Source organism: Pseudonocardia sp. ICBG162 (assembly GCF_020496225.1).
Lineage (GTDB): Bacteria > Actinomycetota > Actinomycetes > Mycobacteriales > Pseudonocardiaceae > Pseudonocardia > Pseudonocardia alni.
Genome location: NZ_JAHLJD010000013.1, coordinates 2004235 through 2060711, shown reverse-complemented (window position 1 = coordinate 2060711; position 56477 = coordinate 2004235). Strand labels below are relative to the sequence as shown.

Sequence of the window (56477 nt, the reverse complement as noted above, 5' to 3'; positions counted from 1 at the left end):
GACCAAGATCGTCGTCACCGGGAACTACCGGGCGTGGCGGCACTTCATCGCGATGCGCGCCTCCGAGGCCGCCGACGTCGAGATCCGCAACCTCGCCGTCGAGTGCCTGCGCCAGCTGCAGGTCGAGGTGCCGAACGTGTTCGCGGACTTCCAGATCCAGACCCTCGCCGACGGCACCGAGATCGCCTCCAGCCCGCTGGTGGCCGAGGGCTGAACCCCCGGTCGGGCCGGGCTCAGGCCAGGACGGCGTGCACCCGTCGTCGCAGGTCCGGCAGGTCCCGCACGACGAACCCGCGTCCCTCCTTCTCCAGCAGGCCCTCCGCGACCAGCCGGGACAGCTCCCGGCTGGTCGTGACCCGGGTGAGCCCCACAAGCAGCCCGAGCTCGTCGACGGCGGGGCGGATCGACAGCCGGGCCACCTCGTCGAGTGCGATCTCGCCGTAGGCCTCCACCAGGTGGCCGAGCAGCAGGATGATCCGCTCCCGGGCGGGCAGCCCCTCGATGAGCACGTGCAGCTGCATGACCCGCTGCTTGTAGGCGATCCGGCGGGTGATCTCGAGCAGGAGCTCCGGCTCGTCGCGGGCGGCGGTCAGCAACGCGTCGCGGGTCACCGAGACGATCTCCGACGGCCGGGTGCAGACCGAGGCGAGGTGGCGCGGCCGTCCGTCGACGCAGGCCGCCTCGCCGAGGCTGGCGCCGGGCTCGGCGTAGGCCAGCGAGCGTTCCGAGCCGTCGGGCCGGTGCAGGTAGATCCGCACCCGCCCGGACACGACGAGGTGGAACCGCGACGACAGCTGGCCCTGGGTGTAGACGTGCTCGCCACGGGCGTAGTGGCGGGGGCTGCCCAGCCGCGCGATCCGCGAGGTCAGCGACGTCCACGGGGCGGTCAGGAACGGTGAGACCGGGTGGTCGTCGGGGTCGGGGGCGGGCAGCGCACGCACGGTGCCGTCCGGCCGCCGCGCCGCGCCGCTGCTCATGGTCCCGCCTCCCGGCCGTCGCCGATGGTCCGTCCGGACGGTAGCGGGCTGGGGCGCCTGCGGGTAGGCGGGACGGCCCGGACACCGAGGGGTGCGTCCGGGCCGTCCGGGTCCGGGGGGTGCCGGCCGGCGGCCGCCGGCACCGGGTGGGTGCGGGACGGCCCGCCCGGACGGGCCGCCCCGGTGGCCGGTCAGACGGCCGCGAGCTGTGCGTCCTGCTCGGCGAGGGAGTCCGCGTCGGTCTGCGGCAGGGCCAGCGTGCAGAGCAGGCTGATCAGCGAGACCGCCGAGAGCAGCAGGCCGATGCCGAGGCTGCCCAGCGTCGACGCGGCCAGCGCCGCGGCGAACAGCGGGACCACGCCGCCGCCGAAGACGCCGGCGAGGTTGTAGGCGATCCCGGCGCCGGTGTAGCGGAACCGGGTCGGGAACAGCTCCGGCAGCTGGGCGCCGATCGGGCCGTAGGCGATGCCGACGACGCCGAGCACCAGCGACAGGCCCAGCCCGAACGACCACACCGTCCCGATGTCGATGATCGGGAACGCGACGAGCCCGGCGACGACCGAGGCGATGTTGCCGCCGACGACCATCTTCCGGCGCCCGACCCGGTCGGACAGGATCGCCGAGGCGATCGTCGTCAGCGCGAAGACGATGCCGCCGACGATGCCCATGGCCAGCACCGACGGCCGCGGCAGCTCCAGCTGCTGGGTGCCGTAGCTGGTCAGGTAGGTGACGCCGATGTAGAAGAAGGCGAACACCGCGGTCGTCGAGCCGGCGCCGAGGAACACCGCGGCCGGACGGCTGGTGAAGACCTCGGTGATGGGGAGCTTCGTCGAGACCGGGCCGCTGTTCTTGAACGTGGCCGTCTCCTCCAGGGCGAGCCGCACGTAGAGCCCGACCGCGACGAGCAGCACCGACCCGATGAACGGGATGCGCCAGCCCCAGGCCAGGAACGCCTCGTTGCTCATGGTCAGCGCGGTGACCAGGAAGGTCGCCGACGCCAGCGCGAACGCCACCGACGGGCCGAGCTGGGGGAACAGCGCGTACTTGCCGCGGGCCTTCGTCGGCGCGTTCTCCGCGGTGAGCAGGGTCGCCCCGGCCCACTCGCCGCCGACGGCGAGGCCCTGCAGGATGCGCAGCACCACGAGCAGGATCGGCGCCAGGACACCGATCATCCCGGTGGTGGGCAGCAGGCCGATCGCGAGCGTCGAGAAGCCCATCAGCAGCAGCGTGGTGACCAGCGTGCCCTTGCGGCCGAGCCGGTCGCCGAAGTGGCCGAACAGCACCGACCCGAACGGCCGCGCGACGAATGCCACGCCGAAGGTGGCCAGCGCGAGCGCGGTACCGGCCGCCGCCCCGAGCTCGGGGAAGAAGACCTTGTTGAACACCAGGGCCGCGGCGGTCCCGTAGATGAAGAAGTCGTAGAACTCGATGACCGTGCCGGTCATGCTCGCGAGCGCGATCCGGCGCATCGACCGCGGCGGCTGCGTGGTGGCAGCGTTCGTCACGTGTGTTCTCCCCGTCGAGAAGCGATGAGTGGGACGGATCGGAGTATCGGGACACCGGCGGATGAGATCTGTATCACTAGCTACAAAACACGTGCGTTCCGTCGACCGTCTGTCGACCGTTCGTCGCGGCAGTGCGGCCGGTGGCGGGCGGCACTACGTTGGGCGAGGTGAGCCTCGCGACCGCCGAACGTGCCGCCCTGTGTGCCGAGTTCGAACGTTCCGGACCCGACCGCCCGACCCTCTGCGAGGGCTGGAACGCCCGCGACCTGCTCACCCACCTGCTGGTGCGCGAGCGGCAGCCGTGGAACGCCGCGGGGATCGTGGTGCCCGCACTGTCGGGCATGACCGACAAGGCGATGGACGGCTACGCGTCGGCGGCCTGGCCGAACATGATCGACGACCTGCGCAAGGGCCCGCCCGCGTGGTCGCCGTTCAAGGTGGGCAAGGTCGACGAGATCGCCAACGGCGCGGAGTTCTTCGTCCACCACGAGGACCTGCGCCGCGGGGAGCCCGGCTGGGAGCCCCGCCCGTCGGACCCGGAGCGCGACGGGCAGCTGTGGAACCTGCTCGCGAACCAGGCGAAGCTGCTGTTCCGGCGCAGCCCGGTCGGCCTGGTGCTGGCCCGTCCGGAGGGCGCGACCCAGGTCGTCGCGACCGGGTTCGGCGTGGTCACGGTGACCGGTGAGCCCGCCGAGCTGGTGCTGCACGCCTTCGGCCGGGACGCCGCGCGGGTCGAGGTGACCGGTCTGCCCGCCGACGTGGAGGCCTACCGCGGCGCCCCGTCCGGGATGTGACCGGGAAGCGTCGGTCCTCCGGCGGTACCGTCACCAGTCATGAGCACCGGTCCCGACTCCGCCCCCGGCGGCCAGCAGCACCCGCCGCGCCGACCGTTCGGCGAGGTGCTGACCGCGATGGTCACGCCGTTCGACGCCGACGGTGAGCTGGACCTGGCGAAGGCCGAGGAGCTGGCGAACCACCTGGTCGACCTCGGCAACGACGGGCTGGTCGTCAACGGCACCACCGGTGAGGGCCCGACCACCTCGGACACCGAGAAGTCCGAGCTGATCCGCGCGGTCGTGTCCGCGGTGGGGGACCGGGCGACGGTCGTCGCCGGGGCGGGCACCTACGACACCGCGCACTCGATCGAGCTGGCCCGCAGCGCGGAGCGCGCCGGTGCGCACGGACTGCTCGTGGTCACGCCGTACTACTCGCGGCCGCCGCAGGAGGGCCTGCTCGCGCACTTCACCGCCGTCGCCGACGCGGGTGACCTGCCGGTGATGCTCTACGACATCCCGCCGCGCAGCGTGATCGGGATCGACGTCGAGACCTTCCAGCGCCTGGCGCAGAACCCCCGCATCGTCGCGGTGAAGGACGCCCGCAACGACCTGCGCGTCGGCACCGAGGTGCTGGCCACCACCACGCTCGCCTACTACTCCGGCGACGACCCGGTGAACCTGCCGTGGCTCTCGGTCGGGGCGGTCGGCTTCGTCAGCGTGATCGGCCACGTCGTCGCCGACCGGCTGCGCGCCATGATCGACGCCTACCACGCCGGTGAGCACCAGCGGGCCCGTGCGCTGCACTACGCGATGCTCCCGGTGATCCGCGGGATGGGCCGGGTCGGCGGCGCGGTGTTCGCCAAGACCGCTTTGCGGCTGCGCGGCATCGACGTCGGCGACACCCGGCTGCCGCTGCCGCCCGCCACCGAGGAGCAGGTCGCGGCGATCGCCGGCGACCTCGCCGTCGCCGGGGTGGCGCTGGACCCGCAGGCCCGCCCGAACGCCCCCGCCTACCAGCCCGGCCACGGCGCCCTGGGCGGACGCACCGCAGCCGACATCGGCGCCGAGGTCGCGTACCACCGCACCTGAGCAGGAGCGCCGGCTCCGCACCCGAGCGGGCCCCGAGAACACGAACCAGAGAACACGAACCCATGTGAGGCACGAACCCCTGTGAGTCCCCAGCGCAACGACCGACGCAACCGGCCCGGCCGGACGCTCTCCGCGCCGCCGGAGAACATCGAGCGCCCGGAGCTCCCGGACGCCCCGCCACCCGCCCTCGCGCGGGGCGGCCTGCGCGTCTACGCGCTCGGCGGCATCGGCGAGGTCGGTCGCAACATGACCGTCTTCGAGTACGAGGGCCGGCTGCTCGTCGTCGACTGCGGCGTGCTGTTCCCGTCCGACTCCGAGCCGGGCATCGACCTGATCCTGCCCGACTTCCGGACCATCGAGGACCGCCTCGACGACATCGACGCGCTCGTGCTGACCCACGGCCACGAGGACCACATCGGTGCCGTGCCGTGGCTGCTGCGGATGCGCCCGGACATCCCCGTCGTCGGGTCCCGGTTCACGCTCGCCCTGGTCGCGGCCAAGTGCAAGGAACACCGCCTGACCCCGCACCTGCAGGAGATCAAGGAGGGCGACCGGGTCTCCCACGGCGGGTGGGACTGCGAGTACTTCGCGGTCAACCACTCGATCCCCGACGCCGTCGCCGTCGCGATCCGCACGCCCGCCGGGTTGCTGCTGCACACCGGTGACATCAAGCTCGACCAGCTCCCGCTCGACGGGCGCCTCACCGACCTGGGCGGGTTCTCCCGGCTGGGCGAGGAGGGCGTCGACCTGTTCCTGGTCGACTCCACCAACGCCGAGGTGCCGGGCTTCGTCACCCCCGAGGCCGACATCGGGCCGGTCATCTCCGACCTGGTCCGCCGGGCGCCGTCGCGGATCATCCTGGCCTGCTTCGCCAGCCACGTGCACCGCGTCCAGCAGGTGCTCGACGCCGCGCACGCGCACGGCCGCAAGGTGTGCCTGACCGGGCGCTCGATGGTCCGCAACATGGGCCTGGCCGACGACCACTCGCTGCTGAACATCCCCGACGGGCTGCTCGTCGACATCGACGAGGCGATGCGCCTGCCCGACGAGAAGCTGGTGCTCGTCTCCACCGGGTCGCAGGGCGAGCCCCTCGCCGCGCTGTCCCGGATGGCGCGCGGGGACCACCGCAGCATCACGATCCGCCCGGACGACACGATCATCCTGGCCAGCTCGCTGATCCCGGGCAACGAGACCGCCGTGTTCGGCGTGATCAACGGGCTGACCCGGCTCGGCGCCACCGTCGTGCACCAGGGCAACGCCAAGGTGCACGTCTCCGGGCACGCCCCGGCCGGCGAGCTGCTGTTCCTCTACAACGCGGTGCGCCCGTCGAACGTCATGCCGGTGCACGGGGAGTGGCGCCACCTGCGGGCCAACGCCGCGCTCGCGCGTCGCACGGGGGTGCCCGAGGAGTCGGTGGTCATCGCGGAGAACGGCGTGGTCGTCGACCTCGTCGACGGCCGCGCGGCGATCACCGGCCGGGTCGAGGTCGGGCAGGTCTACGTCGACGGGCTGTCGGTCGGCGACGTGGGCGAGACCACTCTCGGTGACCGCATCGCGCTCGGCGAGGGCGGCTTCATCGCGATCAACGTGGCGATCGACCACAAGACCGGCCGCGCGCTGTCGCGTCCGACGCTGTCCGGGCGCGGGTTCTCCGACGACCCAAAGGCGCTCGACGCCGCCCAGTCGCTGGTCGAGGACGAGCTGTCCCGGCTGGAGAACGAGAACGTCACCGACCCGCACCGGATCGCCCAGGGCGTGCGGCGCGTCGTCGGCCGCTGGGTGTCGGACACCTACCGCCGCCGCCCCATGATCGTCCCCACGGTCATCGCCGTCTGAGTGTGTGGAGGGGTCGTCGACCCCTCCACACCCGCGTCGGTCCCCGGTTCGATCACCGAACCGGGCTACCGTGTGTGACATGGCGGGACGCACGGGCACGGGCAGGACCACCACGACTGCGGCCGCGGGCCGCGGCTCGGGGCGGTCGGGCTCGCGCGCGTCCACCGCCCGCAAGCGCCCGTCGGCAGGCCGCAGGCCGCCGGCCCGGCGCCAGGGCCCGGACCTGGTCGACCGCGGGATCGACGCGGTCGGCCGGGGCGTGGCGAAGACCGTCCGCGCCTCCGGGCGCGCGGTCGGGCGCACCCGCGAGATCGACCCCGCGCACCGCCGCGACGGCATCGGCTTCGGCATGCTCGTGCTCGCCGTCATCGCCGCCGCCGGGCTGTGGTGGCAGGCGGGCGGCTCGGTCGGCTACTGGTTCACCTTCCTCGTGCAGGCGGTGATGGGCCAGGCCGGCGTGGCGCTGCCGGCGATCCTGCTGGGCGTCGGCATCGTGCTGGTCACCACCGAGGGGCACCCGGAGGCCCGGCCGCGGATCGTGACCGGCAGCCTGCTGCTCGCCCTCGGCGTGCTCGGGCTGGTGCACCTGGGTGCCGGAGCGCCCGCCGAGCCCGACGCCTGGCGCGGCGCCGGCGGCGCGCTCGGCTACGTCGCGGGGACCCCGCTGAAGGCCGGGCTCAGCCTGTGGACGGCCGTCCCCGTTCTCGTCCTGCTGACGCTGTACTCGGTCCTGCTGGTCACCGGCATCCCGGTGCGGGAGCTGCCGGACCGTTTCCGCAGGCTCACCGGGCAGCTGCCGCCCGAGCAGGACGACGAGGAGGACACCGGTGCGGGCCGCCCGCGCACGGTGGCCGACGCCGTCGCCGAGCGGGAGGGGCAGGCCGGGGACGCCGAGGAGGCACCGAGGAAGCGGCGCCCGTCGCGGCGCAGGCAGGGGGCCGCGGAGGCCGACGCGTTCCGGACGGAGGAGGGCGAGCACGCCCCGGCCCCGGTGGACCCGTCGCTGCCCGGCGTCCCGGACGAGGAGGTGCCCGCCGCCGTCCCCGCCGCGGCCGCACCGCCGGCGAAGAAGCCGCGCAAGCCCGTCGTCGAGACCCCGCAGGTCGCCGACGAGCCGCTCGAGGGCGAGCAGCTCTCGATGGCGATCCGCGAGCCGCAGTCCGACACCGAGTACATCCTGCCGCCGGCTGACACCCTGGAGTCCGGGCCGCCGCCGAAGTCCCGCAGCTCCGCCAACGACGCGATGATCGAGGCGATCACCGGGGTCCTCGACCAGTTCAACGTCGACGCCCAGGTCACCGGCTTCACCCGCGGCCCGACGGTCACCCGCTACGAGATCGAGCTCGGCCCGGCGGTGAAGGTCGAGAAGATCACCCAGCTGCAGCGGAACCTCGCCTACGCCGTCGCCAACGACAACGTGCGGCTGCTCGCGCCGATCCCCGGCAAGTCCGCGGTCGGCATCGAGGTCCCCAACACCGACCGCGAGATGGTCCGCCTCGGCGACGTCCTGCGCTCGGGCAACGCCCGCGCCGAGCAGCACCCGATGGGCATCGGCCTGGGCAAGGACATCGAGGGCCACTACCTCGTCGCGAACCTGGCGAAGATGCCGCACCTACTGGTCGCGGGCTCCACCGGTTCCGGTAAGTCCAGCTTCGTCAACTCGATGCTGGTGTCGCTGCTGACGCGGGCCACGCCGGACGAGGTCCGGATGATCCTCATCGACCCGAAGATGGTCGAGCTGACGCCCTACGAGGGCATCCCGCACCTGATCACGCCCATCATCACCCAGCCGAAGAAGGCCGCCGCGGCGCTGTCCTGGCTGGTGGAGGAGATGGAGCAGCGCTACCAGGACATGCAGGCCAACCGGGTCCGCCACGTCGACGACTTCAACCGCAAGGTCCGCACCGGGGAGATCACCGCCCCGCCCGGGTCCGAGCGGGTGTACCGGCCCTACCCGTACATCATGTGCATCGTCGACGAGCTCGCCGACCTCATGATGACCGCGCCGCGCGACGTCGAGGACGCGATCGTCCGGATCACCCAGAAGGCGCGTGCGGCCGGGATCCACCTGATCCTGGCGACCCAGCGGCCGTCGGTGGACGTCGTCACCGGTCTGATCAAGACCAACGTGCCGAGCCGCCTGGCGTTCGCGACGTCGTCGCTGACCGACTCGCGGGTCATCCTCGACCAGCCGGGCGCGGAGAAGCTGATCGGCATGGGCGACGCGCTCTACCTGCCGATGGGCGCCGGCAAGCCGGTCCGCATGCAGGGCGCCTTCGTCGACGACGACGAGATCTCCAAGGTCGTCGCGTTCACCAAGGAGCAGGCCGAGCCCAGCTACACCGAGGGCGTCACCGCGCAGAAGGCCGGCGAGAAGAAGGAGATCGACGCCGACATCGGCGACGACCTCGACCTGCTGCTGCAGGCCACCGAGCTGATCGTCACCTCGCAGTTCGGGTCGACCTCGATGCTGCAGCGCAAGCTGCGGGTCGGGTTCGCGAAGGCGGGCCGGCTGATGGACCTGCTCGAGACCCGCAACATCGTCGGCCCCTCGGAGGGCTCGAAGGCCCGCGACGTGCTGGTCAAGCCGGACGAGCTGGAGGGTGCGCTCTTCCTGATCCGCGGCGGCGGGACCGCCGACGGCGGCGAGGTCGCCGACGACGACGAGTGACGCCGCGGGTGACGGTCGTGGGGCGGTGATGATCCCGACACCGTCGGTGATCGACTTTTCGGGCCGGCGGGTTAACGGGACGGTCACGTTCGTGCCAGAGTGACCAGGGGTCGCCGGCCGGCGACCGCACGTCGTGCTGCCCGTCGTCGCCGGGCAGAGGAGGTTCTGGCTGGTGTTCTGGAGGAAGAAGGACCGTCGTCGCCCGGCGCGGGGCACCACCGACCGGCACGCGCTCGTCCCGATTCCGCTGACCGGCGGCGTGCTGTCCGGCCAGGTCCGCGACCAGCAGGGCGGTGCCCTGGCCGGTACCGAGGTGTCGGTGATGGACCCCGCCGACCGGCGCGCGGTGCACGTCGAGACCGACCCGTTCGGCCGGTTCGCCGCGTCGCTGATGCCCGGCCGCTACCGGGTGCGCGTCGAGGCGGGCGGCTACCAGCAGGTCACCGACGTCGTCGAGGTGTCCTGGGGCGAGCACGCCGACATGGGCCACATCGTCCTCGGCGAGGACCCGGCGCTGCGCCCGCCGCGCCCCGGCGTCTTCGTGATCGACGGCGACCACAGCTCGGTGCGCTTCGTCGCCCGGCACATCGGCATGTCCAAGGTGTACGGCCGGTTCAACCGGTTCCAGGGGCAGATCCGGATCGCCGAGCCGTTCGAGGAGTCCTCGGTGGACGTCGTGATCGACGCGGCCAGCGTCGACACCAACGTCGCCGCCCGGGACACGCACCTGCGCTCGGCCGACTTCCTCGACGTCGAACGCTTCCCCGACCTGCGCTTCTCCAGCGTGCGCTTCGTCGCGCACGGCGGGAACCGGTGGACCGTGGACGGCGACCTCACGCTGCACGGCCTGACCAGCGACGTCTCGCTGGACACCACGTTCCTGGGCGCCGCGGAGTGGAACGGTGACCGGGTCGGCGCGATCGCCACCACCCAGCTGCACCGCGAGCACTACACGCTCAACTGGCAGCAGACCATCGCCAAGGGCCTGCCCGTGGTCGGGTCGACGATCCAGATCCAGCTCGACGTGCAGGCGATCCGGCAGTCCTGACCTCCGGCGGAGTGCTCAGTACTCCGGGAGCGTGAGGGCCGTCGCGGCGGTCGCGGCCCAGTGCTCGGCGAGCCCGGGAGCGGCGGCGTCCGGAGCGGTCAGCTCCCGGACCCGTGCGGCGTTGGTCAGCGCCAGCTCCTGGTTCGCCTCCACCCAGCCGCGCATCCGCCGCTCGTGGGCGGCGGCCGCCGGCCCGGGGTCGCCGCCGGCGCGCGCGAGCTCCCCGGCCAGCACGTAGGCGCCGACCACGGCCAGCGTCGTGCCCTGGCCGGACAGCAGCGTGGGGCACCAGGCGGCGTCGCCGACGAGCGCGACCGGACCGCGCGACCAGACCGGCAGCCGCACCTGGGTGACCGGGGTGAGGTACAGGTCCTCGGCGCGGGCCATCCCGGCGAGCAGCTCGGGCAGCCACCAGCCCCCGCCGGCGAAGTGCCGCGCCACCAGGGCGCGCTGCGCCCCGAGGTCGCGGTGGTGGTAGCCGGCGTCCGGGTCGGAGAAGCCGAGCATCACCCGGACCTCGGTGTCGTCGTGCGCGGTGTAGAGCCCGGCCATCGTGTCGGGGCGCTGCAGGAACACCTGCCAGCGGCTCAGCCCGAAGGTGTTGGGCAGGGTGAACACGGCGACGTGCTGGCCGAGCGGGACCAGCCGGCCGTCGTCGTCGGGGCCCAGGACCAGGCGCCGGACGCCGGAGTGCTGGCCGTCGGCGCCCACCACGACGTCGTAGTGCTCCTCGGTGCCGGACGCGAAGCGGACCCGGGCACCGCCCGCCGGGTCCGGGTCGAGCGCGACGACCCGGTCGCCCCACCGGTGCTCGACGCCGTCGAGCGCGCCGGTGAGCAGGGCGGCGAGGTCGTCGCGGAGGATCTCGACGTCGTCGCTCGCGACCGGCCCGCCGGTGAGCGTCACCTCGGTGCTGCGGAAGACCTCGGTGCCGTCCTCGTCGACCAGGGACATGCCGTCCATCGCGGTGCGGGCGGCCCGCAGCTCGGCTCCGAGCCCCATCCGGTCGACGACGGTCAGCGCGGGCCCCCGGACGTCGACGGCCTGCCCGCCGGGCCGCGGTCCCGGCGCCGACTCGACGACAACGGGCCGGAACCCGTGCCGCCGCAGCCACCACGCGAGCGTCGCCCCGGCGATGCCGGCCCCGCTGATCAGGATGTCGGTCATGCGTCCTCCTCGGTACGGTGTACGAGGCCACGATGACCCCGCGAGCTGGGACGACGCGTGGCCTGTAGCGGTACAGGTGGTACAGGGAGGTGCGGTGGACGGGTCGCCGACGGACCGGGTCGCGGCCGCGGTGCGCGCCCGCATCGAGGCGGGCGACCTGCGCCCCGGGGACCGCGCGCCGTCGGTGCGCGCGCTGGTGGCCGAGTACGGCGTCGCGATGTCCACCGCCGCCCGGGCGCTGACCCGGCTGCGCGAGGAGGGGTTGCTGCACACGACGGCCCGGGTCGGGTCCGTCGTCGCCGGGCCGGCGGGACACCCGGGCCCGGCCGCGCCGCCGGACACGGACCGGCTGGTGCGGACCGCGACCGCCATCGCCGACGACGAGGGCCTGGCCGCACTGTCCATGCGCCGCCTCGCCGGTGCGTTCGGCGTGCCGACGATGTCGCTGTACCGGCTGGTGCGCAGCCGCGACGAGCTGCTGCTCGCGATGCTCGAGGCGGTGTTCGCCGAGCTGGTGCTGCCCCCGGCCGACGGGCCGTGGCGGGCCCGGCTGGAGGGAGCGGTGCACGCGCAGTGGCGGGTGCACCGGCGGCACCCGTGGCTCGCGCGGGTGCTGTCGCTGTCCCGTCCGCAGGCGCTGCCGTCGCTGCTGCGCTTCGCCGAGTTCGAGCTGGCCGCGCTGGAGGAGGTCGTCGCCGACCCGGTGGAGCGGTTCGACCTGCACCTGGCGCTGACCGGGTTCGTGCGGGGGATGGCGCTGACCCTGGCCGCGGAGCAGGAGGCGCAGGCCGACACCGGCGTCGACGCCGACACCTGGGCCGACCACGACCCCGGGCTGCGCACCGCGCTGCGCCGCCACGGCGGGCCCGCGCTGCGCCGGATCGGGGACCACCCCTACGACCTGCAGCGGGTCCTCGACACCGGGATCGCCCGGTTCCTCGACGGGATCAGCTGAACCCCTGCTGTCGCCACGCCTCGTAGACAGCGACGGCGGCGGCGTTGGCCAGGTTCAGCGAGCGGTTCGACGGCCGCATGGGCAGCGCCACCGTGCCCGTCACCCAGTCCGCGCCCGCCACCTCCGGCGGCAGCCCGGTCGACTCGCGGCCGAACAGCAGCACGTCCCCGTCGGAGTAGGCGACGTCGGTGTAGCGGACCGGCGCGCCCGGCACGAACGCGAACACCCGCGCCCCCGCGGCGCGCACCCAGCCGGCGAACGCGGCCGTGTCGTCGTGCACGACGACCTCGGCGAGGTCGGCGTAGTCGAGCCCGGCCCGGCGCACCGAGCGCTCGTCGAGGGAGAAGCCGAGCGGCCGGACCAGGTGCAGCTCGGCGCCGGTGTTCGCGGCGAGCCGGATCGCGTTGCCGGTGTTCGGCGGGATCTCCGGGGTGTGCAGGGCGAGGCGGACCACGCGCTACTCGTACCAGGTGCCCCCGCTCCAGTGGTTGCCGTCCGGGTCGGCGACCTCGAACAGGCGGCTGCCGTAGTCGGCGTCGAAGGGTGCGTGCACCACGGTGGCGCCGGCCGCGACGGCGCGGGCGAACAGGGCGTCCGGGTCGTCGCAGACGAGGTGGACGGCCGCGCCGCCGGGTGGGCGGCACCCGTCGTGGGCGGGGCCGAGCATCACGCCGCCGGGGGCACCGGTGGACCCGGTGCGCACCAGCTCGGCGTGGACGATCGCGCCGTCGTCGCCGGTGTGGACAGCGCGCTCGGTGAAGTCCAGTGCCGAGGTCAGGAACGTGACCAGGGCGCGCGGGTCGGGGCTGGACAGGCTGGGCCAGAGGCCGGGCAGGTCGCTCATGGGTACGAGGGTGCCGGGGCCGGGCGCCGCGGTCGTGGACGAATCGGAGCCGCCGGCCGGACCCGCTCGGCCCGCCAGGTCGACGCGGTGGTGCCCGCGAGGTCGCGGAAGTCGCGGGCCAGGTGCTGCTGGTCGGCGTAGCCGCAGATCGCGGCCAGCTCGGCGAGCGGGGGAGCCGACGGGCGGCGCAGCAGCGTGCACGCCCGCTCGAACCGGATGACCCGTGCCGCGGCCTTCGTCGCGAGCCCGGTCTCGCGCCGCAGCCGCTCACCGAGGTGGCGCTGCGACCAGCCGACCTCCCCGGCGACGTCGGCGACGCGCGCGGTCCCGCCGCTGCGGGCCAGCAGCTCCCAGGCGCGCACCACCTCCGGCGGCGGGTCGCCCGGACGGTCCCGGGCGTCGGCGACGGCGCACAGCGCGGCGTCGAGCAGCGCGCAGCGCCCGGCCCACCCCGGCTCGGCGCGCAGCCGGTCCAGCAGGGTGTCCAGGCCGGGGAGGAGCAGCGCGAGGTCGACGACGTCGCCGGCCAGCTCGCCGGCGGGCAGCCCGAGCAGCGTGCGGGCGCCGCGCCAGGTCATCTCCAGCTGCATCCCGGCCTGCCGGGTGCCGGTCGCGAGCACCGCCGGTGCGGCGTGCAGGCCGGCCGCCGAGGCGGTGAACCGGCCCGGGCCGCGTCGCGGGTCCGGTGCGGCGAGCAGGTCGATCGCACCGTCCAGGCAGAGCACGACGGTCAGGTGGGCGCTCGACACGCCCTGGTGCGTCCCTGCCGGGCCCGCGGGGGAGGACCAGCACCAGATCCCGGACACGAGCGGGCGCAGGCGGGCGGAGGGACGCCAGCGTCGGGCCCCGTCGGACATGCGGGCCAGGGTAGCGCCGCCGGGACGGGGAGGCCGGGAGTCCGGAACGGACGATCGTCGGCGACGCCCGGACGCGCCCGCGCCGCCGGGTGTTCCGCGGTCGTTCGTCGAACGGTCGACGGGGGTCCGCCGGGGATACCCGGCGATCCTGAGAACGGCCGCGGGGCCGAAAAGTGAGCGGTTGTCGCACACGGCCGTCCGCCGTAGCGGACAGGGCCCTTCACAGAATGGATCTTAGGGCGGTCGTCGCCCAATCGCTCCGTTCGGATGAAACATTTCCTTAATCGATCCCACGTCTATTCGATCTCCCTGGTGATCGAATAGTCACCGGGTGGGCAAGATCGGAATTGCGGGATCTCCCGGTCCGTATTCGTCGGGGGAGGCAGATCGGTTCGTGGTGTGTCATGGTTCCGATTCAGGGTGGGGAACGCGGGGCGTTCCGGAGTGCTGTCCGGTAATCGCTCAATGGAGAGGGACGGGGTCATGAGTAACGCCTCCAAGATCGGAATGGCCGTCGTCGGCGGCTATGTGCTGGGAAGAACGAAAAAGGCCAAGCTGGCGATCATGCTCGGGGGTGCGCTCGCCGGGCGGAAACTGAATCTGACGCCTGCCGGAATCGTGTCGCAGGCGTCGAAGGTGGTGGCGGGGTCGCCGGAGCTGACCCGGCTGTCCGACGCCGTGCGCGGCCGGCTGTTCGAGGCGGGCAAACAGGCCGCGGTGTCCGCGGCCGGCAACCGGCTCGAGGCGCTGACCAACTCGCTCGTCGAGCGGGTCGAGAACCTCGGCAAGCCGGTCGAGCAGGTCGCCGGCGCCGCCGGTGACGCCGCCGGCGCGGGCGTGGAGAAGACCGGTGACGCGGCCGGTGCGGCCGTCGAGGGTGCCGGTGCGGCCGCCGGTGCCGCCGGGGACACCGCGGAGGGCGCGACCGACGCCGTCGGGGACACGACCGACGCCGTCGGCGACGCCGCCGGGGAGGCCCCGGTGGTCGGCCGGGCCGCGAAGGGCACCACCCGCGCGGCCGGGTCGGCGACGCGGGGAGCGGGCCGCGCGGTCGCGGGCACGACGTCCAAGGCGCGCCGTCCGCGGTCGGCGGATGCCGACTCCGAGGACCCCCCGCGCCGGCGGACCGGACGGTCGTCGGCCTCGGGATCGTCGTCGGGACGTGCGGGATCGTCGAGCCGGTCGTCGTCGGACGGCGCGGACTCCGACTCCGAGGGCCGCGCGGCCCCGGCCCGGCGGACCGCGCGGTCCTCCTCGGGCCGCAACTCCGAGTCGTCCTCGGGCTCGTCGGGCAAGGGCGGCTCGCGCAACGGCCGGGCGCCGCGCTCGGGCGGGCGTGCGACGAAGAAGTCGGAGGCGCGGGCCGATGGCTGAGGAGCAGAACGGCAGCACCTCGGTGCTGGACCAGCTGCCCACCGACCGCCTCAAACAGGCCGGGCAGCTGCTGTTGAAGGCCGCCGCCGACCGTGCGGTCGGCGCCGCGATGAACCAGGTGGAGGGACTCACCGAGCGGCTGACGGGCGTCGCCGAGAACGGCGGGACGGGCCTGGGCGCCGCACTCGGCGGGGGCAGCTCGGAGGAGGGGGGCAATCCGGTGACGAACGCGGTGAAGGGCGGGTTCTCGGCCGTCAAGGACAAGGTGATGGGGGCCGTCGGGCTCGGCGGTGGCGACGACGGGTCCGAGGACTCCGAGGGCGGCGCCGGCGGCGGTGGTTCCGGCGGGGGCCGCGGCAAGTTCAAGTTCATGAACATCGTCGAGCACCTCGACGTCGGTGTCCCGGTGCGGGTCGCCTACGACCAGTGGACGCAGTTCGCGGACTTCTCGACCTTCATGAAGAAGGTGCAGTCGGTCGACCAGGAGTCCGACGAGAAGACGAACTGGAAGGCCCAGGTGTTCTGGTCGAAGCGCACCTGGAGCGCGACGATCATCGAGCAGATTCCGGACACCCACATCATCTGGCGCTCGCAGGGTGCCAAGGGTTATGCCAACGGGTGCGTGTCGTTCCACGAACTCGCGCCGAACCTGACCCGCGTCGTGCTGATCCTCGAGTACTACCCGGTCGGCCTGTTCGAGAAGACCGGCAACATCTGGCGCGCCGTCGGCCGCCGGGCCCGGCTGGAGTTCAAGCACTACGGCCGGCACGTGATGGTCGAGACCCTGCTCAACCGCGAGGAGCTGGAGGGCTGGCGCGGGGAGATCCGCGACAGCGAGGTCGTCAAGACCCACGAGGAGGGGCTCGAGGAGGAGCGCGAGGCCGAGTACGACGACGAGGACGCCGAGTACGACGACGACTACGAGGACGCCGAGTACGACGAGGACGACGAGGCCGGGGACGACCTCGCCGAGGACGACCTCGCCGACGACGACCTCGCGGAGGACGACGACCTCGCCGAGGAGGAACCGGCCGAGGACGACGACCACGCGGAGGAGGACCTCGCCGAGGACGACCTCGACGCCGAGGACGAGGCCGCGGACGAGGAACCGGCCGACGACCCCGACCCGGAGTACGACGACGCCGAGTACGAGGACGCCGAGCCGGAGGACGCCGAGGCCGAGGAGCCCGAGCCGGAGGAGGACGGCGGCCGACGGGCCGGGAGCCGTCGCCGTCGCACGGCGGGCTCACGTGCCTGACCCGGCCCGGCACCCGCGAACGGAGGGACGGACACCGTGACCGTCAGCCAGCGACAGGGGGGCGGCGGCCGGGTCGACCGCGCCCCGCAGGGCGACCTCGCCCAGGTCATCGACCTGATCCTGGACAAGGGCCTCGTCATCGACATCTTCGTGAAGGTCTCGCTGGTCGGGATCGAGCTGGTCACGATCGACGCCCGCATCGTCGTCGCCAGCGTGGACACCTACCTGCGGTTCGCGGAGGCCACCAACCGCCTCGACCTGCACCAGAAGGGCGGCAAGGACCTCGGCGAGGTCGTCAGCGGCATCTCGGAGGGCGGCTCGAAGGGGGTCTCGAAAGGAGCCACCAAAGGAGTGATCGAGGCGGGCAAGGAGAAGTTCGACGACCTCCGGGGTGAGCGTCGCTCGCGGAAGGAGAAGAGCGGGTGAGCAGTGCGACCTACGTCTACGCCGTCGTCGCCGCCGACATCGACCTGCCCGAGGGACTGACCCCCGTCGGCGGCGGCGAGGAGGTGGCGGTGATCGACCACGGGCGGCTCGCCGCGGTCGTCAGCGACGTCCCGCGCGACGCCCCGCTGGGCAGCCGGGAGGACCTCCTGGCCCACGAGCGCACCGTGAACACCCTGGCCGGGAGCACGACCGTGCTGCCGATGCGGTTCGGCGGCGTCGTCGACGACGACCGCGCCGTCGTCGACGAGCTCCTCGCCGCGCACCAGGAGTACTTCACCTGGGCGCTGGAGCAGCTCGACGGCTGCCGGCAGTTCGTGCTGGCCGGCCGCTACGACCAGGACCGCCTGGTGGCGGGCATCGTCGAGGCCGACCGGGAGATCCAGCAGCTCGGTGAGGCCGTGCGCGGCAAGGACCCGGACGCCACGTACTACGAGCGCATCCGGCTCGGCGAGGCGATCGCGGGCCACGTCGAGCGCATCCGGTCCGACGACGCGGACTTCGCCGTGGAGCGGCTGGGGCCGTTCGCCGTCGCGACGTCGGTGAAGGAGCCCGCCGCCGAGGACGGCGCCGTCGAGCTGGCGCTGCTGGTGCACCGCGACCGGGTCGGCGACTTCGAGCAGGCCGTCGACGCGCTCGGCGACGAGTGGGACGAGCGGGTGCGGCTGCGCCTGATCGGCCCGGTCGCGCCGTACGACTTCCTGCCCGAACCACCGGAGGCCGAGGGCTGATGGGGCTGTTGCGCGGCCTGCTCGGGCTGCCGCTCGCACCGCTGCGCGGCGTCGTCTGGGTGGGGGAGCAGCTCCAGGACCAGGCCCACGCCCGGCTCTACGACCCGGTCGCGGTGCGCCGGCAGATCGACGAGGTGGAACGGGCCTACGAGCAGGGGGAGATCTCCGAGGCCGACCGCGACGCGCGTCAGGAGGTCCTGCTGGCCCGGCTGACGGGGCGACCGGGGGACGGCCGTGGCTGAGCCGGAGGACCGGTCGTCCGACGAGCGACCACGTCGTCGCAGGTCGGGGGAGCCGGCCCGTCGGCGGGAGGGATCGGAGGCCCCGGTGCGGCGACGCGCGGGGGAGGCTCCGCCGCGTCGGTCGCGGGACGGGGAGGATCCGCCCCGCCGCCGGTCGCGGGACGGGGAGGACCCGCCCCGCCGCCGGTCGGCGGACGACGACGCCGCGCCGCGGCGCCGGTCCGGGGACGCTCCGCGGCGCCGTCGGTCCGGGGAGGACGACGCGCCGCCGCGCCGTCGCTCCGGGGACGACGACGCCGCGCCGCGCCGTCGGTCGGCGGACGGGGAGGGACCGCCCCGTCGGCGACGTCCGGCCGGGGGCGACGCGTCGCGTCGCCGCGAGAGGGACGGGGCGCCGCGCCGTCGCCCGCGGGAGGACGAGCCGCCCCCTCGGCGACGTCCGCCCGACGGTGGGTCGTCGCGCCGCCGCTCCGGCACCGCGGACGACCGGGCCGCCGACGCGTCGTCGGAGCGGCGCGGACGCGGTGCACGGGACGACCGGTCCGAGCGGCGTCGCGACACCGGCGAGCGGCCGGTGCGGCGTCGCTCCGCCGGGGACGAGCCCGTCCGTCGTCGCCGGTCCGGGGACGACGGCGCGACCCGGGAGCGGCCCACGCGCCGGACCCGGCCCCGCGACGACGACCGGGCCTCCGCGGCGCCGCGACGTCGCCGTGACACCACGGAGGAACAGCCCCCGCCGCGGCGGCGTCGCCCGGCGGGCGGAGGCCCGCGGCGGGGACGTGCCGGCCGCGACGAGCCGGACCGGGGGCCGGTGGGAGACCAGGACGAGGAGGTCCTGGACGACACCGAGGCCGACGACGAGTCCGACTCCGACGACGAGGAGTCCGAGTTCGACTACGAGGAGCCCGAGTCCGACCCCGACGACGAGGAGCCCGAGTTCGAGGAGGAGGAACCCGAGCCCGAGGGGATCGAGGACGAGCTCGATGCCGACGACGAGGACGACGGCTTCGACGAGGACGACGACTACGCGGACGACTCCCCGGACGACGACTACGAGGACGACACCCCCGAGGACGAGGGACCGGAGGACGAGGTCGCGGAGGACGAGGTCGCGGAGGACGAGGTCGCGGAGGACGAGGTCGCGGACGACGAGGTCACGGACGACGAGGAACCGGAGGACGAAGACCCCGAGGCGGAGACCGCCGCCGACCCGCCCGACGAGCAGGGCCGTACCGCCCCCGGTCGTGACCGGCACGAGGACGACGAGCAGGACGAGGAGGACCGCCCCGGACCCGTGGACACCGCACCGGAGGACACCGCACCGGAGGACACCGCACCGGAGGACACCGCACCGGAGGACACCGCACCGGAGGACGCAGCGCCGGAGGACGCAGCGCCGGAGGACGAGGAGCCGGAGGACGAGGAGCCGGAGGAGCGACCCGACCCACCCCGGCGCCGCATCGGCGCCCGCGCGGCCGCCCGCGCCGCCGTCGAACAGATCGCGGAGATGACCGGCCGCGCACCGGAGGGGGTCACGTTCGTCCGCAAGCAGGACGACAGCTGGCTGGTCGGTGTGGAGGTCGTCGAGACCGAGCGCATCCCCGACTCCTCCGACGTGCTCGCCGTCTACGAGGCCGAGCTCGACGACGAGGCCGAGCTGATGTCGTACCAGCGGGTCCGGCGCTACCCGCGCGGCCGCGGCGACGACGACTGAGGGAGGACCATGAGCGACGCCGTCCGCTGGAGCAGCCCCGGTGCGCCGCAGCGCCGCACCGAGCGAGCACCCCAGCAGTCGGGCACCGACCTGGCCGACATCCTCGAGCGCGTCCTGGACAAGGGCATCGTCATCGCCGGCGACATCCAGGTGAACCTGCTCGACATCGAGCTGCTGACCATCAAGATCCGGCTGGTCGTGGCCTCGGTGGACCGCGCCAAGGAGATGGGCATCGACTGGTGGGAGCGCGACCCGACGCTGTCGGGCGGCCGCGACGAGCTGGAGGAGGAGAACGCACGGCTGCGTGACCGGGTGGAACGCCTCGAACGCCTGCTCCCCGCCGACGAGCGGTCCGCGTCGTCCGACGACGCCCACGACGGTCCTGACGGGGCATCGGCCCGGGCCGACGACGCCGCCGTCGAGAGGTCGATCGACCGGGCCGTCGACGACGCCGAGACCGAGACCGAGACCGCCGCCGAGACCGAGACCGAGACCGACGCCGAGACCGACGACGCGACCGACGACGAGGCCGACGAGACGGACGAAACCACCGACGACGACGCCGCCGACGGACCGGCCGACGAGACCGATGACGACGAGCCCGGCGAGGACGCACCCGACGCCCCACCGCGTCGCACCCGCCCCGCCGCACCCCGGCGGCGACGCGGAACCACCACCCGTCGTCCGGCACGCGGGAGGGACTGAGCCGTGGACCTGACCTACGTCTACGCCGTGGGCGACGCGGCCCCGCCCGACCTGGCCGGGCTCACCGGCATCGGCGGCCGCCCGGTGCACGCGGTGACCGGCGGCGACGCGCTCTGGGCCGCCACCGGCACCGTCCCCGAGTCCGACTTCGGCGAGGACGCCCTGACCGCCCGGCTGGAGGACCTGACCTGGCTGGCGACCACCGCGCGGGAGCACCACGCCGTCGTCGACGCGCTCGGTGCGCGCACGGTCGTCGCGCCGCTCGCCCTCGCGACGGTCTACCGCGACGACGAGCGGGTCCGTGCCGTGCTGACCGAACGGCACACCGCGTTCGCCGAGGTCCTGGACCGGCTCCGGGGCCGCACCGAGTGGGGCGTGAAGGCCTACGCCACGACGCAGCCGGAGCGCCGCGACGCCGGTCGGGCGTCGTCGGGGGCCGAGTACCTGCGCCGCCGTCGCCGGGAGCTCGACCGCGTCGCGGGCGACGACGACGCCGCCCACGCCGCGGCGCAGCGGCTGCACGAGGCGGCGGCGCGGGCCGCGGTGACGACGCGGCGGCACCGGCTGCACGCCCCCGCGCTGACCGGACGCACCGAGCCGATGGTCCTCAACGGCGCCTACCTGGTCGACGACGCCGACCGCGACACCTGGCGCGCCGCCGTGACGGGGGCCGCGGACGGCGCCGGGCTCACCGTCGAGGTCACCGGGCCGTGGGTGCCGTACTCGTTCGTCGAGGAGGAGCGGTGAGCACGGGGGAGACCGGCCTCGCCCACCGCGAGGTCGCCCTGGTCGACCTGCTGGACCGGCTGCTCGCCGGCGGGGTCGTGCTGGCCGGGGACGTCACGGTCTCGCTGGCCGGGGTTGACCTGATCCGCATCTCGCTGCGTGCGCTGATCGTGTCGATCGCCCCGGCCGGGCGGCAGGCGGGGGAGGAGCCGCCCGATGACGCCTGACCCGCGCCCCGGCGGCCGGATCGACATCGACCGCGACGCCGTCCGCCGCGACCTCATGAAGCTGGTGCTGACGATCGTCGAGCTGCTGCGTCAGCTCATGGAGCGCCAGGCGCTGCGCCGCGTCGAGCAGGGCGACCTCACCGACGACGAGGTCGAGGACCTCGGCACCGCCCTCATGCACCTCGAGGAGGCGATGGACGAGCTCACCGCGGAGTTCGGTCTGACCGCGGCGGACCTGAACCTCGAGCTCGGCCCGCTCGGTCCGCTGCTGCCCCGGCACCGCTCGTGACACCCCCGCCGGGCAGGACCGCGCGCACCGCCCGCACGTGCGCCTCGAACTCGCGGGTCCGCGACCGCAGCACCCGCTCCCCGCCCGCGGTCAGCCGGTACCCGCGGCTGCCGGCCGGGCGTCGCACCAGCCGGTTCCGTTCGAGCCGGTGCAGCGCCCGGTACACCAGGCCCGCCGACAGGGCCAGCGCGCCGCCGGAGCGGTCGAGCACGGCGTCGCGGACCGCGGCCCCGTCGCCGGGGGCGTCGTGGACCGCGCCGAGGAGCAGCAGATCCAGCGTCGCCCGGTCCGGTGGCCGCATCGGCGCGCCCCCTCCGCTCGTCGGGATGAACCGCAGCGTTCCCCCGCCCGGGCGGGCGGAAACCGACACACACCCGGAACCGAGAGGACCGATCGTCATGGCCGTACCCGCGAGGACCCGATGAGCACCGCGACGCAGGAGGCCCCCGCGGTCCCGCAGGCCCGGGAGCCGGGCCCGGCGACCCCGCCGGCGCCGCCCGACCCGATGACGCAGCTGCGCGACGCCGGGGAGCGGCTCCTGGCCGCACTCGTCGACCGGCTCGCCGCGCTCGCCTGCGACCAGGTCGACCGCCTCGCCGACTCGCTGGAGCGGATGGCGGCCGACGGCGGGCCCGGTCTCGGCGCCGCGCTCGGCGCGGGCAAGGCCCTCGCCCGCGGCGACAACCCGGTGTGGGGCGCGATCAAGGGCGGGTTCGCCGCGCTCGGGACCGCGGCCAAGGTGCTGATCGGCGTCGTCGTGGCGCTGGCGCCGGTGCTGCTGCTGGTGGCACTGGTCGTCGCGATCGTCGCCGCGCTGGTGTGGGCCGTGGTCGCGGCGGTGAAGGCCGCCACCGGCTGAGGTCAGAGGGTGAGCAGCATCCGCACGTTGCCCAGGGTGTTCGGCTTCACGTGGGCGAGGTCGAGGAACTCGGCGACGCCGGCGTCGTAGCTGCGCAGCATCGCCGCGAACACCTCGGCCGACACCGGCGTCCCGTCGATCTCGGCGAAGCCGTGCCGGGCGAAGAACTGCTTCTCGAACGTGAGCACGAACAGCCGCTCCAGCCCGAGCTCGCGCGCGCCGTCGATCAGGGCGGCGACGATCCGGTGCCCGACCCCGCGGCCCAGCACCGACGGCGACACCGCGACCGTGCGGATCTCGCCCAGGTCCTCCCAGAGCACGTGCAGGGCGCCGCAGCCGACGACCGTGCCGTCGACCTCGGCGACGAGGAACTCCGGGACCGCCTCGTAGAGGGTCACGGTCTCCTTGGCCAGCAGCACGGTGCCCGCGTACTCGTCGACGAGCTCGCGGATCCGGCGGACGTCGCGGGTGCGGGCACGGCGGACGATCACGTCGGGAACCGGGGCGGGGACGGGCTCGGGCACGGCAGGAGAGCCTAGACCGGGGCCGTCGGACCCGGCGTCTACCCTGGTACCCGTGGCTTCCCCCGAGAACGCACCCCGGCGCGCCGCCCTGCTGACGCTGGGCTGCGCGCGTAACGAGGTCGACTCCGAGGAGCTCGCGGGCCGCCTGGCCGGGTCCGGCTGGGAGCTGGTCGACGCCGAGGACGGCAGCCCCGACGTCATCGTCGTCAACACCTGCGGATTCGTCGAGCAGGCGAAGAAGGACTCGATCGACACCGTGCTGGCCGCCTCGGACGTGGCCCGCCCGGCGGGGGCGAAGGTCGTCGCCGTGGGCTGTCTCGCCGAGCGCTACGGCGCCGAGCTGGCCGCCGACCTGCCCGAGGCCGACGCGGTGCTCGGCTTCGACGCCTACCCCGAGCTCGCCGAGCGCCTCGGCGACGTCCTGGGCGGGCACGCCCCGGCCCCGCACGTCCCCACCGACCGCCGCAAGCTCCTGCCGATCTCCCCGGTCGAGCGCCCGGCCGCGACGGCGGACGTCTCGGTCCCCGGCCACGACTGGGTGCCCGACATCGCGCGCACCCGCCTGTCCGGCGGACCGGTCGCGTCGCTGAAGCTCGCGTCGGGCTGCGACCGCCGCTGCGCGTTCTGCGCCATCCCGAGCTTCCGCGGCAGCTTCGTGTCCCGCCCGCCGGCCGACGTGCTCGGCGAGGCCGCCTGGCTCGCCCGGCAGGACGTCCGCGAGCTCGTCCTGGTCAGCGAGAACTCCACCAGCTACGGCAAGGACCTCCCCGGCGGCACCCGCGCCCTGGTCGACCTGCTCCCGCAGCTCGCCGGGATCGACGGGGTCGAGCGGATCCGGGTCGCCTACCTGCAGCCGGCCGAGCTGCGGCCCGACCTGCTCCGGGTCATCGCGACCACGCCGGGCGTCGCGCCCTACTTCGACCTGTCGTTCCAGCACGCGTCGGCGCGGGTGCTGCGCCGGATGCGCCGCTTCGGGTCGCGCACCGACTTCCTCGACCTCTGCGAGCGCATCCGCGCGCTCGCCCCGGAGGCCGGGATCCGCTCCAACGTCATCGTCGGGTTCCCCGGCGAGACCGAGGAGGACCTCGCCGAGCTGGAGGCGTTCCTCACCGGCGCCCGGCTCGACGCCGTCGGCGTGTTCGGTTACTCCGACGAGGACGGCACCGAGGCCGAGGGCTACGACGGCCACGTCGACCCGGCCGAGGTGCAGGCCCGCGTCGCGCGGATCTCCGCGCTGGTCGACGAGCTGATGGAACAGCGCGCCGAGGAACGCATCGGCACCGAGGTCGTCGTGCTCGTCGAGTCCGCGGAGAGCGACGAGGACGACTGCACCGGCCGCGCCGCCCACCAGGGCCCCGACGCCGACGGCGAGTCCACCGTCGTCGCCGCGGCGCAGGACGGCCCGGAGCCGGACTCGCTGCGTCCCGGTGACCTGGTCCGCTGCCGCGTCGTGGACACCGAGGGCGTCGACCTGCTGATGGAGGCGTGCGAGCTGCTCGACCCGCGTGTGCCGGCCGCGGCCGTCCCGGCGGCCTCCGCAGCCGGATGAGCTCGCACCCGGCCGGGGGCACCGCCGGAGTCGGTGACCCGCCGCTGCTGAACATCGCGAACGCGCTGACCGTCCTGCGGCTGCTGCTCGTCCCGGTGTTCGTCGTCGCGCTGTTCGTCGGCGGCGGCGAGGACGTGGTGTGGCGGCTGGTCGCGTTCGCCGTGTTCGTGATCGCGGCGGCCACCGACCGGCTCGACGGCCAGCTGGCCCGCAGCCGCGGGCTCGTCACCTGGTTCGGTGCGCTGGTCGACCCGATCGCGGACAAGGCCCTGATGGGCGCCGCCCTGATCGGGCTGTCGATACTCGGGGTGCTGCCCTGGTGGGTGACGATCGTGATCGTCGTCCGCGAGCTCGGCATCACCGCGCTGCGCTTCGTCGTGATCCGCCGTCGCGGGGTCATCCCGGCCAGCCGCGGCGGCAAGGCCAAGACCGTCGCCCAGACCGTCGCGATCGGGCTGTTCCTGCTGCCGCTGCCGGAGCTGCTGGGCCCCGGCACCGCCGCCGCGACCGCCGTGCTCGTCCTCCAGTGGGCGGTGATGGCCGTCGCGCTGGTGCTCACCGTGGTGACCGGCGCCGACTACGTCCGCAAGGCCGTCCGTCCCCGGCCCGCCTGACCTGCGGGGACGATCCGGGGCCCGCGCGGCGTTGAGGTGTTCGCCGTGGGCGGACAGCGTCACGGCGCGTGGGAACCGGGGAAGTCGGTACGGTGAGACATCACCGGGTGTCCGGGGAGCAGTCGAGGAGGGCACATGCTGCTGCGGGAAGCGATCGGCAGTGGGCTGCGTGAGGTGCGCACGGCGCGCCGGCGCACGCTGCGCGACATCTCGCGGGCCGCGCGGGTGAGCCTCGGGTACCTCTCCGAGGTCGAGCGCGGGCGCAAGGAGCCCTCCAGCGAGCTGCTCGCGGCGATCTGCGAGGCGCTCGGGGTCTCCGTGCCGGACCTGCTGACGACCGTCGCCGCCGAGATGGCGACGGCGACGTCCGCCGCGGCCGCGGGCCGTCGCGACGACGTGCTCGTCCCGATCGGGCAGCGGCACGCCGAGCTGCGGCTGGCCGGGCGGCCGGGTTCCGTGGTCGCCGCGCCGGCGTCCTCGGGCGGGCCGGTGGCCTCGGCCGCCTGATCGCACGGCCCGCCCCGGCCGACCGCTCCTGCGCGGTAGGGTGCGGACAGACCGGCAGCGATGCCAGGATGGACAGGGCCGGAGGTCCGGTGCCGACCACGGGGGGAACGCGGGGTCGGTCCGGGGTCCGCACGCCCGCCGTGGTGGCGGGCACGGTCGCGAGCGAACGCAGGCGGAGGACGCGCAGAGATGGCCAACGGATTCACCAAGTTCTTCAGCTATCTGTCGGCCCTGTTCTCGTCGAAGGTCGACGAGCACGCCGACCCGAAGGTGCAGATCCAGCAGGCCATCGAGGACGCCCAGCGCCAGCACCAGCAGCTGTCGCAGCAGGCGGCCGCGGTGATCGGCAACCAGCGTCAGCTGGAGATGAAGCTGAACCGGCAGCTGGGTGAGATCGAGAAGCTGCAGTCGTCGGCGCGGCAGGCACTCGTGCTGGCCGACCAGGCCCGCTCCCAGGGTGACGAGCAGAAGGCCCAGCAGTACGAGCAGTCGGCGCAGACCTTCGCGACCCAGCTGGTGACCGCGGAGCAGGGCGTCGAGGACCTCAAGACGCTGCACGACCAGTCGATCGGTGCCGCCGCACAGGCCAAGCAGGCCGTCGAGCGGAACTCGATGATGCTGCAGCAGAAGATCGCCGAGCGCACCAAGCTGCTCAGCCAGCTCGAGCAGGCCAAGATGCAGGAGCAGGCCGCGAAGTCGCTGCAGCAGATGAGCGAGCTGTCCGCGCCGCGCAACGCGCCCTCGCTCGACGAGGTCCGCGACAAGATCGAGAAGCGGTACGCCACCGCGCTCGGGTCCGCGGAGCTGGCCCAGAACTCGGTGCAGGGCCGGATGCTGGAGGTCCAGCAGTCGACCACCGACATGGCCGGCATGTCGCGGCTGGAGCAGATCCGGGCGTCGATGTCGGGGGCGCCGATCGCCGGGGGCCAGCAGGCCCCGCAGGTGGGCCAGGGGGAGCCGCAGCAGCAGCTGCCGTCCTCGCCGGCACCGGCCCAGCAGCAGCAGAACACCCAGAACCAGCAGCAGCCCGGCACCGCCTGAGCCGCTCGCCCGTTCCGCACCGTCCGCCGCGGTCCCGCCCCGGGACCGCGGCGGACGTGTGTCCGGGCCCGTCCGCCGGTGGCGCCCGTCGCAGCAGGGGTCAGCGGGTGCGGGCGGCGCCGGGTGGCGGTCGCCCGGGGGCACCGCGGCGCGGACCGGTGGCCCGGCGCACCGGGCGCGGGGACGGCCCCGTCTGGCAGCGCGGGCACCAGTAGGTGACCCGGGCCCGGTGGTCGTCGCCCTGGTCGGCGGTCCGGATGCGGGTCCCGCAGCGGCGGCACGGGCGTCCGGGCCGCTCGAACACCCAGTGCGCCTCGCCCGCGGCCAGCGAGCCGGTCGTCGTCTGCTCCGGGCGGTCCTTGTTCGACGACAGCAGCCGCCGCGACAGGTCGATGACCCCGGGCAGGTCGGGCACGTCGCGGACCGGCACCCAGGGCGTGAGCCCGAGCAGGAAGCAGATGTCGTTGCGGTAGAGGTTGCCGAGACCGGCCATGACCCGCTGCTCGAGCAGCACCAGCCCGAGCGGGTGGTCGGCCCGGGCGGTCATCCGGCGCAGCGCCTCGGCGTCGTGGCCGGGGCCCCAGTCCGGGTCGAGCAGGTCGGGCCCGAGATGCCCGACGAGGGTGTGCTCGTCGTCGGTGGGGAGCAGCTCCAGGTCGTGCAGGGCGAACCCGACGGCGACCCGGTCGGCGGTCTCCAGCACCGCGCGCGCCTCGTGCGCGACCCGGCGCCACCGCATGCCGGGCCGGTACAGGTGCCAGGAGCCGTCCATCCGGAAGTGGCTGTGCAGGCTGCGGCCGTCGTCGAAGCGGGTGAACAGGTGCTTGCCGACGGAGACGACGCCGGTCACGGTCAGCCCGGCCAGGTCGTGCTCGGCCAGGCGCGGGTGGCGCAGCTCGCCGCGCAGCAGCTCGTGCCCGGACAGCGCGGTGTGCAGCCGCTTGCCGGCCAGGTACACGGTGTCTCCCTCGGGCACGACCGCGACGCTACCCGGGCGGGCCCGGACCGGCCCGGGCCCGGCCGACGGCTCAGTCGACGACGAGCGTCCGCAGCTGCGGCCACACCTGCGACCACGGGTGCGTCATGCCCTCGCCCAGCCAGATGCGGTTGCCGTCGCCGAGGTCGGTGACCGGTCGCAGTTCCACCCCGGTGGGGGTGAGCAGGCCGGGGTCCCTGCCGAGGAAGATCACGACGTCGTGGTCGTCCGGGGGCGGGTCGAAGTAGCCGTAGCTGCGGTTGCCGCTGTACCCGGGCGGCAGGCCGAGCGCGGGGTCGGCGGTGTCGACGTAGGCGGCGTAGATGTACGAGCCGCCCATCACGACGGCGCGGTCCCGCTGGTCCGGGGGCAGCCCGTCGCGGACGCGGGCGACCTCGCCGACGATCCGCTCCGGCACGGCGGGGTCGGCCGCCCCGGCGCTCGCGGACAGCATCGCCGCGGCGAGGGCGACCGACAGCACCCCCGCCGGCCACGCCACCCAGGACCACCGCCGTCGCCCGGTCCCGCGCCGCTCCTGGAACCACACCGCCCCGAGCGCGGCGACGGCGCCGTGCAGACCGCACAGGTAGTAGGCACGCCCCACGGTCACCGCGAACACGATCCACAGCACGAGGAAGGTCACCGCGACGAAGCGGTACGGCCGCAGCCGCGGTGTCGTGAACGCCGCGACCACCCCGACCACGACGAGCACGGTGCCGAGCAGCCCGGCCAGCATCAGCATCGCCACCGCGTTGGGGCCCGGCCCGCCGAACAGGACCGACTCCTGCGCGACGACCGAGGTCATGCGCAGCTGCGGCCAGCCGTGCACGGCCTGCCACACGAGCGTCGGCGCCGCGATGAGCGCACCGACCAGCGCGGCCCACCAGAACGCGGGCCGCCGCAGCATCGCCCGCGGCCCGGCCACGCCGATCGCGAGGACCAGCACCGCGCCCAGCAGGATGACCTGGAACTTCGTCAGCGCGGCCAGGCCGAGCAGCGGGCCGACGGCGAGGAGCAGCCGGTCGTCGCGGACCCGGGTCCAGCGCACCAGCAGCCACAGCAGCAGCGCCCACTGCAGCGGCTCCAGCGAGTACGGCGTCAGGAAGTGCCCGAACAGCGTCACCCACAGCCCGGTGGCCTGGGCGAGCGCGGTGAGGACCTGGGCGCGGCGGTCGCCACCCAGCTCACGGGCGATCAGCGCGGCGACGACGACCGCGCCCGCCGTCGCCAGCGACGGCACGATCCGCAGCACCCCGTTCACCCCGGGCGCGAGGACGTCGGCGAGCCCGGCCAGCGCCGGTGCGACCGGGGGCTGGTCGGCCGACCCCCAGTCGAGGTGGTGCCGTCCGATCGCCAGCATCAGCGCCTCGTCGAACCAGTACCCGCGCCCCAGCGCCCCCATGACGAGGTGCACGACGGCCACCACTCCGGCGACGATCCCGACGGGCAGCCGCGCGAGCGGCGGAACGGTCGCGGGTGCGGCGTCGGAGTCCCGGACCGTGGTCGACGACGTCATGTGTCCCCCCGAGCGACGACGGGCACCGGCGGTCCCGGGCCCGGCGCCATCAGACCCCGGCTGGTCCGTCCGGCGCAGCGGGCATCGGGCGGTGGACGATCGACTTCGGTCTACCGACGGTCCACCCTCCGGTCAGTCGCGCGGGGCGCTGCGGGCGATCCGCAGTGCCCACAGCACCAGCGGGACCTGCAGCGGCAGCCGTCCCCAGCCGATCGCCCGGTACAGCGGGTCCTTGCGGTTCCAGTGCAGCGCCATCGACACGTTCGCCGGGAACACCGCCGCGAACAGCGCTGCCGCGGCCCAGCCGCCCGCGCGCCGGGTCCGCGGGTGCGCGACCGCCGCGGCGACGGCGCCCTCGGCCGCCCCGGAGGCGTAGGTCCAGAACCGGGGCTCCCCGGGCAGGCTGCGCGGCACGATCGAGTCGAACGGCTCGGGCCGCACCACGTGCAGGACGGCGGCGGTGCCGAGCAGCCCCGCGAGCCCGAGAGCGAGACGCCGGTCGCGGGACGGGGTGCCGGGGGAGCGACGGATCATGACGGCGATGGTGCCACCCGGTACGGGCGGCGGCCGGGCCCCCCGGTGCGGCGGGCGTCACGGTCGGCGCCAGGTGCGCGCGGGGGAGGATCGGCACCGTGGCCCTCCGGACGGCGGACCGGTGCCGCCCGGAGGATCGACACGTGGCGCAGGGACGGGCGGACCGGTGCCCGCCCGGTGGGGTGCGGCGGTACCGGAGATCGCGGCGGGCCGGTGGGGCTCGCGGCAGGGGGAGGGCGCGGTGACGGGCGGCGTGGACGGGCACGGCCGGGCGCTCGCGCTGTGCCTGCCGTTCGCGCTGTGCCGGCGGCTCGCGCTGTGCGGGGCGCTCGCCGTCGCGGCGGTGCTGCTCGCCGGGTGCGCGACCGTCCCCACCCCCGGGGCACCGGACCCCGGTGCCGTGGACACGTCCGCGCCGGCGGGTGCGACCGGCCTCCGCCGCGCGTTCCCGGCCGGGGCGGGTGCGGACTACCAGCTCGGCGGCGCCTACCCGCCCCCGCCGGGCACCGGGATCGTCGTGCGCGACAGCACCGCGGATCCTGCCCCCGGTACCTGGTCGGTCTGCTACGTCAACGCCTTCCAGACCCAGCCGCAGGACCGGGAGCGGTGGCTGCGCGAGCACCCAGACCTCGTCCTGCGCGGCGGCGACCGCGAGCCCGTCGCCGACCCCGGGTGGCCCGACGAGCTGCTGCTCGACATCTCCACCCCGCAGCGTCGTGCGGGCGTCGCCGAGGTCGTCACCCGTGTCGTCGACCGCTGCGCCGCCGCCGGGTTCGACGCCGTGGAGCTCGACAACCTGGACTCGTGGACCCGGTCCGGCGGGGCGTTCACCGCCGACGACGCCGAGGCCCTCGCGGTCGACCTCGCCGGGGTCGTCCACGCGCGGGGCCTCGCCGTCGGGCAGAAGAACGCCACCGACCTGCTCGACCGGCTGCCCGCGCGCGGCTACGACTTCGCCGTCGCCGAGGAGTGCGTCGCGTTCGACGAGTGCGGCGCCTTCACCGCCGCCTATGGGGACCGTGTCCTCGACGTCGAGTACGTCGACGGCCCGGACGCCGATCCCGCCGCCTGCGGGGACCCGGGCCGGCGTCCGCGGACGACGGTCGTCCGCGACCGGCTGCTGGTCCCCGCGGGCGATCCCGGATACGTCCACCGGGCCTGCTGACCGGCCCTCCGCCCGGGGCGGCCGTCAGCCGATCGGCTCCGGGAGCCGGTCGACCTCGTAGGCCAGGCCGATCGTGTCGCCGCTGGCCGGGTCGTGCAGCTCCACCCGCCAGGCGTCGGCGAACTGGTCGACACCCGACCTCATCGCGACGGTCCCCGACAGCAAGACGGTGCCGGGCACCAGCCAGCCGCGCTCGCGCAGCAGGTCGACCCAGTACCCGGGCGGGAGCAGGGCGGCCAGCGTCGCGTCCTGCACGAGCTCCTCGGTGCCGTCGTGGTCGCCGCCGTGACGGACCCACGCGCGCAGGGTGATGTCGTCGAGCCGGTCGGCGACCTCCGACAGCCGCCAGGCCTTCCGGCCCAGGACGTCGAGACCCGCGTTCTTGCTCCACGCGACGCCGTGCACCTCCAGAGCGCGGTCGGTGTGGTCGCAGGCGACGGTCAGCAGCGGGTCGGTGACGTCGTCGCCGACGACCAGCGCCCACTCCGCCTCGCCGGAGGTCCGGTCGTGCTGGGCGGGGACCCGGTCGGTCTGCGACGCCAGGTACGGCGAGACCGGGTACAGCGCCGGCACCGTGTCCGGGGCCGGCACGCCCAGCTCGGCCAGCTCGGCGACGTGCGCGGCGACCTCCTCCTGGGCACGTCCGGCGTACCCGGCGTTGAAGACCCGGTGGACCTCCACCGAGCGGGTGCTGCCGTCGGGCAGGGCCAGTTCGAGCGTCACGGGGGACCTCCGTCAGATGTGTACGTCGCGTAACCGATGTGCACGAGGGTTGCGCACACACTGTGTATACAGCAAGTATGAGCCCCGTCCCACCGACCACCTCCGACCCCGGGAGCCCGCGATGACCTCGCCGTCCGCCTCCTCGTCACCACCGGTCGACCGCCGTGACCTGCGCAAGGCGTTCGTCGCGAGCCTCACCGGCACCTCGCTCGAGTGGTACGACTTCGCCGTCTACTCCGCGGCGGCCGCACTGGTGTTCCCGGTGCTGTTCTTCCCGGCCGCGGACCCGGTCACCGGTCTGCTGCTCGCGTTCTCGACCTACGCCGTCGGCTACGTCTCGCGCCCGCTCGGCGGTGTCGTGTTCGGCAGGCTCGGCGATGTCATCGGCCGCAAGCAGGTCCTGGTCATCACGCTCGTGCTGATCGGCGTCGCGACGTTCCTCATCGGTCTGCTGCCGACCTACGGCACGATCGGCGTCGCCGCCCCGGTGCTGCTGGTGCTGCTGCGCTTCGCCCAGGGCGTCGGCGTCGGCGGGGAGTGGGGCGGCGCGGTCCTGCTCTCCAGCGAGTTCGGCGAGCCGCGCCGGCGCGGGTTCTGGGCCTCGGCGGCCCAGGTCGGCCCGCCCGCGGGCAACCTGCTGTCCAACGGCGTCCTGGCCCTGCTCACCCTGCTGCTGACCGACCAGCAGTTCCTGGACTGGGGCTGGCGGCTGGCGTTCCTGCTGTCGGCGGTACTGGTGGCGTTCGGGCTGTGGATCCGGCTCAAGCTGGAGGACACCCCGGTCTTCCGCGCGATCGCCGAGTCCGGCGACCGGCCGTCGGCGCCGGTGCGTGAGGTGTTCACCGCCGAGCGCCGCCCGCTGCTCGCCGGGATCCTCAGCCGGATCGGGCCGGACGTCAGCTACGCCCTGTTCACCGTCTTCGTGCTGACCTTCGCCACCACCCAGCTCGGGTTCTCCCGGTCGGAGGTGCTCGGCGCGATCCTGATCGGCTCGGCGCTGCAGCTGCCCTCGATCCCGCTGGCCGGCGCGCTCACCGACCGGTTCAACCGGCGCCTCGTCTACGGCGTCGCCGCGATCGGGGGAGCGGTGTGGCCGTTCGTCTTCTTCCCGATGATCTCGGGCGGCTCGTTCGCGCTGCTCGTCGTCGGCATCGTCGTCGGGCTCGCGCTGCACTCGTTCATGTACGGCCCGCAGGCCGCGTTCGTCACCGAACAGTTCTCACCGCGGCTGCGCTACACCGGCAGCTCGCTGGCCTACACGATCGCCGGCGTCGTCGGCGGCGCGGTCGCGCCGCTGGCGTTCACCGCGCTGTCCGGCGGGTCGGGCAACTGGGTGCCGGTCGCGACCTACCTGGCAGTCGCCTGCGCGCTGACCGTCGTCGGGCTGCTCATCGGCCGCGACCCGGACCACGAGGAGGACGAGGCCTACCTCGCCCTCACGCCCTGAGCAGCACGCGCAGGGTCAGCTGCAGGTGCTCGTCGATCGCCTTCGCCGCCGCGTCGGGATCGTCGCCGGCCAGCGCCTCGACGATCCGGCCGTGCTCGGTGCAGACCGCCTGCCGCCGGTCCTCGGTCCGGAACAGCGCGGTCACGCCGACCCGGCGCTGGCGCACCCGCAGCCCGGCGTAGGTCCGCGAGAGCAGCGCGTTCCCGGTGGCGTCGACGAGCGCCTGGTGGAAGACCATGTCGAGCTCGATGAACTCGGCCGGGTCCCCGCCGGCGCCGGCGAGCTCGCGCTGCCGGTCCAGGGCCGCGTTCATCGCCTCGAACGGGACGCCGCAGGCGTCCATCGCCGCGCGCGCGGCATGCTGCTCCAGGACCCCGCGCAGCTCCATCAGCTCGGAGATCTGCCGGCCGGTCAACGGTGGCACGTAGGCGCCGCGACCGGGCAACATCTCGACCAGGCCGTCGGCCACGAGCAGCAGCAACGCCTCACGGACGGGCGTGCGCGACACCCCGATCCGGCCGGCGAGCTCGTTCTCGTTGAGGAACGTGCCCTGCACCTGCGGATCGACCAGGACGGTCTCGCGCAGGTAGTGCAACGCGCGCTCGCGACCGGACTCCCGTGACGTCGGCATACGACACGTATACACCGAACCACCCCAGGAGAACGCATGCGGATCGCCCTCGTCCAGATCGCCGCCACCACCGACCCGGCGGAGAACCTCGCCCTGGTCGCCGACGGCGTCGCCGACGCGGCCGCCCGGGGCGCGCGGCTGGTCGTGTTCCCCGAGGCCACCCAGTGCCGCTTCGGGGTGCCGCTCGGCCCGGTCGCCGAGCCCCTCGACGGCCCCTGGGCGTCCCGGGTCCGCGAGCTCGCCGCCGCCGCGGGCGTCATCGTGGTCGCCGGGATGTTCACCCCCGCCGACGACGGCCGCGTCCGCAACACCCTGCTCGTCACCGGGCCCGGTGTGGAGGAGCACTACGACAAGATCCACCTGTTCGACGCGTTCGGGTTCGCCGAGTCCGACACGGTCGCCCCGGGGGACCAGCCGGTCACGGTCACCGTCGACGGTGTGAGGGTCGGCCTCGCGACCTGCTACGACCTGCGGTTCGCGGGCCTGTTCCAGACCCTCGGCGACGCCGGGGCGCAGGTCGTCGTCGTGCCCGCGTCCTGGGGCGCGGGGCCGGGCAAGCGTGAGCAGTGGGAGCTGCTGGTGCGCGCCAGGGCCCTCGACACGACGGCCTTCGTGGCGGCCTGCGACCAGGCGGACCCGGAGGCGGCGGGACGTCCGGTCCCCGGTGGCGCCCCGACCGGGATCGGGATGAGCGCGGTCGCCGGTCCGACCGGCTCGCTCGTCGCGGCGCTCGACGCCGCGCCGGGGACCCTGGTCGTGGACCTCGACCTCGACGCGGTGACCGCGGCCCGCCGGGCGGTCCCGGTCCTGGCCAACCGTCGGTACTGACCCCGGTGCGTGATGTCGCCGGTCAGGCCCGCAGCCGCAGCCCCTTCGGCGTCACCCGGAACCCGGCCTCGGTGAGCACCTCGGACAGCGCCGAGACCAGCGAGTCCTGCCCGTCGGCCCGCTCCACGGCGAGCGACCCGAGCCAGCCCTCGTGCACCGCCCCGGCGAGCGACTCGGCCCCGGCGCGCAGCTCGTCGCGGTCCTCGGTGAACGACAGCAGCGACTTCCCGCCGCGCTCGACGTAGAGCGCGGGCGCCCCGTCGACCAGGGTGACCAGGGCGCCGGCCTTGCGACCGGGGCGGTGCCGGGTCTCGCCGGTCGTGTCCGGCCAGGGCAGGGCCGCGCCGTAGGGCTGGGCGGGGTCGGTGGCGGCGAGCACCACCCGGGACAGCTCGCGCCACGCCTCACGCGGCGCCTGCGGGCGGCGACCGGCGCCGCCGTCGAACTCGCCGTGGCGGCCCGCGCCGCCGAGCCTGCCCAGGCCGCCGCGCAGGTCGTCGGGTACCCCCGCGTACGGGTCGTCGCCCCCCGGGAACCCGGCCACGTCGCCGGAGAGGTCGTCGGGCAGGGGCTCGCCGTCCACGGTCGGGTCGGCGGACCCGGCGCGGTCGGTGGGATCGGCGACGACCGCGCCCGGCCCGGCACCGAGGCGGCGCGGACCGGTCGGCTGGGCGGGGGACGGGCCGCCGTCGGTCCCGGCGAGGGCCCGGACCCGGTCGATCGCGCCCGGCACCGCGAACTGCGCCGCGCCCAGCCCCTCGACGATGTAGCCGCGCCGGCACCGGCCGGACTCCTCCATCGCCCGGAGCACCTTGTAGACCGCGGCGAACCCGCCGGTGACCCGCTCGGTGCCCAGCGCGCCCCGGGTCAGCACGCCGTGGCGCTCCAGGAACGCCTCCGCGGCCGCGTGCGCACGACGGGTCGCGTCGGGCTCGCGCGGCACGGCCACCGACCAGCGCCCGCCGACCGACGGCGGCCCGGTCCGGCTGGGCATCGACGGCCGCCCCGCACGCAGCTGCGCGTAGCGCCCGCGGGCCGGCCGCCGCGCGGTGCGGTGCGCCCCGCCCTGACGCCCGGACGCGCCACGCCGCCCACCGCCCCCGGACAGCCGGGCCCGCAGCGGGCCGAGCGTGTCGTTGGTGAGCGCACCCGCCCAGACCAGGTCCCAGACGGCGGCGACGACGTCGTCGTCGGAGGGGGCCGGTTCGTCCTGCTCCTTCAGCAGCACCCCGGCACGGGTCGCGAGCTCGCGGAAGAACAGCGCACCGCCCCCGGAGTCCGGTGCGGCCTCCGGATCGGTCAGCGCGGCCAGGTCGGTCAGCCCGAGCGCGGCCAGCACCGCGGTGTGCAGCGGGGTGCCCGCGGTGTCCAGGTCGGGGGCGGGCAGCAGCAGGTCCGCCACGTCGGCGGGGGCCAGCGCCAGCCAGCCGTCCTGCCCGGACAGCGCTCCGCACCCGACCCAGGTCACCTCACCGGCGGCGGTCAGCTCGTCGAGCAGCGCGGGGGTGTAGCCCGGCAGCCGGGCCGGCAGCACCAGCGACTCGACCGCGCTCGCCGGCAGCGGCGCCCCGGCGAGCTGCTCGACCACACCGAGCACGTCCTCGGCACCCGGTGCGCGGCGCACCCGGCCGCGCCGCTCGGAGCCCGACCGCACCTGGACGCCCTGCCACTGCGGCAGGAACCGCCCGAGGGCGCGCTGCTCGACGGGCTCGACCTCGTGCCGCAGCTTCGCCAGCGACGCGCGCCGCAGCCGGCGCAGCACCTCGGCGTCGCAGTACTCCAGCTCGCCGCCGGAACCGGCGGGCACCGACGCCTGCGGGCGCAGCTCGCCCTTCATCAGCCGACCGATGCCGGTCAGCCGCTCCAGCACCCCGGTGACCACGGCCACGCCGAGCCCGAAGCGGCGGGCGAGCTCGGCGGCGGTGAACGGCCCGTGCGTGCGCGCCCAGCGCAGCACGAGATCCCCGAGCGGGTCGGGCACCGGCTCGGTGAACGCCTCCGGCACCCCGACCGGCAGCGCCGTGCCCAGCGCGTCCCGGATGCGGCCGGCGTCCTCGATCGCGATGAACCGTTCCTCGCCGGCGATCCGCACCCGCAGCGCCCGGCGGTCGCGCTCCAGCTGCGCCAGCCAGGCCGGGTCGACGCCGCGGGCCCGCCCGTCGGCCTCGGACAGGTCACCGACGAAGCGGAGCAGGTCCGCGGCGCCCTCCATGTCACGGGCGTGCCGGTCCGGGTCGGTGCGCTGCAGCTGGCCCTCGATCTCGGCCAGCATCTCCGGGTCGAGCAGCTCCCGGATCGCCTCGGAGCCGAGCAGCTCCGCCAGCAGGGTCGAGTCCAGCGACAGCGCGGCCGCGCGGCGCTCGGCCAGCGGCGCGTCGGCCTCGTAGAGGAACATCCCGACGTAGCCGAACAGCAGGCTGCGCGCGAACGGCGACGGCTGCGACGACTCGACCTCGGCGACCTTCACCTTCCGCGAGGCGACGTCGCCCATCAGCTCGCGGAGCCCGGGCAGGTCGTAGACGTCCTGCACGCACTCCCGCATCGCCTCCAGGGTGATCGGGAACTGCTCGAACTTGCCCGCCACGCTCAGCAGCTGCGCCGACTTCTGACGCTGCTGCCACAGCGGGCTGCGGCGGCGCGGGTCGCGGCGGGGCAGCAGCAGCGCCCGCGCGGCGCACTCCCGGAACCGCGACGCGTACAGCGCCGAGTTCCCCAGCTCCGCGACGACGATCTGCTCGATCTCGCCCGGCTCCAGCAGCACGTCCTCGGCGCTCGGGACGACCTCGGTGCCGTTGTCGTCGACCGCGTCCGGCAGGCGCAGCACGATCCCGTCGTCGGCGCCCGACGCGCTCACCTCGACCCCGCGGCGCTCCCGCATCCGGGCCGCGATCGCCAGCGCCCACGGCCCGTTGACCTGCGCCCCGAACGGCGAGTGCACGACGAGGCGCCAGTCGCCCAGCTCGTCGCGGAACCGCTCGACCAGGATCGTGCGGTCGCTCGGCACGTGCCGGGTCGCCTCGCGCTGCTCGCGCAGGTAGGACAGCAGGTTGTCGCAGGCCCACTCGTCGAGCCCGGCCGCGGTGGCGCGCTCGCGGGCGTCGGCGTCGGCCAGCCCGGACATCTCGCGCACGAACGCGCCGACGGCCCGGCCCAGCTCCAGCGGCCGCCCGATCGACTCGCCCTTCCAGAACGGCATCCGGGCGGGCACCCCCGGCGCCGGGGTGACGATCACGCGGTCGTGGGTGATGTCCTCGACCCGCCACGACGAGGTCCCCAGCAGGAACGTGTCCCCGACGCGGGACTCGTAGACCATCTCCTCGTCGAGCTCACCGACCCGCGAGCCGGCGCCGTCCGCGCCGCCCGGGGTCATCACGGTGAACAGGCCGCGGTCGGGGATGGTGCCGCCGGAGGTGACGGCCAGGCGCTGCGCGCCCGGGCGGCCGCGCAGCTCGTCGGTGACCCGGTCCCAGGTGATGCGGGCGCGCAGCTCGCCGAACTCCTCGGACGGGTAGCGCCCGGCCAGCATGTCCAGCACCGAGTGCAGCGCGGAGTCCGGCAGCGCCGCGAACGGGGCCGCCCGGCGGATCGTCGCGGCGAGGTCGGACAGCTGCCACGACTCCATCGCGACCATCGCGACGATCTGCTGGGCCAGCACGTCGAGCGGGTTGCGGGGGTAGCGCGTGGACTCGATCGACCCGGTCGTCATCCGTTCGGCGACGACGGTGCAGGACACGAGGTCCCCGCGGTACTTCGGGAACACCACGCCCTCGGACACCGCGCCCACCTGGTGCCCGGCACGCCCGACCCGCTGCAGCCCGGACGCGACCGACGGCGGCGCCTCGACCTGCACGACCAGGTCGACGGCGCCCATGTCGATGCCCAGCTCCAGGCTGGAGGTCGCGACGACGCACGGCAGCACGCCGGACTTCAGCTCCTCCTCGACCAGGGTCCGCTGGTCGCGCGACATCGAGCCGTGGTGGGCCTTGGCCACCGTCGGCGCGGCCCCGCCGCCCACCCCGGACTGCCCGACCGCCTCGGCCGGGAACGCACCCGGGGCGTCGGCGTCGAGGTCCGCGGCCTCCTCCAGGGCGGCGGCCTCCTGCTCCGCGGCGAGCTCGTTGAGCCGGGAGGTCAGCCGCTCGGCGAGCCGGCGCGAGTTGGAGAACACGATCGTCGAACGGTGCTCGCGCACCAGGCCGAGCAGCCGCTCCTCGACGGCGGGCCAGATCGAGGGCTTGCGCGCCGTGCCCGCGGCGGACCCGACGACCTCCTCGTCGGTGCTGCCCGGGGCGGGCCGCTCGTCGAGCGCGGCCAGGTCGGGCACCGGGACCTGCACCTCGACCCGGATCGTCTTGGGGATCGCGGGCTGCACGACCTCGACCGGGCGGGTGCCGGACAGGAACGTCGAGACCTCGTCCACCGGGCGCACGGTCGCCGAGAGCCCGATCCGCTGCGGGGTGGCCTCGGTGATCTCCTCGAGGCGCTCCAGCGACACCGCCAGGTGCGCCCCCCGCTTCGTCCCGGCGACGGCGTGCACCTCGTCGAGGATCACGGTCGTCACCCCGCGCAGCGACTCCCGCGCGGCCGAGGTGAGCAGCAGGAACAGCGACTCCGGGGTGGTCACCAGCACGTCCGGCGGGGTGCGCTGGAACTGGCGCCGCTCGTCGGCCGGGGTGTCGCCGGTGCGCATCCCGACGGTGATGTCGGGGACCGGCTCGTCGAGCCGCTGCGCGGCCTGGCGGATGCCGGTCAGCGGCGAGCGCAGGTTGCGCTGCACGTCGACGGCGAGGGCCTTGAGCGGTGAGACGTAGAGGACCCGGCAGCGGTGCTTCGGCTCGGCGGGCGGCGGGGTGGCGGCGAGCCGGTCCAACGCCCACAGGAACGCGGCGAGGGTCTTGCCGGACCCGGTCGGCGCGACGACGAGCGCGTTGCGCCCGGCCTGCGCCGCGGACCAGGCGCCCTCCTGGGCCGCCGTGGGCGCGGCGAAGGCCCCCTCGAACCACTGGCGGGTGGCAGGGGAGAAGCCCTCGAGTGCGGTCACGCCGACCATCATGCGGGTGGGGTCCGACAGTCACCCGTCGAGCGCCCGTCGGACCGGGCGTGACCTGCGACGTCAGCGGGCGGCGTCGGCCCTCGTGCGGGGCCAGACCTCCGCGGTGTCCTCGGCCGGGAACTCGGCGACGACCGCCGCGACCGTCCAGACCATCGACGCCAGGAAGTCCACGCCCAGCGCGTCGACGTAGTGCGAGGTCTCGCGGGCGTCGGCCGGGTCGACGAGCGGGGCGACCGTGTAGCGGGCCCGGGCCGCGTAGCGCGGGCCCAGGTTGCTCCCGATCCAGGCCAGTGCCCGCTCGGAGCGGTCGTCGTGGTCGGCGAGCGCGGTGCGGGCGGCGTCGTACCAGTCGGCCAGCACCAGGAAGGCCAGCGACCAGCCGGGCGGGGTGGCGTCCGGCGGCATGTCCCGGTCGACCGCGGTCAGCCGGCGCACGGCGAACCGGGCCGGGTCGGGCCCCGGCGTGGCGAGGGTCTCGCGCACCGCTCCGGCCAGCACGTCGGAGACCATGCGGTAGGCGTTCTGCAGCTCCGCGTCGTCCGTGCCCGCCGACCTGCGTGTGTTCGGGGTCGTGCCCGCCATGTCCACCGTCCTCCGCTCGTGTGGCCGGGCCGGAGCGTAACGCCCTGGCGCGCGGCGGCCGTCGCACGGCAGCATCCGTCCGTGACCGCCGCACCCGACGCCGTCTCCCCGCCGCAGGACCCCGCCCAGCCCCGCCTGCTGGCGGTGCTCGCGATCGGGCAGGTGCTCGGTGGGACGGCCGTCGCGACCTCGATCGCGGCGAGCTCGCTGGTCGCCTCCCGGCTGTCCGGCTCGCCCGCGGTCGGTGGCGTCGCGTCGACGGCGAGCGTGCTGGGCGCGGCGGGTGCGGCCGCCGTCGTCGCACGGGTGGCCCAGGCCCGGGGACGGCGTCCCGCGCTGGTCGGCGGTCATCTGGTGGGGCTGCTCGGCGCGGTCGGTGCCGTCGTCGCGGCCACGACCGGCTCGGTGGTGCTGCTGCTGGTGTCGTTGCTGCTGGTGGGCTCGGGGACGGCGGTCGGGCTCGCCGCGCGCTACGCCGCCACCGACCTGGCCGCGCCGGTGCGGGCCGGCCGCGCGCTCGCGCTGGTGGTGTGGGCGACGACGGTCGGTGCGGTCGCCGGGCCGAACCTGCTCGGTCCGCTGGACGCCGTGGCCGTGTCGGTCGGGCTGCCCGGTGTCGCCGGTCCGTACCTGCTCTGCGCGGTCGCGTTCGCCCTGGCGGCCCTGACCGGGTGGCTGGGTCTGCGGCCCGACCCGCTGCTGCGGGCCCGGGAGCGCGCGGGCACCCCGGCCATCGCGCCGGGGGCCACGGCGGTGCGGCCGTGGGCGGTGCTGCGGGCCTCGCGCCCCGCGCTGCTCGGCGCGGTCGGCATCGTGCTCGGGCACGCGGTGATGGTCGGGCTGATGTCGATGACCCCGGTGCACATGGACCACGGCGGCGCGGCGCTGTCGGTCGTCGGGCTGGTGATCAGCCTGCACATCGCGGGGATGTACGCGCTCAGCCCGCTGTTCGGGTGGCTCGCCGACCGGCTCGGACCGGCGCGGGTGCTGGCCGGTGCCGGGGTGCTGCTGCCGCTGGCGGGGGTGGTCTGCGCCCTCGCCGCGCCGACCGCGACCGGCCTGCTGTCGGTAGGCCTGGTGCTGCTCGGCCTGGGCTGGTCGGCAGCGGTGGTGGGCGGGTCGGCGCAGCTCACGGCGTCGCTGGCGGTGGCCGACCGGCCGCGGGTGCAGGGCTCGGTGGACGTGGCGATGAACCTGGCCGGCGCCGCCGCCGGGATCGTGGCCGGGGTGCTCGTGACGGTGTCGTCCTACGCGCTGCTCGGCGCGCTGGTGGTCGTGGCGACGGTGCCGTTCCTGCTGGTGGCCGCGCGCGCGGCCCGCACGGGACGCCCGGCGGCCGGCTGAGCGGGACCCTCAGCGACGGCGCTGGTGGAGCCACCAGCGCACCAGCACGACCAGCGCGGACAGCAGAGCGAGCAGCGACACGACCTGCCACGCCAGCGGCGACCCGATGCCGGTCGTCGCGAGGACCTCGTCGGCGACGTCGACCGGGACGGTGGCGAGCAGTTCGGACATATCACCCAGGCTACCGGCTCCGGGCCGTCATCGGGCGGACACCGCACGGAACGGGTGACCCGTCTACCCTCGCGGGCGTGCGACTGAGCCACTTCCGGGAACTGATGGAGGGCGAGTTCGGGCCGGTGCGGGCGGCGTCGCTGGCCCGTGACCACGTCTTCGCCGACCTCGGCGGCCGGACCGTCGAGCAGGCGATCGAGGCGGGTCTCGACCTGCGCCGGGTCTGGCGCGCGGTCTGCGCGGCCTACGAGGTCCCACCCGCACGGCGGTAGCGGCGCCCCGGGCGGTCGTGGTGACCGCTCGGCTCCCGTGGGTGCCCGGTCGGCGTGTCGCGGTGTCGGATCGAACGCGTGTTCGTCTACGGTTCCGGCAGGGCTCGCGGTACCGGTCCTGCGGCGCGGTGTCGGACGAGTTGTCCACAGGCGCCGATCCGGGCCCGTAACTGTCAGGGGTACCCCATACCGTTGTGGTGTGCCTCCCCGAAAGACACCAGCAGGACCCGATCGTCGACCACCAGCGAGGAGTCAAGAGATGTCCGCTCCGGACCGCGGCAAGGCGCTCGAACTCGCCCTCGCCCAGATCGAGAAGAACCACGGCAAGGGATCGGTGATGCGCCTGGGCGACCAGGCCCGCGTCCCGATCAGTGCCATCTCCACGGGCTCCATCGCGCTCGACGTCGCGCTCGGCGTCGGGGGCATCCCGCGCGGCCGCGTCGTCGAGATCTACGGCCCGGAGTCCAGCGGTAAGACGACCGTCGCGCTGCACTGCGTGGCGAGCGCGCAGGCCGCGGGCGGTGTCGCGGCGTTCATCGACGCCGAGCACGCGCTCGACCCGGAGTACGCCAAGGCGCTCGGTGTCGACACCGACGACCTGCTGGTCTCCCAGCCGGACACCGGTGAGCAGGCGCTGGAGATCGCGGACATGCTGATCCGCTCCGGCGCGCTCGACATCATCGTCATCGACTCGGTGGCTGCGCTCGTGCCGCGCGCCGAGATCGAGGGCGAGATGGGCGACAGCCACGTCGGTCTGCAGGCCCGGCTGATGAGCCAGGCGCTGCGGAAGATCACCGGTGCGCTCAGCAACTCCGGCACCACCGCGATCTTCATCAACCAGCTGCGCGAGAAGATCGGCGTGATGTTCGGGTCCCCGGAGACCACGACCGGTGGTAAGGCGCTGAAGTTCTACGCGTCGGTCCGTATGGACATCCGCCGCATCGAGACCCTGAAGGACGGCACCGACATGGTCGGCAGCCGGACCCGGGTCAAGGTCGTGAAGAACAAGGTGGCCCCGCCGTTCAAGCAGGCGGAGTTCGACGTGCTCTACGGCGTCGGCATCTCCAAGGAGGGTTCGCTGATCGACGTGGGCGTCGAGCAGGGGATCATCCGCAAGTCCGGTGCCTGGTACACCTACGAGGGCGACCAGATGGGGCAGGGCAAGGAGAACGCCCGCAAGTTCCTCAAGGAGAACCCGGACGTCGCCGCCGAGGTCGAGAAGCGCATCAAGGAGAAGCTGGGGATCGGCGCCGTCGTCGACGCCGAGGAGACCAGCCCGGTCGAGCCCCTCCCGGCCCCGGTCGACTTCTGAGCGTGACCGGCGAGCGCGACGGGTCCGGAGGCACGTCCGGACGGGACGGTGCGGAGCCGACCAGGCCCCGCACCGTCCCGCTCGACGACCTGTTCGGCGTGACCCCGTCGGTCACCGACGAGCAGGATCCGCCCGCGGTCCGGACCGCCGACCCGACCGGCGGTGGGCCGGACGAGTCCGGCGCCGAGCCCCCGGCCGTCCCCGGCTGGGACACCAGCCCCCACCAGGTCTCGTTCGCCGCGCTGAGCGGCGCCGACGAGGCCCCCACGACGGCGACCGACCCGCCGGCGGCCTGGTCCACGGGCCCCGCGGCGGACGGCGCGACAGACGAGGCGGCGGCCCCCGCCCCGGTCCGCAGACTGACCCTCGACGGCCCCGACTCCGGCCCCGACCCTGCTTCCGGCGGGAGTGCCGACGACGGCGTCGACGATGCAGGACCCGGCTCGCCCCGTGTGGTCTCCTTCGAGGAGCTGTCCGGACGGGGCGCTCGCCGCAGCGGACCCCGTCGCGACCGCGCGACCCCGCGTCGGCGTCCGGCCGCCGCGGCAGGCCCGACCGACCCGGACGCCGCGGCCGCCGCGCCCGAGGGCACCGGGCCGGACCCGGTCGAGGAGAGCACCACCCCCCGTGGCCGGCGCCGCGGAGAGGGCCGTGGCCGGGGGAGACGCCGGGGCGAGGACGCCACCTCACGCGTCGAGACACCGCAGGAGCAGGAGACCCGCGCCCGCGACATCTGCCTGCGCCTGCTCACCGACCGCGCCCGCACGGTCAAGGAGCTCGGCGACGCGCTGCGCCGCAAGGAGATCCCCGACGAGGTCGCGCACCGCGTCCTCGAGCGGTTCGACGAGGTCGGACTCGTCGACGACCAGGCCTTCGCCGAGCAGTGGGTCCGGTCCCGGCACCGCCACCGCGGCCTCGGCAAACGGGCGATCGCGATGGAGCTGCACCGCAAGGGCGTCGACCGCGAGATCGCCGACGAGGCGCTCACCGGCATCGACGACGACTCCGAACGCGACCGGGCCCGCGAGCTCGTCGTACGGCGGCTGCGGAGCCTGCCCGTCGGGAGTCGCGAGGAGCGGCAGTCCAGCGCCCGCAAGCTGGTCGGCATGCTCGCGCGCAAGGGCTACGGGCCCGGGGTCGCCTACGGGGTGGTCAAGGAGGAGATCGCCGCCGCCGGTGCGGAGGCCGACGAGTTGGGCGAGGCCCCGCCCGAGGACTGACCCGTCCCGGGCGGGACCCGCCGCCCGGTCACGACCGCAGGTACCAGGCGAACCAGTCCCGCATCGTCGGCGCGAGGTAGTGGGTGGGCGGCACCTGCTCGGCCGGGAACAGCGCGAACCCCTGCGGGGCGTGCCCGGGCCGGTCGTGGAAGTAGGTCCCGCTGACCCAGGCCGGGTTGATGTCCAGCTCCATGCCGCGGACCACGCCGGCGTCGGCGAGCAGCCTGCCCAGCGTGCACACCGACAGCGCCGGTCCGGCGACGTACACCTCGGTGCCGTCGGCGGTCACGCCGAAACCGGACCGGTGGACGAACGCGTTCTGGCCGATCGTGCTGCCCCACTCCGCGGTGCCGCCGGTGGCACACGTCGGGTTCACCGCGCCGTCGTCGACGAGCGGGAGCAGGTTCTGCCGCACGCTCGCGACGTCCGGCCCCATCCCGACCTCGGTGCCCCACGCCCCGACGTCGGCCCGGCCGTCGGTGTGCAGGACCAGGCTGGCCTTGCCGGGCAGCAGCGGCGCGACCGTGCGGCCCTCGGCGTAGTAGCCGTTGTGGCTGGGGTCGGACAGCTTGAACCCGCCGTTGAACGCCACCGCCACGCCGTCACCCGCCCGCCCGGCCAGCGACGTCGACGCGTGCCAGTGCCCGGCGGGCTCGCCGACGCCCGGGTGCAGGGTGCCCCGCACCAGCGCGGGGTCCATCCGCAGCACCCCGGCGAGGTAGGAGGTGTGGGTGTCGTCGACCCGCAGCGTCGTCACCTGGACCGCGGGCCGCCCGTGGTCGGCGACGACGGTCTGCCACACGCCCTCCCCGGGCAGCGGGGCCCCCGCCGCGACCGGGGCGAGCGGCGGCGTCGTCGCCGGGTCGGACAGCGCACCCGGAGCCCGCGGGATCCCGCCGGCCGGGGTGCCGCCCTCGGACGGCGCGTCCACGTCGTACTGGAGCTTCTCCAGGCCGGTGACGAGCCAGTTCAGCCCGTGGTCGCGGGCCCACTCGGCGGTCGCCTCGACCGGCCCGGTCCCGGGGGGCGCGGCCAGCGTCACCGCGCCGACCCCGGCGCCCGCGCCGCCGAGCAGCACCACGAGCACCCCCAGCACGGCACCCGCCCGACGTCGGCGCCGGCGACGCCGCGACGGCCCCGGTGGCGGTGCGATCTCGACGGTGGTCTCGACCGCGCTCATCGCCGCACCGCCGGACCCGGGGTGGACCCGTCCCGCCCGCGGGCCGACCCCACCGCCGTCGTCCCCGGGGCCGGGGCCCCCGGCGGGACCAGCGTCTCCAGCACCATGCGCCGTCGTCCTCCTGCGTCGTGGCGGCACGATCCGCCGACGTGGGTGACCCTTCCGGTCGTTGCGCAGAGCAACCCCAGAGGACGCTGAGCGATCACTGAGAGTCCACAGTCGAGCCGCGCGGTAGAGATCCGGTCCTGCGTGCCGATCGATGGTGCGTAACCGGTGATTGCGTGCATAAGATGCCCGCCGAGCCGCAGTTCGTGATCGGCGAACGGCGCGAGGAGTCGATCCCGGGAGGGTGTTCGTGAGGATCAGAGGACGAGTGGCCGGCGCCGCGCTGGCGGCGACGGCGCTGTTCGCGCTGGCGGGCTGCGGCGGGGGAGCCGGGGGCGGCGGGACCGCCGCGCAGCCGAGCGGCGAGGCGCAGGGCGGCACGCTGACGGTGTTCGCCGCGGCGTCGCTGACCGGCACGTTCGGTGACCTGGAGAAGAAGTTCGAGGCCGCCAACCCGGGCACGGACGTGGTGTTCAACTTCGCCGGGTCCTCGGCCCTGGCCCAGCAGATCAACCAGGGCGCCCCGGCCGACGTGTTCGCCTCGGCCGACCGGAACAACATGACCAAGGTGACCGACGCGGGCAACGCCCAGGGGCAGCCCGAGGTCTTCGCCACCAACACCCTGCAGATCGCGGTCGCGCCGCAGAACCCGAAGCAGATCGCGTCGCTGCAGGACCTGAGCAAGCCCGGTCTGCGGACCGTGGTCTGCGCCCCGCAGGTGCCGTGCGGCTCGGCGACGGAGAAGGTCGAGAAGGCCGCCGGCGTGGACATCACGCCCGTCTCCGAGGAGCAGGACGTCAAGTCGGTGCTGCAGAAGGTCACCACCGGCAACGCCGACGCCGGGCTCGTCTACCGGACCGACGTCACCGCGTCGAAGGGGCAGGCGCAGGGCGTCGACATCCCGCAGGCGTCGGAGGCGGTCAACCAGTACCCGATCGTCGTCCTGAAGAACACGAAGAACGCCGAGCTGGCGCAGAAGTGGGTGCAGTTCGTGAACGGCGACGAGGGCCGTCAGGTCCTGGGGGCGGCCGGCTTCGGCGCGCCCTGACCGCGGATCAGGGGATCGGGGCCGACACCCGTCCCACGAGCCAGGGGTAGGAGTCCGACAGCGCCTGGGAGAACAGGTCGAAGTCGTGCCCGCCACCGGGCACGATCACCAGCCGGTTCTCGACACCGGCCCGGGTCGCCACCGCCGACAGTGTGCGCGCGGCGGCGGCCGGGTCGGTGTCGGCGTCGCCCGCCTCGAACCAGCCGGCGATCCCGGGGACCCGGTTCGCGGCCAGCAGGGTCGCCGGGTCGTGTGCGGCGAACGCGGTCTGCGACCCGCCGAACAGCCCGGCGACGGTGTCCGGGACCCCGCCGTTGGAGTCCCCGACCCGCGGGCCGAGCAGCCCGGCGTAGTCACCGAACGTGGCGAACACCGTGGGGTGGCGCAGCGCCAGCATCACCGCGCAGCTGCCGCCCTCGGACAACCCCGCCACCGCCCACGACGGCCCCGGCGGCCGCGTCCCCAGCAGCCTGCTCACCACCCGGGGCACGTCGCGGGTCAGGTAGGTCTCGACCTTCGCGGTCGAGGTGTCGACGCACTCGGAGTCCGCGGTGTAGGTGCCGTTGACGTCGGGCATCACCAGGATCGGCGCCACCCCGTGATGCTGGGCGGCCCAGGCGTTCGCGACGTCGGCGGCGCCCCCGGAGTCCACCCAGTCCACCGGACGTCCGGGGGTCCCGTGGAGCAGCACGATCACCGGCAGCTGCGGCCGGGGCCGCTCGTACCAGGCCGGCGGCACCCACACGACCGCGGGCCGGGCGGCGAAGTGCGACGCCGTCCCCGGGATCGGGATCTGCACGACCTGACCGGTCGCCGGGACCTTCCGGCTCAGCAGCAGCTGGGCGACCCCGATCCCCTCGACCGGTCCGGTCCCGGCCACGTCACCGACGGTCCGCAGGTAGTCCAGCCCGGCGTTCACCCCGACCAGGGCGTTCGCCAGCAGCACCACCGCGACGACGCCCGTCGCGCCTAGCCGGGCGAGGATCCGCAGCGACCGGTACCGGGACCGCCCGGCCCGCCGCACCCCCAGGACGACCAGCACGAGGACCACCACACCGGCGAGGACGAACCCCGTCACGAACTGCCACGTGGTGATCGGGACCGCGTCGATCCCGGTGGTGCCGGCGTCCATGGACCGTTCTCCTCGTGTCGTGCCCGCGAGATCATCCCCTGCCGCTGTGAGGCCCGGGTGAGAACCCGGTGAGGATCTGCTGAGTTCACTGTCCGGAGGGGTGACGCCGGTCCTAGCGTCGCCGGTGTGGAGTCGACGATCGCCGGGCTGCCGGCGCACATCCTGCTGGTGCACGGCGTCGTGGTGCTGGTCCCGCTGACCGCCCTCGGGCTGGTGCTGGTCGCGGTCTGGCCCGCGGCGCGGGTGTGTCTGGTCTGGCCGACCGTGGTGCTCGCCGCGGCCACCCTGGCCCTGGTCCCGGTGACCACCGAGGCGGGGGAGTGGCTGGAGCACCGGCTGCCGCGGACCCCGCTCATCCGGGCCCACACCGAGCTGGGCGACGGGCTGCTGCCGTGGGTCGCCGGGCTGGCCGTGGTCGCCGTCGTGGTCGCGGTGCGCCACGTCGCGGCGGTCCGGGCCGGGCGCCGCGTCCCCGCGACGGTCGGCGGCGGGGCCCCGGAGGTCCCGGCCGGGACGGCGCCCGGCGGGACCGTCGCGACGGTGGTGGTGGCCGTGCTGGCCGTCGTCGTCGCGGTCGGGGCGGTGGTGACGACGGTGCGGATCGGGGACTCCGGGGCGCGTGCCGCGTGGACCGGCCAGGTCGCCGAGCAGCCGCTGGGCGGGTCGCAGGGGGAGCCGGACGGCGGCTGACCGCCCGCGCTCCCCGAGGCCCGGCGCCGCCCTCAGTGCGGCGCGCCGTACCAGCGCCACCGGTCCGGCGCGGGCACACCGCGCCACGACGCCCGGCCGGTGTGGTGCAGCAGCGCCCCGGCCGGGTCGTCGCCCGCGTCGACGTCCGGCCACAGCCGGGCGAGCACGTCCCGGCACGGCGCCGCCGGCAGCGCCCACGCCGGTTCGGTGGCCCGGGTGATGTCGTGGGTGTGCACCAGGACCTCGGCGACGCCCATCGCGGCGAACCCGGCCGCGTCGGCGTCGCCGTAGGGGTGCCAGCCGCGCACCCCCGCGGGCGCGGTCCGGACGGCGGCGGCGAGCATCGCCCCGCCGGTCGCGACGACCTGCAGCAGCCCGGCGGTGCCGACGCCGCCGGGCACCACGATCTCGAACGGCGGGTAGTCGTCGGGCGGGGCGAGCGCCACCTGGGCGGCGTAGCCGAACAGGTCGTCCGCGACGTGCACCACGGTGTCGCGGCACGACCAGTCCAGCGGTCCGGCCGGGGCGGACCAGCCGTCGTCGGGCACCGTCCCCAGCGCTCCGACCAGTACCGTCACCGCGTTCTCGACGTCCTCCGCGCGCATCGGTGCACCGTGCCCTGCGGGCGGGCACCCGGGCCAGCGCATTAGGCTTCCGCGGTGGCCCACGAGGACGAACGCATCGCACTGCTGCTCGACTACGAGAACCTCGCGATCGGCGCCCGCGACGGGCTCGGGGTCGTCCCCTTCGACTTCGGCCCGGTGGCCGACGCGCTCGCCGAACGCGGGCGGGTCGTGGTCCGCCGCGCCTATGCCGACTGGTCCTCCTTCGACGAGGACCGCCGCCTGATGGCCCGCGCCCAGGTGGAGCTCATCGAGATCCCGCAGCGGATCGGCGGCTCCCGCAAGAACGCGGCGGACATCAAGCTCGCCGTCGACGCGATCGAGCTCGCCTACGAGCGGGAGTTCATCACCACCTTCGCCATCGGCACCGGCGACTCCGACTTCACCCCGCTCATGCACAAGCTGCGCGAGCTGGACAAGCGCGTGATCGGGATCGGGGTGCAGTCCTCGACCTCGGCGCTGCTGCCGCCCGCCTGCGACGAGTTCCTGTTCTACGACCGGCTCCCCGGTGTCGAGCCGACCCAGGCGCCCGCGCCGCCGCGTCGTCGCCGGGGGAGTCCCCGCCCGGCTCCGGCCGCCGCCGCGGCCGCGGGACCGGTGTCGACGCCCGCCCCGGTCGCGGTCCCGGAGCCGGAACCGGCCCCGATCGTCCCGCCGGACCCGTTCGACGTCACCTTCTCCGACGGCAGCGACGACACCGCCACCACCGGTGCCGAGGAGCGCGACGTCGCGGGGCTCGTCGTCAGCACCCTGGGCGGTCTCGCCCGGCAGGCCGACGGCACCGTGCTGGCGTCGCGGCTCAAGCGCGCGATCCTGCGCAAGGACCCGACCTTCGACGAGGCCGACCACGGCTTCCGCGGTTTCTTCGAGCTGCTGCGCCACCTGCAGGACCGCGGCGCGGTCACGCTGACCACCGGTGCGGCGCAGGGTGACCCGGAGGTGGCGCTGCCCGACGACCCGGACGCCGACCACGACGCGTTCGCGCTGCTCGTCGACGTGGTGCGCGGGATCGCCGCGGCCGGGGACCCGCCGCAGCTGTCCGGGCTGAAGAACCAGCTCCGCAAGCGGGTGCCGGACTTCTCCGAGAAGCGCTACGGCTTCGGCAGCTTCCTGTCCTTCGCGAAGGCGGCCCGCGCCCGGGACCTCATTGCGATGGAGTGGAGCGACGACACCGGCGACTACGTGCTGCGCCCGCCGTCCTGACCGCACACGACCGCGCCCCCGCCGACGAGGTCGGCGGGGGCGCGGTCGCGGTACTGCAGGGACTCAGCGGCCGGCGGCCTTGCGGGTCCCGCGCTGGAACAGCTTGCCCGCGCGCGAGGTGACCGCACCGGTCACGCCGAACGCGGTGGCGACCGCCCCGGCGGCGACGCGGCTGGTGAACCGGATCGGGTTCAGCGGCTTGTAGACGCGCAGGGCGAGGTCGTCGAGCTGCGAGGCGGCACGCTCGCCGTTCTCGTAGAGCCGGCGGGCCAGGCGGGCCCCGGTGTCGTCGAGGTCGTCCTCGACGCGGGCGCTCACGCGCGCGGCCCGGTCCGCGGTGCGCACCGCGGAGTCGGCACCCTGTCCGGCGACGGCCTTGACGGTGGCGGCGGACCGCTCCGCGGACGCCGACACCTCGCCGGCGACCTGCTTGCCGGTGCGCTGGGCGTTCCCGGCCAGCTGCTCGCCGGTGGCCTTCGCGGCCTCGGCGGCGGCCTTGCCCGCCTTCTTCGGGTCCTTGCCCTGGTCGTCGACCTTGCGAGCCTCGGCGGCGACCTTGTCGGCGCCCTTCTTGACGGTCTCGCCGGCCTTCGCCGCGCTGTCACCGGTCTCGCCGGCGACCTTCTTGGCGGTGGTCCTCGTGTCGGCACCGATCTTGTCGGCGGCCTTGCCGGTGGTCTCGGCGGCCTTCGACACGGTGTCGCCGGCCGCGGTGGCGGTGGCGCTCGCGGCGGCCTTCGTGGCGGTGCCGGCGTCGGCGTCGGAGTCGATGGAGCGGCGTTCGCGCACCGAGCCGTCGGTGCCGTACACGACGAGGTTGCCGCCGCCGTCGTTGGCGATGATCTCCACCGCCCGGGTGATGGCCTCGGCCTGGGTGCTCGTACGGGCACTCGGGCGCTGGGCGTCTTCCTTCTCGACGGTCCAGCCGTCGTCGACCGGCTTGACGTGGCGGTCGGCCATGGCGGGTTCCTCCCCCTTGCGGGACTGACTCGGGCGAACCGGGGTATCCGGATCGGTCTTCTCTCCCCGGAGATGCCCGATGATCGCTGTGCGTAAACGCAGGTCAGCGAGGCGTGGCGAGCGTCTCGTTCCGTCGCGCGACCGCGATCACGGCGGCCAGGGCGCCGAGGACCAGCGGCGTGACGACCAGCGCCCCGCCGTGCAGGACGAATGCCTGGGTGAGCGCCGCACCGATCATCAGCAGGACGAGCCCGGTGGCGGCCGGGGTGGCGAAGCGCCGGGTGCACAGGCCGATCCCGCCGGCCAGCTCGAGGAACCCGACGACGTAGCGCAGCCACTGGCCGAGGCCGATCCCGTCGAAGATCGCGACGGCGAACGGGTCGCCCCAGAACTTCGGCAGCGCCGAGGCCAGGACGAAGAACAGGCCGAGCAGGATCTGCAGCACCCACAGCGCACGGTGTGCGGCGACCGGCATACGGCGGGTGGGGGAGGGAGCGGTCATGGTGGCCTCCGCGGGCACGGCCCCGGCGGTTCCGGGGCACTCACCGCCTATGACCGGCGGGACCCGGAGAACTCATCGCCTCGCGCGGCGACCGGGGCGGGGATACACCACCGGGCATCGGGCCCGCGGCGCGTGGCCGCGGTACCCGATGACCCGATGGTGCCCGGCATCGACAGGGGCTCCCGGTTCTGCAGATGCCGGTCACGGGGTTCAACGCCCGACCCGCCGTCGGGTTGTGGGTGCAGTGGCCCCTGTCTCGCCCGCCACCGTGAGCGGCGCCGCCCCCGCGACGGGCGGGAGCGGATCGCGGTGTGCGTCCGATGAGGAGCATTCCGTCACGATCGCCGGTAGAAGACCGGCGACGGACGGAGTGATCCAGGCCATACTCGTCGCATGCGCGATGAGCGGTGGCGGGTCGAGGTCGGTACGGAGAACGCGACGTGGCTGGCGACGCAGTGCCGCACCGCGATGCTGGCCCGGGAGTACCGGCCGGTCGACGTGGGCGACGGCGTCGTGGAGTTCGACCGGCTCGCGCTCGGCGCGATCCGCGAGCTCGGCGAGGAGGAGGACGGCTACATCTCCGACGACGCCGAGGGCGTGCGGATCTGGATCGGCGACGACGCGTACGAGCTGGAGCGCATGGACTGACCCCGGCACACGGGAGGGGCCCGGCCTGTGCGGCCGGGCCCCTCGTCCGTGCGTACGACGTCAGGCGATCTGGCGGTCGCCCGGGTCGATCGGGCGGGGCAGCACGGAGCGCCCGGTGAGCCACTCGTCCACACCGGCGGCCGCGGCGCGGCCCTCGGCGATGGCCCACACGATCAGCGACTGGCCGCGGCCGATGTCACCGGCGACGAACACGCCGTCGACCGACGACATGTAGCGGTCGTCGCGGGCGACGTTGCCGCGCTCGTCGAGGTCGACCTCGAGGTCGTTCAGCAGGGCGCCCTTCTCCGGTCCCACGAAGCCCATCGCGAGGAGCACCAGCTGGGCCGGGAGCTCCTTGTCGGTGCCCTCGACCGGCTCGAAGCCCTTCTCGCCGCGCGTGACCTCGACGATCCGGATGCCGGCGAGCTTGCCGTCGGCGTCCTTCACGAACTCGGTCGTGTTGACCGAGAACAGGCGCTCGCCGCCCTCCTCGTGGGCCGAGGAGACGCGGTAGACCATCGGGTAGGTCGGCCAGGGCATGCCGTCGGTGCGGTGCTCCGGCGGGGTCGGCATGATCTCCAGCTGGGTCACCGACCTCGCGCCCTGACGGTGCGAGGTGCCCAGGCAGTCGGCGCCGGTGTCACCGCCGCCGATGATCACGACGTCCTTGCCCTCGGCGGAGATGGGCGGTGCGTCCATGTCGCCCTGCTGCACGTGGTTGGCCCACGGCAGGAACTCCATCGCCTGGTAGACGCCCTCGGCGTCGCGGCCGTCGGCGGGCAGGTCGCGCCACGCCGTCGCGCCACCGGCGAGGACGACCGCGTCGAAGTCCGCCCGCAGCTGCTCGACGGTGATGTCGGTGCCGACGTCGACCGAGGCCCGGAAGTGGGTGCCCTCGGCGACCATCTGCTCCAGGCGCCGGTCCAGGCGCGCCTTCTCCATCTTGAACTCGGGGATGCCGTAGCGCAGCAGCCCGCCGATGCGGTCGGCCCGCTCGAACACGACGACGTCGTGCCCGACCCGGGTCAGCTGCTGGGCGGCGGCCAGCCCGGCCGGACCCGACCCGACGACGGCGACCTTCTTGCCGGTCTTCACCTCGGGCACCTGCGGGCCGACCCAGCCCTCGTCCCAGGCCTTGTCGACGATCTCGATCTCGACCTGCTTGATCGTGACCGCGTCGTCGTTGATGGCCAGCACGCACGCCGCCTCGCACGGGGCGGGGCACAGCGTCCCGGTGAACTCCGGGAAGTTGTTCGTGGCGTGCAGCCGCTCGATCGCCTCCCGCCAGTCCTGGCGGTAGACCAGGTCGTTCCACTCGGGGATGAGGTTCCCCAGCGGGCAGCCCTGGTGGCAGAACGGGATGCCGCAGTTCATGCAGCGCCCGGCCTGGGACTCCAGGGTCTTCGTCGGGAAGTCCTCGTAGACCTCGCGCCAGTCCATCAGCCGCAGGTCCACCGGCCGCCGGGTGGGCGTCTGCCGGGGAGTGGTCATGAAGCCCTTGGGGTCACCCATGAGCAGCCTCCATGATCGCCTGGTTGACATCGCGGCCCTCGCGCTCGGCGTTCTCCGTCGCGAGCAGCACGCGCTTGTAGTCCTTGGGCATGACCTTGCCGAACCGCTCGACGGCGGCGTCCCAGTCGGTGAGCAGCGCGTGCGCCACCGCGGAACCGGTCTCGGCGTGGTGCCGCTCGACGAGGTCGTGCACGATCGACCGGTCCTCGTCCGAGAGCGGGTCGAGGTCGACCATCTCCGGGTTGACCCGGTTCCGGTCCACGTCGAGCAGGTAGGCGACGCCGCCGGACATGCCGGCCGCGAAGTTGCGCCCGGTCCGCCCGAGGACGACGACCCGGCCACCGGTCATGTACTCGCAGCCGTGGTCACCGACGCCCTCGACGACGGCCACCGCGCCCGAGTTCCGGACGCAGAACCGCTCGCCGACGACACCGCGGATGAACATCTCGCCCGAGGTCGCGCCGTAGCCGATCACGTTGCCGGCGATGACGTTCTCCTCGGCGGTGAACGGCGACGACGGGTCCGGCCGCAGGGTCAGCCGGCCACCGGACAGGCCCTTGCCGAAGTAGTCGTTGGTGTCGCCGACCAGCCGCAGCGTGATGCCCTTGGGCACGAACGCACCGAAGCTCTGCCCGGCCGCGCCGGTGAACGTGATGTCGATCGTGTCGTCGGGCAGGCCCTTGCCGCCGTGCGCCCGGGTCAGCTCGGACCCGAGCATCGTGCCGACGGTGCGGTTGACGTTGCGCACCGGCAGGTCCAGGCGGACCCGGTCGCCGTTGCGCAGCGCGCCCTCGGCCAGCTGGATCATGGTGTTGTCCAGCGCCTTGTCCAGGCCGTGGTCCTGCTCGCGGGTCCGCTTGCGCGGCGCGTCGTCCGGCACGTCGGCGATCTTGAAGATCGGCGAGAGGTCCAGGTGCTTGGACTTCCAGTGCTGGGCGGCGGTGTCGACGTCGAGCACGTCGGCCCGGCCGATCGCCTCGTCGAGCGAGCGGAAGCCCAGCTCGGCGAGGATCTCGCGGACCTCCTGCGCCACGAACCTCATGAAGTTCACGACGTACTCGGCCTTGCCGTTGAACTTCTTGCGCAGCTCCGGGTTCTGCGTCGCGACGCCGACCGGACAGGTGTCCAGGTGACAGACGCGCATCATGATGCAGCCCGACACGACCAGCGGGGCGGTCGCGAAGCCGTACTCCTCGGCGCCGAGCAGCGCCGCGATGACGACGTCGCGCCCGGTCTTGAGCTGGCCGTCGGCCTGCACGGTGATCCGGTCACGCAGCCCGTTGGCCATCAGCGTCTGCTGGGTCTCGGCCAGGCCGAGCTCCCAGGGACCGCCCGCGTGCTTGATCGAGGACAGCGGCGAGGCGCCGGTGCCGCCGTCGTGGCCCGAGATGAGCACGACGTCGGAGTGCGCCTTGGACACGCCGGCCGCCACGGTCCCGACGCCGACCTGGGACACCAGCTTCACGTGGATGCGGGCCCGCGGGTTGGCGTTCTTCAGGTCGTGGATGAGCTGCTTGATGTCCTCGATCGAGTAGATGTCGTGGTGCGGCGGCGGCGAGATGAGGCCGACGCCCGGCGTCGAGTACCGGGTGGTCGCGATCCACGGGTAGACCTTGCCGCCGGGCAGCTGGCCGCCCTCACCGGGCTTGGCGCCCTGGGCGATCTTGATCTGGATGTCGTCGGCGTTGACCAGGTACTCGGAGGTGACGCCGAACCGGCCGGACGCCGCCTGCTTGACCGCACTGCGCCGCGAGTCGCCGTTCGGGTCCGGGGTGAAGCGGTCCGGGTCCTCGCCGCCCTCACCGGTGTTGGACCGGCCGCCGATGCGGTTCATCGCGATCGCCAGGGTCTCGTGCATCTCCTGGGAGATGGAGCCGTAGGAGATCGCGCCGGTCGCGAACCGGGTCATGATCGACTCGATCGACTCGACCTCGTCGACCGACACGGGCTCGCGCTGGCCGTCCTTGAAGGTGAACAGGCCGCGCAGCGTCATCAGCTTCCGCGCCTGGTCGTCGACGGCCTTCGTGTACTCCTTGAAGACCTCGTACTTCCCGGCCCGCGTGGAGTGCTGCAGCTTGAAGACGGTCTGCGGGTTGAACAGGTGCAGCTCGCCCTCGCGACGCCACTGGTACTCGCCGCCGACCGGCAGCGCCCGGTGCGAGGCACGGACGTCGTCGGCCGGGTAGGCGCGGCGGTGGTGGGAGAGGACCTCCTCGGCGAGCACGTCGAAGCCGACGCCGCCCAGCCGCGAGGTGGTGCCCACGAACGCCGAGTCCACGACCTCGGACCCGAGACCGATGGCCTCGAAGATCTGCGCGCCGGTGTAGGACGCGACGGTCGAGACACCCATCTTCGACATGGTCTTGCGGACGCCCTTGCCGAGCGCCTTGACCAGGTTCTTGGCCGCGGTCCGGCCGTCGACGCCGGGGACGTCGCCGCGCTCGGCGAGGTCCTCGACCGTGGCCATCGCCAGGTACGGGTTCACCGCCGAGGCGCCGTAGCCCAGCAGCAGCGCGATGTGGTGCACCTCGCGGGCGTCGGCGGACTCGACGAGCAGCCCGACCCGGGTAC

Annotated in this window: 55 protein-coding genes and 1 pseudogene (2 of these 56 only partly in view); 33 read left to right on the top strand and 23 right to left on the bottom strand. The window is 74.5% G+C overall.

Going from position 1 to position 56477, the window contains the following annotated elements; genetic code table 11:
* A protein-coding gene (thyX, locus tag KPL60_RS12680) for an FAD-dependent thymidylate synthase (protein WP_062401161.1) crosses the window boundary here: on the top strand, positions 1-214 show its 3' end. The gene continues 551 nt to the left of window position 1, outside the view; 214 of the gene's 765 nt are visible here — the last part of the coding sequence; the start codon falls outside the window, past its left edge; it ends in the stop codon at positions 212-214.
* 19 nt (positions 215-233) lie between these two features.
* On the opposite strand, the gene KPL60_RS12675 is transcribed toward thyX, so the two are convergent.
* Both KPL60_RS12675 and KPL60_RS12670 read right to left on the bottom strand, forming a co-directional pair.
* Positions 234-977, bottom strand: a complete 744-nt coding sequence (locus KPL60_RS12675) for a Crp/Fnr family transcriptional regulator (protein ID WP_226355824.1) — start codon at positions 975-977, stop codon at positions 234-236.
* A 191-nt stretch (positions 978-1168) separates the two neighbouring features.
* Positions 1169-2482, bottom strand: a complete 1314-nt coding sequence (locus tag KPL60_RS12670) for an MFS transporter (protein WP_226355825.1) — start codon at positions 2480-2482, stop codon at positions 1169-1171.
* Between the two features lie 167 nt (positions 2483-2649).
* On the opposite strand from KPL60_RS12670, the gene KPL60_RS12665 reads away from it, so the two are divergent.
* The 5 genes from KPL60_RS12665 to KPL60_RS12645 all read left to right on the top strand — a co-directional run bounded on the left by KPL60_RS12665 (position 2650) and on the right by KPL60_RS12645 (position 9902).
* On the top strand, positions 2650-3276 hold the full coding sequence (locus tag KPL60_RS12665) for a TIGR03085 family metal-binding protein (protein ID WP_208819483.1): 627 nt from the start codon (positions 2650-2652) through the stop codon (positions 3274-3276).
* Positions 3277-3315: 39 nt separating this feature from the next.
* Positions 3316-4347, top strand: a complete 1032-nt coding sequence (gene dapA, locus KPL60_RS12660) for a 4-hydroxy-tetrahydrodipicolinate synthase (RefSeq protein ID WP_226355826.1) — start codon at positions 3316-3318, stop codon at positions 4345-4347.
* Between the two features lie 147 nt (positions 4348-4494).
* Positions 4495-6183, top strand: coding sequence for a ribonuclease J (locus KPL60_RS12655; RefSeq protein WP_208819522.1), 1689 nt, complete (start codon positions 4495-4497; stop codon positions 6181-6183).
* A gap of 79 nt (positions 6184-6262) precedes the next feature.
* Positions 6263-8854, top strand: coding sequence for a DNA translocase FtsK (locus KPL60_RS12650; RefSeq protein ID WP_226365928.1), 2592 nt, complete (start codon positions 6263-6265; stop codon positions 8852-8854).
* Positions 8855-9026: 172 nt separating this feature from the next.
* On the top strand, positions 9027-9902 hold the full coding sequence (locus tag KPL60_RS12645) for a YceI family protein (RefSeq protein ID WP_226365927.1): 876 nt from the start codon (positions 9027-9029) through the stop codon (positions 9900-9902).
* Positions 9903-9917: 15 nt separating this feature from the next.
* On the opposite strand, the gene KPL60_RS12640 is transcribed toward KPL60_RS12645, so the two are convergent.
* Positions 9918-11069, bottom strand: coding sequence for an FAD-dependent monooxygenase (locus KPL60_RS12640; protein WP_226365926.1), 1152 nt, complete (start codon positions 11067-11069; stop codon positions 9918-9920).
* Between the two features lie 94 nt (positions 11070-11163).
* Between KPL60_RS12640 and KPL60_RS12635 the strand changes: the two genes are divergently transcribed.
* Positions 11164-12024: a winged helix-turn-helix domain-containing protein gene (locus KPL60_RS12635; protein ID WP_226365925.1), complete on the top strand. Its 861-nt coding sequence runs from the start codon at positions 11164-11166 to the stop codon at positions 12022-12024.
* On the opposite strand, the gene KPL60_RS12630 is transcribed toward KPL60_RS12635, so the two are convergent.
* The 3 genes from KPL60_RS12630 to KPL60_RS12620 are packed head-to-tail and all read right to left on the bottom strand — an operon-like array spanning position 12017 to position 13725.
* Positions 12017-12478, bottom strand: a complete 462-nt coding sequence (locus tag KPL60_RS12630; RefSeq protein WP_208819473.1) for a tRNA (cytidine(34)-2'-O)-methyltransferase — start codon at positions 12476-12478, stop codon at positions 12017-12019. The two genes, KPL60_RS12635 and KPL60_RS12630, sit on opposite strands and share 8 nt — an antisense overlap.
* A gap of 3 nt (positions 12479-12481) precedes the next feature.
* Positions 12482-12868, bottom strand: a complete 387-nt coding sequence (locus KPL60_RS12625; RefSeq protein WP_226365924.1) for a VOC family protein — start codon at positions 12866-12868, stop codon at positions 12482-12484.
* On the bottom strand, positions 12865-13725 hold the full coding sequence (locus KPL60_RS12620) for an AraC family transcriptional regulator (RefSeq protein WP_226365923.1): 861 nt from the start codon (positions 13723-13725) through the stop codon (positions 12865-12867). The genes KPL60_RS12625 and KPL60_RS12620 overlap by 4 nt, the downstream gene beginning before the upstream one ends.
* Positions 13726-14208: 483 nt before the next feature.
* On the opposite strand from KPL60_RS12620, the gene KPL60_RS12615 reads away from it, so the two are divergent.
* The 10 genes and pseudogenes from KPL60_RS12615 (at position 14209) to KPL60_RS12570 (ending at position 21435) form a co-directional block, all read left to right on the top strand.
* The gene (locus KPL60_RS12615; protein WP_226365922.1) at positions 14209-15099 is read left to right on the top strand and encodes a hypothetical protein; all 891 of its coding nucleotides are present in this window, start codon (positions 14209-14211) and stop codon (positions 15097-15099) included.
* Complete coding sequence (locus tag KPL60_RS12610; RefSeq protein WP_226365921.1) at positions 15092-16357, top strand: SRPBCC family protein; 1266 nt, start codon at positions 15092-15094, stop codon at positions 16355-16357. The genes KPL60_RS12615 and KPL60_RS12610 overlap by 8 nt, the downstream gene beginning before the upstream one ends.
* Before the next feature lie 36 nt (positions 16358-16393).
* Positions 16394-16783: a gas vesicle protein GvpJ gene (gene gvpJ / locus KPL60_RS12605; protein ID WP_226355835.1), complete on the top strand. Its 390-nt coding sequence runs from the start codon at positions 16394-16396 to the stop codon at positions 16781-16783.
* On the top strand, positions 16780-17532 hold the full coding sequence (locus KPL60_RS12600; protein ID WP_226365920.1) for a GvpL/GvpF family gas vesicle protein: 753 nt from the start codon (positions 16780-16782) through the stop codon (positions 17530-17532). The genes gvpJ and KPL60_RS12600 overlap by 4 nt, the downstream gene beginning before the upstream one ends.
* Positions 17532-17774: a gas vesicle protein GvpG gene (locus KPL60_RS12595; RefSeq protein ID WP_073578106.1), complete on the top strand. Its 243-nt coding sequence runs from the start codon at positions 17532-17534 to the stop codon at positions 17772-17774. The genes KPL60_RS12600 and KPL60_RS12595 overlap by 1 nt, the downstream gene beginning before the upstream one ends.
* Before the next feature lie 811 nt (positions 17775-18585).
* Positions 18586-19488 carry a gas vesicle protein GvpO gene (gene gvpO, locus KPL60_RS12590; protein WP_226365919.1) on the top strand — a complete coding sequence of 301 codons (903 nt, stop codon included), beginning with the start codon at positions 18586-18588 and terminating at the stop codon, positions 19486-19488.
* Positions 19489-19497: 9 nt separating this feature from the next.
* A pseudogene (locus tag KPL60_RS12585) lies at positions 19498-19827 on the top strand (gas vesicle protein); the annotation flags it as partial.
* 369 nt (positions 19828-20196) lie between these two features.
* Complete coding sequence (locus KPL60_RS12580) at positions 20197-20940, top strand: GvpL/GvpF family gas vesicle protein (protein WP_226365918.1); 744 nt, start codon at positions 20197-20199, stop codon at positions 20938-20940.
* Entirely contained in the window at positions 20937-21146 is a 210-nt protein-coding gene (locus tag KPL60_RS12575) for a gas vesicle protein (protein ID WP_062401191.1), read from the top strand. The genes KPL60_RS12580 and KPL60_RS12575 overlap by 4 nt, the downstream gene beginning before the upstream one ends.
* Positions 21136-21435: a gas vesicle protein K gene (locus tag KPL60_RS12570; protein ID WP_062401193.1), complete on the top strand. Its 300-nt coding sequence runs from the start codon at positions 21136-21138 to the stop codon at positions 21433-21435. Before KPL60_RS12575 ends, KPL60_RS12570 begins: the two co-directional genes overlap by 11 nt.
* Here KPL60_RS12570 and KPL60_RS12565 read toward each other — a convergent pair.
* On the bottom strand, positions 21350-21736 hold the full coding sequence (locus KPL60_RS12565; protein ID WP_226365917.1) for a PadR family transcriptional regulator: 387 nt from the start codon (positions 21734-21736) through the stop codon (positions 21350-21352). The genes KPL60_RS12570 and KPL60_RS12565 overlap by 86 nt on opposite strands.
* A gap of 120 nt (positions 21737-21856) precedes the next feature.
* On the opposite strand from KPL60_RS12565, the gene KPL60_RS12560 reads away from it, so the two are divergent.
* Positions 21857-22294: a hypothetical protein gene (locus tag KPL60_RS12560; protein WP_226355840.1), complete on the top strand. Its 438-nt coding sequence runs from the start codon at positions 21857-21859 to the stop codon at positions 22292-22294.
* A gap of 2 nt (positions 22295-22296) precedes the next feature.
* Here KPL60_RS12560 and KPL60_RS12555 read toward each other — a convergent pair whose 3' ends face one another.
* Positions 22297-22818, bottom strand: a complete 522-nt coding sequence (locus KPL60_RS12555; RefSeq protein WP_100880044.1) for an amino-acid N-acetyltransferase — start codon at positions 22816-22818, stop codon at positions 22297-22299.
* A 52-nt stretch (positions 22819-22870) separates the two neighbouring features.
* On the opposite strand from KPL60_RS12555, the gene rimO reads away from it, so the two are divergent.
* From rimO to KPL60_RS12535, 4 genes are all read left to right on the top strand, one after another.
* A complete protein-coding gene (rimO, locus tag KPL60_RS12550) occupies positions 22871-24367 on the top strand; it encodes a 30S ribosomal protein S12 methylthiotransferase RimO (RefSeq protein WP_226365916.1) in 1497 nt (498 codons plus the stop codon).
* Positions 24364-24981, top strand: coding sequence for a CDP-diacylglycerol--glycerol-3-phosphate 3-phosphatidyltransferase (gene pgsA, locus KPL60_RS12545; RefSeq protein WP_226355842.1), 618 nt, complete (start codon positions 24364-24366; stop codon positions 24979-24981). The genes rimO and pgsA overlap by 4 nt, the downstream gene beginning before the upstream one ends.
* Before the next feature lie 135 nt (positions 24982-25116).
* Entirely contained in the window at positions 25117-25488 is a 372-nt protein-coding gene (locus tag KPL60_RS12540; protein WP_062401203.1) for a helix-turn-helix domain-containing protein, read from the top strand.
* A gap of 189 nt (positions 25489-25677) precedes the next feature.
* Positions 25678-26529 (top strand): PspA/IM30 family protein, encoded by an 852-nt coding sequence (locus tag KPL60_RS12535; protein ID WP_226355843.1) that lies wholly within the window; start codon positions 25678-25680, stop codon positions 26527-26529.
* 100 nt (positions 26530-26629) lie between these two features.
* Here KPL60_RS12535 and KPL60_RS12530 read toward each other — a convergent pair whose 3' ends face one another.
* The 3 genes from KPL60_RS12530 to KPL60_RS12520 all read right to left on the bottom strand — a co-directional run bounded on the left by KPL60_RS12530 (position 26630) and on the right by KPL60_RS12520 (position 29555).
* Positions 26630-27505 carry a DNA-formamidopyrimidine glycosylase family protein gene (locus tag KPL60_RS12530; RefSeq protein ID WP_226355844.1) on the bottom strand — a complete coding sequence of 292 codons (876 nt, stop codon included), beginning with the start codon at positions 27503-27505 and terminating at the stop codon, positions 26630-26632.
* Positions 27506-27557: 52 nt separating this feature from the next.
* The gene (locus KPL60_RS12525) at positions 27558-29021 is read right to left on the bottom strand and encodes a glycosyltransferase family 39 protein (RefSeq protein WP_226365915.1); all 1464 of its coding nucleotides are present in this window, start codon (positions 29019-29021) and stop codon (positions 27558-27560) included.
* A gap of 132 nt (positions 29022-29153) precedes the next feature.
* On the bottom strand, positions 29154-29555 hold the full coding sequence (locus tag KPL60_RS12520) for a MauE/DoxX family redox-associated membrane protein (RefSeq protein WP_226355846.1): 402 nt from the start codon (positions 29553-29555) through the stop codon (positions 29154-29156).
* Between the two features lie 241 nt (positions 29556-29796).
* Here KPL60_RS12520 and KPL60_RS12515 point away from each other — a divergent pair, with 241 nt between their 5' ends.
* Positions 29797-30720 (top strand): endo alpha-1,4 polygalactosaminidase, encoded by a 924-nt coding sequence (locus KPL60_RS12515; protein ID WP_226365914.1) that lies wholly within the window; start codon positions 29797-29799, stop codon positions 30718-30720.
* 24 nt (positions 30721-30744) lie between these two features.
* Here the strand turns inward: KPL60_RS12515 and KPL60_RS12510 are convergent, their stop codons facing one another.
* Entirely contained in the window at positions 30745-31443 is a 699-nt protein-coding gene (locus tag KPL60_RS12510; RefSeq protein ID WP_226355848.1) for a DUF2848 domain-containing protein, read from the bottom strand.
* 121 nt (positions 31444-31564) lie between these two features.
* Between KPL60_RS12510 and KPL60_RS12505 the strand changes: the two genes are divergently transcribed.
* Complete coding sequence (locus tag KPL60_RS12505; RefSeq protein WP_226365913.1) at positions 31565-32890, top strand: MFS transporter; 1326 nt, start codon at positions 31565-31567, stop codon at positions 32888-32890.
* Here KPL60_RS12505 and KPL60_RS12500 read toward each other — a convergent pair.
* Positions 32880-33521 carry a GntR family transcriptional regulator gene (locus KPL60_RS12500; protein WP_226355849.1) on the bottom strand — a complete coding sequence of 214 codons (642 nt, stop codon included), beginning with the start codon at positions 33519-33521 and terminating at the stop codon, positions 32880-32882. The genes KPL60_RS12505 and KPL60_RS12500 overlap by 11 nt on opposite strands.
* Before the next feature lie 36 nt (positions 33522-33557).
* On the opposite strand from KPL60_RS12500, the gene KPL60_RS12495 reads away from it, so the two are divergent.
* Entirely contained in the window at positions 33558-34349 is a 792-nt protein-coding gene (locus KPL60_RS12495; RefSeq protein WP_226355850.1) for a carbon-nitrogen hydrolase family protein, read from the top strand.
* 22 nt (positions 34350-34371) lie between these two features.
* On the opposite strand, the gene KPL60_RS12490 is transcribed toward KPL60_RS12495, so the two are convergent.
* Both KPL60_RS12490 and KPL60_RS12485 read right to left on the bottom strand, forming a co-directional pair.
* Positions 34372-39402 carry an ATP-dependent helicase gene (locus KPL60_RS12490; protein ID WP_226365912.1) on the bottom strand — a complete coding sequence of 1677 codons (5031 nt, stop codon included), beginning with the start codon at positions 39400-39402 and terminating at the stop codon, positions 34372-34374.
* Between the two features lie 60 nt (positions 39403-39462).
* A complete protein-coding gene (locus KPL60_RS12485; protein ID WP_226355852.1) occupies positions 39463-39984 on the bottom strand; it encodes a hypothetical protein in 522 nt (173 codons plus the stop codon).
* 81 nt (positions 39985-40065) lie between these two features.
* On the opposite strand from KPL60_RS12485, the gene KPL60_RS12480 reads away from it, so the two are divergent.
* Positions 40066-41328: an MFS transporter gene (locus tag KPL60_RS12480; protein WP_226365911.1), complete on the top strand. Its 1263-nt coding sequence runs from the start codon at positions 40066-40068 to the stop codon at positions 41326-41328.
* 9 nt (positions 41329-41337) lie between these two features.
* Here the strand turns inward: KPL60_RS12480 and KPL60_RS12475 are convergent, their stop codons facing one another.
* A complete protein-coding gene (locus KPL60_RS12475; RefSeq protein ID WP_167379121.1) occupies positions 41338-41499 on the bottom strand; it encodes a hypothetical protein in 162 nt (53 codons plus the stop codon).
* A 77-nt stretch (positions 41500-41576) separates the two neighbouring features.
* Between KPL60_RS12475 and KPL60_RS12470 the strand changes: the two genes are divergently transcribed.
* From KPL60_RS12470 to KPL60_RS34645, 3 genes are all read left to right on the top strand, one after another.
* A complete protein-coding gene (locus tag KPL60_RS12470; protein WP_226355854.1) occupies positions 41577-41771 on the top strand; it encodes a DUF3046 domain-containing protein in 195 nt (64 codons plus the stop codon).
* Between the two features lie 259 nt (positions 41772-42030).
* The gene (recA, locus tag KPL60_RS12465) at positions 42031-43083 is read left to right on the top strand and encodes a recombinase RecA (RefSeq protein ID WP_020624149.1); all 1053 of its coding nucleotides are present in this window, start codon (positions 42031-42033) and stop codon (positions 43081-43083) included.
* Positions 43084-43085: 2 nt separating this feature from the next.
* A complete protein-coding gene (locus KPL60_RS34645; RefSeq protein ID WP_308016735.1) occupies positions 43086-44303 on the top strand; it encodes a RecX family transcriptional regulator in 1218 nt (405 codons plus the stop codon).
* A 28-nt stretch (positions 44304-44331) separates the two neighbouring features.
* Here KPL60_RS34645 and KPL60_RS12455 read toward each other — a convergent pair whose 3' ends face one another.
* Positions 44332-45483, bottom strand: coding sequence for a hypothetical protein (locus KPL60_RS12455; RefSeq protein ID WP_226355855.1), 1152 nt, complete (start codon positions 45481-45483; stop codon positions 44332-44334).
* A 373-nt stretch (positions 45484-45856) separates the two neighbouring features.
* On the opposite strand from KPL60_RS12455, the gene modA reads away from it, so the two are divergent.
* Positions 45857-46636 carry a molybdate ABC transporter substrate-binding protein gene (gene modA, locus KPL60_RS12450; protein ID WP_226365910.1) on the top strand — a complete coding sequence of 260 codons (780 nt, stop codon included), beginning with the start codon at positions 45857-45859 and terminating at the stop codon, positions 46634-46636.
* Positions 46637-46643: 7 nt separating this feature from the next.
* Here the strand turns inward: modA and KPL60_RS12445 are convergent, their stop codons facing one another.
* Positions 46644-47768 (bottom strand): alpha/beta hydrolase family protein, encoded by a 1125-nt coding sequence (locus KPL60_RS12445; RefSeq protein WP_226365909.1) that lies wholly within the window; start codon positions 47766-47768, stop codon positions 46644-46646.
* 126 nt (positions 47769-47894) lie between these two features.
* On the opposite strand from KPL60_RS12445, the gene KPL60_RS12440 reads away from it, so the two are divergent.
* Entirely contained in the window at positions 47895-48458 is a 564-nt protein-coding gene (locus KPL60_RS12440) for a DUF2231 domain-containing protein (protein ID WP_226365908.1), read from the top strand.
* A gap of 32 nt (positions 48459-48490) precedes the next feature.
* Here the strand turns inward: KPL60_RS12440 and KPL60_RS12435 are convergent, their stop codons facing one another.
* Positions 48491-49063: a maleylpyruvate isomerase N-terminal domain-containing protein gene (locus KPL60_RS12435; RefSeq protein WP_226365907.1), complete on the bottom strand. Its 573-nt coding sequence runs from the start codon at positions 49061-49063 to the stop codon at positions 48491-48493.
* A gap of 54 nt (positions 49064-49117) precedes the next feature.
* Between KPL60_RS12435 and KPL60_RS12430 the strand changes: the two genes are divergently transcribed.
* Complete coding sequence (locus tag KPL60_RS12430; RefSeq protein ID WP_226365906.1) at positions 49118-50284, top strand: PIN domain-containing protein; 1167 nt, start codon at positions 49118-49120, stop codon at positions 50282-50284.
* A 63-nt stretch (positions 50285-50347) separates the two neighbouring features.
* On the opposite strand, the gene KPL60_RS12425 is transcribed toward KPL60_RS12430, so the two are convergent.
* Together KPL60_RS12425 and KPL60_RS12420 are read right to left on the bottom strand one after the other, a co-directional pair.
* The gene (locus KPL60_RS12425) at positions 50348-51244 is read right to left on the bottom strand and encodes a DUF2188 domain-containing protein (protein ID WP_226365905.1); all 897 of its coding nucleotides are present in this window, start codon (positions 51242-51244) and stop codon (positions 50348-50350) included.
* A 103-nt stretch (positions 51245-51347) separates the two neighbouring features.
* A complete protein-coding gene (locus tag KPL60_RS12420; RefSeq protein WP_226365904.1) occupies positions 51348-51746 on the bottom strand; it encodes a DoxX family protein in 399 nt (132 codons plus the stop codon).
* A 393-nt stretch (positions 51747-52139) separates the two neighbouring features.
* Between KPL60_RS12420 and KPL60_RS12415 the strand changes: the two genes are divergently transcribed.
* The gene (locus KPL60_RS12415) at positions 52140-52394 is read left to right on the top strand and encodes a hypothetical protein (RefSeq protein WP_226365903.1); all 255 of its coding nucleotides are present in this window, start codon (positions 52140-52142) and stop codon (positions 52392-52394) included.
* A gap of 60 nt (positions 52395-52454) precedes the next feature.
* On the opposite strand, the gene KPL60_RS12410 is transcribed toward KPL60_RS12415, so the two are convergent.
* Together KPL60_RS12410 and gltB are read right to left on the bottom strand one after the other, a co-directional pair.
* Positions 52455-53906 carry a glutamate synthase subunit beta gene (locus KPL60_RS12410; protein WP_226365902.1) on the bottom strand — a complete coding sequence of 484 codons (1452 nt, stop codon included), beginning with the start codon at positions 53904-53906 and terminating at the stop codon, positions 52455-52457.
* A protein-coding gene (gltB, locus tag KPL60_RS12405; protein ID WP_374228667.1) for a glutamate synthase large subunit crosses the window boundary here: on the bottom strand, positions 53899-56477 show its 3' portion. Its footprint extends 1906 nt past the window's final position; only the last 2579 of its 4485 coding nucleotides appear in the window; the start codon falls outside the window, past its right edge; the stop codon is at positions 53899-53901. Before gltB ends, KPL60_RS12410 begins: the two co-directional genes overlap by 8 nt.

Coding starts and splice junctions, on each gene's coding strand:
- KPL60_RS12675 (WP_226355824.1), bottom strand. CDS start 977: ATGAGCAGCGGCGCGGCGCGGCGGCCGGACGGCACCGTGCGTGCGCTG.
- dapA (WP_226355826.1), top strand. CDS start 3,316: ATGAGCACCGGTCCCGACTCCGCCCCCGGCGGCCAGCAGCACCCGCCG.
- KPL60_RS12650 (WP_226365928.1), top strand. CDS start 6,263: ATGGCGGGACGCACGGGCACGGGCAGGACCACCACGACTGCGGCCGCG.
- KPL60_RS12640 (WP_226365926.1), bottom strand. CDS start 11,069: ATGACCGACATCCTGATCAGCGGGGCCGGCATCGCCGGGGCGACGCTC.
- KPL60_RS12625 (WP_226365924.1), bottom strand. CDS start 12,868: ATGAGCGACCTGCCCGGCCTCTGGCCCAGCCTGTCCAGCCCCGACCCG.
- KPL60_RS12620 (WP_226365923.1), bottom strand. CDS start 13,725: ATGTCCGACGGGGCCCGACGCTGGCGTCCCTCCGCCCGCCTGCGCCCG.
- KPL60_RS12615 (WP_226365922.1), top strand. CDS start 14,209: ATGAGTAACGCCTCCAAGATCGGAATGGCCGTCGTCGGCGGCTATGTG.
- KPL60_RS12610 (WP_226365921.1), top strand. CDS start 15,092: ATGGCTGAGGAGCAGAACGGCAGCACCTCGGTGCTGGACCAGCTGCCC.
- KPL60_RS12595 (WP_073578106.1), top strand. CDS start 17,532: ATGGGGCTGTTGCGCGGCCTGCTCGGGCTGCCGCTCGCACCGCTGCGC.
- KPL60_RS12570 (WP_062401193.1), top strand. CDS start 21,136: ATGACGCCTGACCCGCGCCCCGGCGGCCGGATCGACATCGACCGCGAC.
- KPL60_RS12565 (WP_226365917.1), bottom strand. CDS start 21,736: ATGCGGCCACCGGACCGGGCGACGCTGGATCTGCTGCTCCTCGGCGCG.
- KPL60_RS12560 (WP_226355840.1), top strand. CDS start 21,857: ATGAGCACCGCGACGCAGGAGGCCCCCGCGGTCCCGCAGGCCCGGGAG.
- pgsA (WP_226355842.1), top strand. CDS start 24,364: ATGAGCTCGCACCCGGCCGGGGGCACCGCCGGAGTCGGTGACCCGCCG.
- KPL60_RS12540 (WP_062401203.1), top strand. CDS start 25,117: ATGCTGCTGCGGGAAGCGATCGGCAGTGGGCTGCGTGAGGTGCGCACG.
- KPL60_RS12535 (WP_226355843.1), top strand. CDS start 25,678: ATGGCCAACGGATTCACCAAGTTCTTCAGCTATCTGTCGGCCCTGTTC.
- KPL60_RS12525 (WP_226365915.1), bottom strand. CDS start 29,021: ATGACGTCGTCGACCACGGTCCGGGACTCCGACGCCGCACCCGCGACC.
- KPL60_RS12520 (WP_226355846.1), bottom strand. CDS start 29,555: ATGATCCGTCGCTCCCCCGGCACCCCGTCCCGCGACCGGCGTCTCGCT.
- KPL60_RS12505 (WP_226365913.1), top strand. CDS start 31,565: ATGACCTCGCCGTCCGCCTCCTCGTCACCACCGGTCGACCGCCGTGAC.
- KPL60_RS12500 (WP_226355849.1), bottom strand. CDS start 33,521: ATGCCGACGTCACGGGAGTCCGGTCGCGAGCGCGCGTTGCACTACCTG.
- KPL60_RS12495 (WP_226355850.1), top strand. CDS start 33,558: ATGCGGATCGCCCTCGTCCAGATCGCCGCCACCACCGACCCGGCGGAG.
- KPL60_RS12490 (WP_226365912.1), bottom strand. CDS start 39,402: ATGATGGTCGGCGTGACCGCACTCGAGGGCTTCTCCCCTGCCACCCGC.
- KPL60_RS12485 (WP_226355852.1), bottom strand. CDS start 39,984: ATGGCGGGCACGACCCCGAACACACGCAGGTCGGCGGGCACGGACGAC.
- KPL60_RS12475 (WP_167379121.1), bottom strand. CDS start 41,499: ATGTCCGAACTGCTCGCCACCGTCCCGGTCGACGTCGCCGACGAGGTC.
- recA (WP_020624149.1), top strand. CDS start 42,031: ATGTCCGCTCCGGACCGCGGCAAGGCGCTCGAACTCGCCCTCGCCCAG.
- KPL60_RS12455 (WP_226355855.1), bottom strand. CDS start 45,483: ATGAGCGCGGTCGAGACCACCGTCGAGATCGCACCGCCACCGGGGCCG.
- KPL60_RS12445 (WP_226365909.1), bottom strand. CDS start 47,768: ATGGACGCCGGCACCACCGGGATCGACGCGGTCCCGATCACCACGTGG.
- KPL60_RS12435 (WP_226365907.1), bottom strand. CDS start 49,063: ATGCGCGCGGAGGACGTCGAGAACGCGGTGACGGTACTGGTCGGAGCG.
- KPL60_RS12425 (WP_226365905.1), bottom strand. CDS start 51,244: ATGGCCGACCGCCACGTCAAGCCGGTCGACGACGGCTGGACCGTCGAG.
- KPL60_RS12420 (WP_226365904.1), bottom strand. CDS start 51,746: ATGACCGCTCCCTCCCCCACCCGCCGTATGCCGGTCGCCGCACACCGT.
- KPL60_RS12415 (WP_226365903.1), top strand. CDS start 52,140: ATGCGCGATGAGCGGTGGCGGGTCGAGGTCGGTACGGAGAACGCGACG.
- KPL60_RS12410 (WP_226365902.1), bottom strand. CDS start 53,906: ATGGGTGACCCCAAGGGCTTCATGACCACTCCCCGGCAGACGCCCACC.